The following is a 57,671-nucleotide window of genomic DNA, read 5'->3' as shown; positions in this document are numbered from 1 at the left end:
CCGTATCGTCAGGCATTACGCCAGCGGCGGTCAGTCGTTCGATCGCCCGGCTGGAAGATCGCCTGGGTGTCCGGCTGTTTGTCCGTTCCACTCGCCATATTCACCTGACCGATGCAGGCAAAGGCTTTGCTGAACAATGCCGGGAGGCGATAGCATTAATCGACAATGCAGAACGGCAGATACAAGGCCAGCAGTTGGAGCCCGCAGGGTTACTACGCATCAGTATCCCCACGCCTTACGCTCACTTTCGACTGTTGCCGGTCCTGGCGGCCTTTAGCCAACGCTACCCTAAAATTCAGTTGGCACTGAACCTTAACAACTACAACGTTGACCTTACGGATGGCGGATACGATCTGGCGATCCGCGGTTATCACCCCGCTGACTCAAACCTGATTGCCCGTAAGCTGGAAGATGCCGAGTTGGTGGTGGTTGCCTCTGCCGATTATCTGGCGCGGGCCGGTGAACCCAAGCAACCGGAAGATCTGGCCCAACATAACTGCATTCAGTTTGAGCTGCCCAGCACCGGCAAAAGCGCCCCCTGGACGCTTAAGCACAATAATAAATTGATCGATGTCGCCACTCGCGGCAATGCCAGCTGCAATGGGGATTTTTTGGGCGGGCTGACGCTGGCAAAACATGGCATGGGGGTATTTCAGACTTACCGTTTTACCGTAGAAGAGCTGCTGGCGAGCGGCCAACTGGTGGAGATCCTGACGGAATATGGCGGAGCCACGCGGCCCTTTATTATGGTCTACCCGCACCAGCGGCATAAGTCGCTGGCGCTGCGCAGCCTGATGGATTTTTTAGTGGCGACGCTGCAACCGGCTTCAGCCTAATCATGCTCCACCGGTTTGCTTAATGCCCGTCAGCCTTTATGCTCCATAGCCGGCAAGATAACCTTCGTGCATGGCCGCCAGGCCATTGCGCACCTGCTTAGCATCGCCAATGACCTGGGTTAAAATCCCCGCCTCATTCAGCGGGGTTTCCAGTTTGTTGACCGAACGGGAGCCTGCTGCCACCACTACGGTATCAACATCATCCAGCCTGATCTGTTTACCGTTTTTCTCAATGGCGACATAATCATCGCCAATACCGACCACTTTTGCCGATTTGATCACATCCATACGGTAATGGCGAATAGCCTCTTTAAGGCCTATTTTAGTTTCTCGCTCCAGGCCCGGAAGGATCTCATTGCGCATCTCCACAATGGTAATAGAACTGCCGCAAAAGGCCATGTACTCGGCAGTTTCTACCCCCACAGAGCCACCGCCGATCACCACGACATTCTCACCAAACGGCGCATCCTGCGTTAATATCTTGTTAGCCTGCACAACACTTTGACGTTCAATCCCGCTAACAGGCGGTAAAATCGGTTGGCTGCCGGTGGCAATAATCACCTTATCCGGGGCTAACGCCACAATCTCTTCCACCTCAGGGGCTGAGTTAAGCTTTATGGTTATATTCAGGCGTTTCATTTCGCTGATTTGCCATTTAACCAGCGACACCAACTCGCCTTTAGATAAAGGTAAACTGGCGATTAACCAGGTTCCCCCCAGTCGGTCTGATTTTTCATACAGGGTAACGTCGTGCCCTTTTCGCGCGGCCGTAATAGCGGCTTCACAACCGGCAATGCCGCCGCCGATAATTACGATGTTCTTCTTATCGACGGCTTTAGTCAGATCCAGCTGATATTCACGATTGATTTCTGGATTGACCATACAACGACAGATTTCCCCACGGACATTGTTACCAATACAGCCCTGATTACAGCCAATGCAGTGGCGGATTTCATCCCAGCGGCCTGTCAATACCTTATTGGGCAGATCGGGATCCGCAAGAGAGGCGCGTGCCATACCGACAAAATCGCTCTTCCCTGATAACAGGGTAGTTTCAGCCAGGTCGGCATCATTAATCCGCCCGGTGGTGATCACCGGGATACTGACTATTTTTTTGATTTCCTCGGCAATATCGACGAAAGGAGCATTCCCCACCTGGAAAGGTTCAACAATATTGTTTGAGACGGTGACAATGCCCTGAGAGCAATTGATGGCATCGATACCCAGTTCTTCCATCCTTTTGACGATCACCCGGGTTTCTGCGATTGATAGCCCACCGGGGACAAACTCCTTGGTGGATAACCTGACCAATACCGGAAAATCCTCCCCAACCTTAGCCCTGACGTCCTTAACAATCTCTTCCAGAAACCGCATGCGATCTCTCAAACTCCCGCCATACTCATCAGTTCGATGATTGGTGTATTTAGACAAAAAGTTTGAAATAAGGAAGCCATGCGCAGCATAAATTTCTACTGCGTCAAAATTGGCCTTTTTAAGGTTTCTGGCCGTATCACCAAATTGAGAAACGATTTTTTTGATTTCCGGGATGGTCATCTCTCTCGGTTTAAACTCACCATAAACGTCTTTCAGCGCTGAGGAACTGACGGCATTTTCTCTTGGGTGCCCATGATAAATTTCTCTGCCTGCATGGGATATTTGCGCCGCAATCTTTGCACCGGCTTGATGTACACGCCGTGTCAATTCCGTATGGTTTTTTATCAGATCGTCGTTCCAAATCCCCAGTGCCCGGGGGAAATAACCGACGTGTGGTGCTATGGCATAATACTCCGTGATGATCATCGCCCATCCACCCTGGGCTTTACGCGCTAAATAGGCCATCAGTTGCTCAGTGGCATAACCTTCATCGGTGGCCGTCAGGGTTGAAATAGAGGTTACAATCATCCGGTTTGCTAACCTGAGATTGCCAATCTTGCCAGGTGTAAATAATTTGATAAACATAATATGTCTTCTTAATTTAATTATTCCTGGCGCCATTTAACCCTAAATAGTTAGTTTTATTTTTGATTATGCGTGCCTGTTTTCCAATATGTTATTTTTGGTTTGTTTTGTTAACGGCCGGAGGGAATATTGGGATTTGAAAGAAAAAACTCATGGGGTTCTTTATGATTATTGCTATTTATTATGAATATTGCGCGTTATTTAAAACATAACGCGCAATATGTGATTTTGTTAAATTATCAGGCTGACTTTACTGTTATCGCGCCAAACACCATCATCGCGTAAAATCCGTCCCAATACTCTTCGAAATACGTTATTTTTCCATGGTGGACTTCTACAAACGCATGTATGTCCTGATGATAGGGTTTATTATCAGGAACCGTAATTGCATCCCCGGTGTATTCGAAAAGAAACTTTTTAGATCCACTCAGTGAGTAACAACCCCAATCACTCAAGGGATTAATCTTGTAATCGCGTAACGCAGACTGCAAGCCCTTGGCATATTTTAAAATCGCTGACCTACCTTCAACTCTTTTAGGAAATCCAAATTCTTCACCTGGCGCAAAAGGAAACTCAATAACAGCATCCTCAGCAAACAAGTCGATGATCTTTTCCGGATTATTGGCAAAGTTATCCAACATCTTTTTCATCAGCTCAGCGGCATGTTTTAACTCGTTATGGTGCATGATTCGTTTCCTCATTATTGCGAATTAAGTTCATCTAAATCCTCTTGAGTCAGGGATGTCCCTTCACCGCAAGAAAACTCCGACAAATACGACCACCTACACAGCAGATAAATTATAGTTTAAAAAAACGCTGTAAATATAGCGCCGATCAAATGTGAAATTACATCATGTAATCTATATAACCCGAGAAAGATCATCCCAGCAGCAAGAAATTAAAATTAACATTATTTTTATTGAGAAATATCATATCTGCAGAGAGTATTTGCTAATGCCGCCAATAAAATGGTCATAATCGCCACATCAGGCTATTGAATGCGCAGGCAATCATAATAAATAGCAGGGTATTTACTTTCATTGATTGAGAAGGTTAAGGATGAAATCTGACGGATTAGTTTATACCGATGAAAAAGAACTAGAGCGTTCTTCACGTTGTTGGGAGTATGGACGGGTCGATCGCGTGCGGGTCAGCGGCCCTCATGAAGCACGTTTGGTTCGTCCAGCCCATACCTTGATCGTCTATGACGGTTATCACTCGGCCGATGGCAGCACCACCATCAACGGTGACGTTTGGTTCGACCAAAAACGCACGTCGGCAACACGGGTTATAGGCCAGGTCGCCGATATCATTCCATCAGGGTGCGATTTTGACGCCATGAGCTATGCCGAAGGCACATTAAGCTATACCGCAATCTCGATTTCACCACGGTTGATTGAGTTAATGCCTGGCGGAAAAGCAGGCCTGATCATTGAACCTGGGGCAAACCTGCGCAACCCGGTGCTTAAACAGTTATGCCTTGGTCTGCAGCAAAGTGACAGCGAGCTGCACGCCGCTTCACTGATGATTGCCATGTTGGCTGAAGCTGCACGTTATCAGCACGCGGCAATACCGGACCGGCAACACCGTGAAATTCTTTCCCGGCCGGTGCGCGAACTGCTGGCCAGTTATATAGAAGACAACCTGGGTGAGAATATTACCTTGCAGGCCCTGGCGAAGATTGCCAACCTGAGCATTTTTCATTTTTCTCGTGCCTTTCGGCAACACTTTGGCCTGCCGCCCTACCAATATGTCTTATCACGGCGCCTGGAGCGGGCCCGTCAGCAAGTCACCCAAACGGCACTCACACTGACCGCCATTGCCCTGCAGTGCGGTTTTAGTTCACCCGGGCAATTCAGTACCCAATTTCGCCGTTACTTTGGCCAGACCCCTTCCGCTATGCGGAATAATCTTGGGAGGTAAGTACCACCAGGCCTCCCATCGGCTGGCACCAGCGCAATCTACATTGCCATTCGCCGGACTTTATTGCCCCTGCACAGCCAAAGCCTGAGCACAGGCCCAGGCCGAGCTCCAGGCCCACTGGAAGTTATAGCCCCCCAGCCACCCTGTCACATCCACCACTTCGCCGATAAAGTACAGGCCCGGCACCTTGGCGGCCTCCATCGTCTTGGAAGAAAGCTCTTTGGTATCCACACCGCCGAGCGTCACTTCTGCAGTACGGTAGCCTTCGGTGCCGTTCGGCTGCACGCGCCAATTCTGCAAAGTATCTACCAGCTCAGACTGCTGCGTCGGGTTCAACTGCTTCAGCGTGACTTCCGGTAATTGCCCTAACGTCTGCAGACACTCCACCAGACGCTTCGGCAGGTGCAGCGCAAGGGTGTTTTTCAGACTTTGATTCGGGTGAGCCTGGCGTTGCTCGTTAAGGAAGTCCGCCAGATCAAGCGCAGGAAGTAAGTTAACGCTTACAAACTCACCGGGTTGCCAGTAGCTGGAAAGTTGTAATACCGCCGGACCAGACAGGCCACGGTGGGTGAAAAGCAGGCTTTCGCGGAAGCTGACGCCATTTTCGGCAGTGATCACCGCAGGCACAGAGACACCAGACAGGGTCTGCAGATGTTCCAGCAACGGTTTATGCAGCGTAAAAGGCACCAGCGCGGCACGCGTCGGCAGTACTTTCAGGCCAAACTGCTCCGCCAGCTTGTAGCCGAACGGCGTAGCCCCCAGTCCCGGCATCGACAGACCACCGCTGGCCACCACAAGTGAGCGAGCACTCACTTTCTCACCATTCAGTGCCAGTTCGAAGCCTTCGGCGGTTTTTTCGACGCCCAGCACTTCGCTACGCAGGCGCGTTGTCACCTGACCCAGCTCACACTCTTTGACCAGCAGTTCGACCACCTGCTGCGCCGAGTCGTCGCAGAACAGTTGCCCCAGCGTTTTCTCGTGGTAGGCAATGCCGTGGCGGTTGATCAGATCGATAAAATCCCACTGGGTGTAACGCGCCAGTGCCGATTTACAAAAATGCGGGTTATTCGACAGGTAAGCGGCCGGTTCGGTGTACATATTGGTAAAGTTACAGCGTCCGCCGCCGGACATCAGGATTTTGCGGCCCGGTTTTTTGCCGTTGTCGAGCAGCAGCACCCGGCAACCGAGTTGCCCTGCCTGCGCCGCGCAAAACATGCCCGCTGCGCCCGCACCTATTACCACGACATCAAACTGTTCCACCTGCGCCTCTCTGAATAAAAATCACAATCGCGACAAAAGGCCGCCATATTAAGCCGAATCGCTACCGGTAACCGGCAACTTTACGGCGGCAGATTGTAAAGCCATGACACCGACAACACCATAGTAAGAAAATATTACAACGGGCAAGACAGCATAACGCACTGATATTTCATATCTTTGTCATACCACTGCCATCATTTCGTCATATCTAAATCAAAAAAACGTCATATTTTCCTTTTCCCCGGCCCCGGTTGTCACGGATAATGCGCGGCGTTCATGTCCACAAACTGGCGTAACGCTTATGCTGCATTTGTTCGCTGGCCTGGATTTCCATACCGGCCTGATGTTAATTCTCGCATTGTTGTTCGTGTTGTTTTATGAAGCCATTAACGGTTTTCATGATACGGCCAATGCGGTTGCTACAGTAATCTATACCCGTGCCATGCGCTCGCAACTTGCGGTCGTGATGGCTGGTTTGTTCAACTTTCTTGGCGTAATGCTCGGTGGTTTGAGTGTTGCTTACGCCATTGTTCACCTGTTGCCAACAGACCTGTTGTTGAACGTCAGTTCAGCACACGGATTAGCCATGGTATTTTCCATGCTGCTGGCGGCTATTATCTGGAATCTCGGCACCTGGTATTTCGGTCTGCCGGCCTCCAGTTCCCATACGCTGATTGGCGCAATTATTGGTGTAGGTTTAACCAACGCACTGATGACCCACACTTCGGTGGTGGATGCGCTTAACGTACCGAAAATGATTGGTATTTTCCTGTCATTGCTCATCTCGCCGCTGGTTGGCATGATGGTCGCCGGGTTGATGGTGTTTGCCTTGCGCCGCTATTGGAGTGGCACCAAGAAACGCCAGCGTATCCACATGACGCCTGCTGAACGTGAAAAGGTCGACGGCAAACGCAAGCCGCCGTTCTGGACCCGTATCGCACTGATCCTGTCGGCTATCGGCGTCAGCTTCTCGCACGGCGCCAACGACGGCCAGAAAGGTATCGGCCTGATTATGCTGGTGCTGATCGGCGTGGCTCCGGCCGGCTTCGTGCTTAATATGAATGCAACCGGTTATGACATCACCCGTACGCGTGATGCCGTTGCCCACCTGCAGCAATATTACCAACAGCACAGTGACGCCCTGTCACACGTGGTGGCTCTGACTCCGTTGGTGCCAAGCCCGGATGAGGACGTCTCGCCGGATAAACCCGTCGAGTTCCATTGTGACAGTGCCCGCGCCATGCCGGCGATTCAGCTTGCCTCAGGTTTGCTGAACAACCTGCAAAGTTACGATCAACTGACGGTAGATCAACGCAGCCACCTGCGTCGCCTGCTGATGTGCGTAACGGATACCGCGGACAAGGTCGCCAAACTGCCGGAAACCTCTAGCCAGGACCAACGCTTCCTGAAAAACCTGCGTCAGGATCTGCTGCAAACCGTTGAGTATGCACCGATCTGGATTATCGTCGCGGTAGCTCTGGCGTTGTCACTCGGTACTATGGTGGGTTGGCAGCGCGTTGCGACTACCATTGGCGAGAAGATCGGTAAGAAGGGCATGACCTACGCTCAGGGCGTGTCGGCTCAGATGACCGCAGCCTTGTCGATTGGCGTGGCCAGCTATACCGGTATGCCGGTTTCCACCACCCACGTCCTCTCTTCGGCAGTCGCCGGGACGATGATTGTGGACGGCGGCGGCGTGCAGAGTAAAACCGTGAAGAACATCCTGTTGGCCTGGTTATTGACCCTGCCAATCTCGATTCTGCTTTCCGGTTCACTGTACTGGTTGGCGCTTAAAGTGATTTAAGCAGCTCGCTCCATGTGAAAGGCGGCCCTGGTGGCCGCCTTTTCTTTGTCTGTCGTCGGAAAAACCGGCCGGATTTAATACCAAATCATCAACGCCAGCAGGCTGATCACCACCAGTCCACACAGCGCGGAGGTCAGCATAAACTGCCCACGCACCCGCTCACAGCGGCGAATAAACTCCGGATCGTGATGTTCTGTATAGCGCTGCGAGAAGATATAGCGCACCAGCCGTATCTGTTTACTCGGCTGACCGTGGGCGGTAAAGAAGCCACCGCCGTCGACATACTGATACAGCAGCGGGTCGCAGCCGCGCAAAACCACTAACAGCGCGCGCAGAGAAGAGTAATACCGCACCATGTTTAACACACACACCACACACAGAGCCCAAAACAGCGCGACGGTACTGATCATGATTGCCTCCTCAAGGCGTTGTTATCCACGGCGCTCCGCCGGGTCCAACTGCCCTACCTCTATACCATTACTGCGGGAGCCTACCGCTCCGATCCCCTTGGCACCGCACAGGCCGCGCAAAACCCACCGCCTCTGGAGGTCACCCATCGTTATGCAGATGCACATCGCGCAGGTTTGGCTCAGAGGAGTAATGATAAGGCCCATATTCATTATTGTAGGTTATTGAAACGCAACTGGCCTGAGCAGTAGATAAAATTTACCGTAACCCGCCAATTTGTCATCTATCGATTGGTTATAACTGATTCCCGCCCTGACTGATGGCTGACGGCCTTTTCCCCTGCCCAATGGGCTATTTGGGACTATACTCTGTTTAAGAATGCTTATATTTCAATCGGTCAACCTGCCAATAGCACCACGGGCGATAGGATTTTCTGCCGGGCGGGTGTAAAACTGACAGAGTAGCGATAAAGAGATTTTTTGATGCGGTGCAGTGTGATCGCCCCAACATATCATTATGTTATCTGAATGATAAAATGAAACCTAAAGCGCCAGGCTGGTACGCTGATGCCTGCTAACTTTTAATCGGCATTATATGGAAGGAGTATTCTCATGGCTTACAAACACATTCTGATCGCGGTAGACCTATCCCCAGAAAGCAAAATTCTGGTAGAAAAAGCCGTATCTATGGCGCGTCCGTACAACGCCAAAGTTTCCCTGATCCACGTAGATGTTAACTATTCCGACCTGTATACCGGCCTGATCGACGTTAATCTCGGCGATATGCAAAAACGTATCTCGGAAGAAACGCATCACGCCTTGACCGAACTGTCACAAAACGCCGGCTATCCGATTACCGAAACCCTGAGCGGCAGCGGCGATTTGGCGCAGGTGCTGGTCGATGCTATCAAGAAATACGATATGGACCTGGTCCTGTGCGGCCACCACCAGGATTTCTGGAGCAAGCTGATGTCCTCCGCACGCCAGTTGATCAACACCGTGCACATCGACATGCTGATCGTGCCGCTACGTGACGAAGAAGAAAAAGCTGAAGATTAAGTAAGCGCCCACTAACATTAGTCCCCAACGCCCGCAGCCGCGGGCGTTTTTCGTTCTTCCGCCATCATTAATCGCTTGATAATCAACCGCCCTCCAGTGATATAGTCGCTAAAGACACAACATCATTCCCCACGCTTTACCCATACCAATATCTATAAAAATAGTGGGGGAAAATTAATGCAAAAGGAGTTATCCATGGAACATGCCTTATCGGTAGAATCATTCTTGTCCTCACTACAACAGCATAATCCTCATCAGCCAGAATTTTTACAGGCGGTCAGAGAAGTCTTCACCTCGCTGTGGCCGTTTATCGAGCGCAACCCGCGTTATCGTGAATACGCCCTGCTGGAGCGCTTGGTTGAGCCGGAACGCACCATTCAGTTCCGGGTCAGTTGGGTGGACGATCGCGGCCAGGTACAGGTTAACCGCGCCTGGCGCGTGCAGTTCAACTCCGCCATTGGGCCCTATAAAGGTGGCATGCGTTTTCACCCGTCGGTCAATTTATCGATCCTGAAATTCCTCGGTTTTGAACAGACCTTCAAAAATGCACTGACCACATTACCGATGGGCGGCGGGAAAGGCGGTTCGGACTTTGATCCGAAAGGAAAAAGCCAGGCGGAGATCATGCGTTTCTGCCAGTCGCTGATGACCGAGTTGTACCGCCATCTGGGGCCAGACACCGACGTGCCCGCCGGAGATATCGGCGTTGGCGGTCGTGAGGTCGGCTTTATGAGCGGCATGATGAAAAAACTGTCCAACAACACCGCCTGCGTGTTTACCGGCAAGGGGTTGTCATTCGGTGGCAGTTTGATCCGCCCGGAAGCCACCGGCTATGGCCTGGTGTACTTCACCGACGCTATGCTGCAGCGTCACGGATTAGGCTTTGAAGGCATGCGGGTGGCGGTATCCGGGTCAGGCAATGTGGCGCAGTACACCATTGAGAAGGCGCTGGAGCTGGATGCGCGCGTCATCACCGTGTCTGACTCCGGCGGCACCCTGGTCGACGAAGCCGGTTTCACCACTGAAAAACTGGCCCATTTGGTGGAGATCAAGAATCAGCGCTATGGCCGGGTGGAAGATTACGCCCGCGAGCGCGGCCTGACCTATCTGGCCGGTCAGCAGCCATGGAGCATCCCGGTGGATATCGCCCTGCCGTGCGCCACCCAAAACGAGCTGGATCTGGAAGCCGCCCAAATGCTGATCCGTAACGGGGTAAAAGCCGTGGCCGAGGGCGCCAATATGCCGACCACCATTCAGGCGACAGACGCATTCCTGGACGCCGGCGTGTTGTTTGCCCCTGGCAAAGCCGCCAACGCCGGTGGGGTCGCGACCTCCGGCCTGGAGATGGCGCAGAATGCCGCGCGCATCGGCTGGCGAGCGGAGAAAGTGGATGTACGTTTACAACATATCATGGCGGATATTCATCACGCCTGCGTGGAATACGGCGGTGAGGGCAAGCAAACTCACTACGTACACGGCGCCAATATTGCCGGATTCGTCAAGGTTGCCGACGCCATGCTGGCGCAGGGCGTGCTGTAATCACTCAATAAGGTGATGTTGTTCACACATTGCTTAAATGTTTCAATGCCGGCGCTCAGACCGGCATTTTTTCCGCCAAAAAGCGATGTTCCTTCGCTCCAATCATTGCAAATATGTAAAACAATATGAGTTATATTGTTAATTAACTGATGATTTTAGGTGGTAAAATTACCACCCCTAAATTATTAAACATTTAATTAACATAAAAATCGCTATAATTTTACCTCAATGTGCACAGCTCACAGTTTTCAAATTCGGGTTACGCCCCCTCTTCCTTTCCTTTGTAATCTGCTCAGGTGGAAAAACAACCACCCCTACAGATAAAAAAGGTACAGCGAATGAAATTTAACCTCGCATTATTAAATGCATGTGTGGTTTCTGCGTGCATGTTATCAACAACACCTGCCTTAGCTGCTGAAAAGTACGAGATCGCCGTGGTTGCCAAAGTGACCGGCATTCCCTGGTTCAACCGTATGGAAGTCGGCGTCAACGAAGCGGCGAAAAAGCTCGACGTTAATGCCTACCAGACCGGGCCTTCTACCCCAGACCCGGCAGCACAGGTCAAAGTGATTGAAGACCTGATCGCCAAGAACGTTAACGCCATCATCGTGGTGCCTAACGACGCCAAGGTACTGGAACCGGTGCTGAAGAAGGCCCGCGAGAAAGGCATCGTGGTACTGACCCATGAATCCCCGGACCAGCAGATTGGCCAGTGGGACATTGAAACCATCGACAGCGAGAAGTATGCGCAAGCCAACGTCGATGAGCTGGCAAAAGACATGGGCGGCAAAGGTGGCTATGCCATTTACGTCGGCTCGCTGACCGTGCCGCTGCACAACGCCTGGGCGGATTCCGCCATCAAGTACCAGAAAGCCAAATACCCGGACATGTTCGAAGTGACTTCGCGCCTGCCGGTGGCGGAAAGTATCGATAAATCCTACGCCACTACGCTGGATTTGATGAAAACCTATCCGCAGATGAAAGGCATTATCGGTTTCGGCTCCCTCGGCCCGATCGGTGCCGGTCAGGCGGTCGCCAAGAAGCGCGCCAAGGACAAAATTGCCGTGGTGGGTATTGCCATGCCGGCGCAAGCCGCACCTTACCTGATGCGCGGCGACATCAAGAAAGCGCTGCTGTGGGACCCGAAAGATGCCGGCTACGCGCTGGTGACCGTCGCCGACCAACTGTTGCAGGGCAAGGAAGTGACCAAAGACTTGTCGATCGAAGGTTTGGGTAAAGCCGACGTCGATATGGATAAGAAAGTGATTCGGTTTAATAAAATTCTTGAAGTTACCAAAGATAATGCCAAATCACTGGGCTTTTAACCTTAAGTAATATTTCGCCACACCGGGAAAATCATTAAATAACGTCGGCGCGCAGCCCACCGCGCCCGACGATAATAAAAACCTGCACAGGTTAACGCTATGACCACATCCACCGCATTTATCAGCCTGGAAAATATCAGTAAACAATTTCCAGGCGTGCTGGCACTGGACCAGATCAACCTGACTCTAAATAAAGGCGAAGTGCACTGCCTGGCCGGACAAAATGGCTGTGGCAAAAGCACCATAATTAAAATTATTTCCGGCGTTTACCAGCCGGAAAAAGGCGCCAATATTTCACTGGAAGGCAAACTGTTTCATTCCCTGACGCCGCAGCTATCCGGTTATTACGGCATTCAGGTGATTTATCAGGATCTGTCTTTATTCCCCAATCTGACGGTGGCGGAAAATATCGCCATTCACCGCTACCTGCCCGGCGGCCATTTCTGGGTACGCAAGCGGATAATGCGTCAGACGGCACTGGACGCCATGGCGCGCGTCGGCGTGCATATCGATCCCGACAAGAAAGTCGAAAAGCTGTCGATTGCCGATCGGCAACTGGTGGCGATTTGCCGCGCCATTGCCGCCGAAGCGCGGCTGGTGATCATGGATGAACCTACCGCCTCGCTGACGCGTCAGGAGGTCAACGGCCTGCTGCGGGTGGTCAACGAACTGAAAGCGGCGGGCATCTGCGTGGTGTTTGTCAGCCACCGGCTGGATGAAGTGATGGAAGTCGCCGACCGCATCAGCGTGATGCGCGACGGCAAGCTGGTCGGCACCTACCCGGCAAGTGAGCTGGACAGTCATGAACTGGCGTTCCTGATGACGGGCCAACGCTTTCACTACAGCCAGTTACCCCCACGGGCAGAAGCCGACGGTGCGCCGCGACTCGAAGTGCGCAATCTCAGCCGACGTGGCAAATATCAGGACATCAATCTTTCCCTGCACGGCGGCGAGATCGTTTCGATCGTCGGGTTGCTTGGCGCAGGGCGCACCGAGCTGTGCCTCAGCCTGTTCGGCATGACCCGGCCAGACAGCGGTGAGATCAGGATCGACGGCCAACCGGTACGGCTACACAACAACCGCGAAGCGGTGCGCCAGGGCATCGGTTATGTGTCGGAGGATCGTCTGACGCAGGGATTGATCATGGAGCAGTCGATCTACGACAACACCATCGTCACGGTGTTTGATCAACTGCATACCCCGCTCGGGCTGCTGGATCATGCCAAAGCCGCCGGGTTGGTTAACCGCCTGATCCGCGATCTGAACATCAAGGTGTCCGACAGCGCGCTGCCGGTCAAAACCCTGTCCGGCGGCAACGCCCAGCGTATCGCCATCGCCAAGTGGGTAGCGACGCAGCCGAAGATCCTGATCCTCGACTCGCCGACCGTTGGGGTAGATATCGCCAACAAAGAGGGGATCTACCAGATCGCCAAAGATCTGGCGGCACTCGGCATGGCGGTGTTGATGATCTGCGACGAGATCCCGGAAGCCTATTACAACAGCCATCGGGTGATGGTGATGCGCAAAGGTGAGTTGATCGCCGAGTTTTCGCCGCACCACAGTACCGAACAACAGATCGCCGAGGTGGTGAATGGATAAGTCATTACTGGCCCGCCTGGCCGGGCGGCATGAGTTTTACCTTGGCCTGCTGGTGTTGCTGCTGGCCATCGGCCTGAGCGTCAGCACCAGCGAATTTCTGACGCTGGGCAACCTGACCGACGTGGCCACCAGCTACGCCATTCTCGGCATTCTCGCCTGCGGCCTGTTCGTGGTGCTGATTGCCGGTGGTATCGACATTTCGTTCCCGGCGATCACCGCTATCGCCCAGTACGTGATGGCCAGTTGGGTGATCCAGCACGGCGGCGGTTTCCCGCTGGCGTTCGTTCTGGCAATGGGCGTCGGTCTGCTGCTCGGGTTGGTGAACGGTTTTCTGGTCTACTGGCTGAAAGTGCCGGCGATCATCATCACCATCGCCACGCTGAACCTGTTCTACGGCCTGCTGGTGTACGCCACCAACGGCACCTGGCTGTATGGGTTCCCCGATTGGTTTATGGACGGCATCAGTTGGTTCTCGTTCCAGGGCACTGATGGCTATGACTACGGCCTGACGCTGCCGCTGCTGTGCCTGCTGGCAGTGATTATCGTCACCGGCGTGCTGATGAACTTCACGCGTCTCGGCCGCCAGATTTTTGCCATGGGCGGTAACCGCGATGCGGCGTCGCGCCTGGGGCTGAACCTGCTGCGGCTGCACTTCTACGTTTACGGTTACATGGGCATTCTGGCTGGCATTGCCGCGGTGGTACAGGCGCAGATCACTCAGTCGGTGGCCCCCAATTCGCTGCTCGGCTTCGAACTGACGGTACTGGCGGCGGTGGTACTGGGCGGCACCAGCATGACCGGCGGCCGCGGCTCGCTGACCGGTACGCTGCTGGGTGTGGTGTTGCTGGCCTTCCTGCAGAACGGTCTGACGCTGCTTAGCGTATCGGCCTATTGGCACCAGGTGTTCAGCGGCGCGATCATTTTGATCAGCATCAGCAGCACCGCCTGGAATGAAAAACGCAAGCTGGCCAAGGAGCTATGACATGATCCCATTAACCCGCCTGATCCCAAACGATCGGATCATCCGCCTGCAAAGCGCGATCATTATCATCGTGGCGCTGCTGTTCGCCGGGCTGCTTGGATCGCGTTTCTTCAGCCTCGGTAATTTCCAGTCGATCGCCTCGCAATTGCCGATCCTCGGCATGTTGGCGCTGGGCATGGGTATTACCATGCTGACCGGCGGTATCAATCTGTCGATTATCGCCGGTGCCAACGCCTGCTCGCTGGTGATGGCGGCCGTTATCGTCAGCCACCCGGATCAACCGCTGTTTCTGGTGCTGGCGCTGCTGGCCGGGTTACTGGTCGCCGTCGCCATTGGCGCGCTTAACGGCGTGCTGGTCGCCTGGGTTGGCGTTTCACCGATCCTTGCCACGCTCGGCACCATGACGCTGATCACCGGCCTGAACATTCTGCTGTCCAATGGCGCGGTGATCTCCGGTTTCCCGGCGGCGATTCAGTATCTCGGCAACGGCAGCCTGCTCGGCATTCCGGTGGCGCTGCTGCTGTTCCTGCTGGTTTCGGTGGGCCTGTGGCTGCTGCTGGAACACACCACGCTGGGGCGCAGCCTGTATCTGGTCGGCTCCAACGAGCAGGCCACCCGTTTCAGCGGGGTGAATACCGCCCGGGTGCAAATCGCGGTGTATATCCTGTCGGCCCTGCTCGGCTGGGGTGCGGCACTGCTGATGATGGCCAAATTCAACTCGGCCAAGGCCGGCTACGGCGAATCCTATCTGCTGGTGACCATTCTGGCCTCGGTGCTGGGGGGGATTAACCCGGATGGCGGATTTGGCCGGGTGCTCGGGCTGGTGCTGGCACTGATTGTGCTGCAAATGCTGGAGAGCGGCCTCAACCTGCTGGGCGTCAGCAGCTATCTGACCATGGCCCTGTGGGGTGCGGTGCTGATCTTGTTTATCGCATTACAGAATCGAAAAGCCTGACTGGAGAAAAATAATGGCGAGCTATTTTATTGGCGTAGATGTAGGCACCGGGAGTGCGCGCGCAGGGGTATTCGATCTCAACGGCCACATGGTCGGACAGGCCAGCCGAACCATCGATCTGTACCGCCCGAAGGCCGACTTTGTTGAACAGTCCTCGGACAATATCTGGCAGGCGGTGTGCAACGCAGTACGTGATGCGGTCAATCAGGCCGACATCAACCCGATCCAGGTCAAAGGGCTGGGCTTTGACGCCACCTGCTCCCTGGTGGTGCTGGACAAAGAGGGTCAGCCGTTGACCGTCAGCCCGTCCGGCCGTACCGAGCAGAACATTATCGTGTGGATGGATCACCGGGCGATCACCCAGGCCGAGCGCATAAATGCCACCAAACACCGGGTACTGGATTTCGTCGGCGGCATCATCTCGCCGGAAATGCAGACCCCCAAAATGCTGTGGCTGAAGCAGCATATGCCGACCACCTGGGCCAACGCCGGTTATCTGTTTGACCTGCCGGACTTTCTGACCTGGCGCGCCACTCAGGACGCCACCCGTTCGTTGTGTTCGACAGTGTGCAAATGGACTTATCTCGGCCATGAACAACGCTGGGACAAGAGCTATTTCAAACAGATTGGGCTGGAAGAGGTACTGGAACACGATGCCGCCAAGATCGGCAGCGACGTCAAAATGATGGGTGAACCGCTCGGTCACGGCCTCACCCAGCGCGCCGCCAGTGAGATGGGATTGATTGCCGGTACCGCGGTCAGCGTGTCGATCATTGATGCCCACGCCGGTACCCTCGGCACGCTGGGTGCCACCGGGGTTTCCGGTGAAGTGGCGGACTTTAATCGCCGCGTCGCGCTGATCGGCGGCACCTCCACCGGACATATGGCGATGTCGCGCACCGCACGCTTTATCCCCGGCGTGTGGGGGCCGTATTACTCGGCCATTCTGCCGGAATACTGGCTGAACGAAGGCGGCCAGTCCGCCACCGGCGCACTGATTGACCACATGATCCAATCGCACCCTTGTTATCAGGAGTTGCTGGCGCAGGCAAAAACGCAGGGCCTGACCATCTATGAAGTGCTGAACGCCCTGCTGCGTCGTATGGCGGGTGAGCCGGAGGACATCGCCTACCTGACCAAAGACATTCATATGCTGCCGTATTTCCACGGCAACCGCTCGCCGCGCGCCAACCCGACGCTGACCGGCACCCTGACCGGGCTGAAGCTGTCACGCACCCCGGAAGACATGGCGCTGCACTATCTGGCGACCATCCAGGCCATCGCGCTCGGCACCCGCCATATTATCGAAACCATGAACCAAAGCGGTTACAGCATTGATACCATCATGGCCAGCGGCGGCGGCACCAAGAACCCGATTTTCGTGCAGGAACATGCCAACGCCACCGGCTGTGCCATGCTGCTGCCGGAAGAGAGCGAGGCAATGCTGTTGGGCGGCGCGATGATGGGCACCGTGGCGGCCGGAGTGTTCGAAACCCTGCCGGAAGCGATGAGCGCCATGAGCCGCATCGGCAAAACCGTGACGCCGCAGACCAACAAGATCAAGCGCTATTACGATCGTAAATATCGTGTGTTCCATGAGCTGTATAACGACCACATGAAATACCGCCAACTGATGCAGGAGGAAGCCTGATGCAGCAGGAATGGCAGCGAGCCACACAGGCCTGGGCGGTCTACAGCCGGGAGTTGGCCCAGTTGGGTCAACGCATCGACGCGCAGACCTGGCAGCGGCTGCTGACCCGGTTGGCGGAGTGTCGGGGCAAGATTGTGGTCACCGGCGTCGGTACCTCCGGCATCGCAGCCCGCAAGATTGCCCATATGCTGGCCTGCGTGGAGCGGCCGGCCATCTACCTGAACGCCACCGATGCGGCGCACGGCGATCTGGGCTTCCTGCGCGGCGATGACCTGATGATTCTGATTTCGCGCGGCGGCAATTCCGACGAGTTGACCCGGCTGCTGCCGACGCTACAGGCCAAGGGCGTGCCCTTGATTGGCGTGACGGAAAATCCGGATTCGGCAATCGCCCAGGCGGCAGAGTTGGTGATCCGCACCGGGGTAGAAAATGAGATAGATCCGCTGAATATGCTGGCAACCACCTCTATCGTGCTGGTATTGGCGATTTTCGACGCGGCCTGTGCCTGTTTGATGGAACGCAGTGGCTACAACAAAGAAACGCTGCTGGCGGTACACCCAGGCGGGGATGTCGGCAAACGGTTACTGCAGGGGCATTAAGGTAACAGGGCTCAGCATGCTGAGCCCCTACACACATGCCGAGCCCGTAATCATTCTCAGGCTTTGTTAATCGCCTCGATAATCACCAACTGGTCACTCAAACGCTTTTTCGCCACCGGATCACTGGCGGCAGTTAACTGCGCCTGCAGCGCAGCCTGTTGCTGTTGACGTGCCAGTGGCTCGCTGAGCAGCAACCCTTTCACGTTGAATGACGCCACGTTGCCGTAACGCCCATCTTCGCTGGTAGGTACGCTAATTTTGCCGTCGTTCAGCAGTTTTTCGACGATCTTGCGCTCGCGGTCATAACCTTCCAGCCCGACCAACTGCCAGCGCTGTACCGCCTGCCCCTGATACTGGCCTTTCTTCACCTCGGTCAGATAACGAATGGTCAGATTACGGATGGTGCCCGCCTCTTCGCCGTATTCCACCTTGCTGTCAGACAGCACCGGGAACTGCATGCCTTCCAGCGCGCCGCCTTTTTGCGTCAGGTGCCCCATGCGGTAGCTGTTCATCCCCAGACGGATTGGCGTGCTGTCTGTCACCGGCGTGCCGTCGGCCATCCGCAGGTCACGGATGCGCTGCCCGGCCGGCTGGCGCAGGTCAATTTTGTAGGTCACGCCATCGAAGAAATCATTGGTCGAGTATTTTGATGCGCGGCGCTGCGGGTTGAAACTGTAGGTCACGTCGCCGTCATGCAACTGATTGAAGTAGCCCGCCGACCATTCCATGTACTTCTTCAACTCTTTGCCGCTGAGCTGATAAACGGTGATCTCGCCGCCGGCATATTGGTAGTTGAAGGCGATGTCCTTGGCGGTAATGGTACCGACGTTCAATTTTGGCCGGTCGTTATCAATCTGCAGCGCGATCACCTGCGCCTTTGGTGCATAGTAATGCCCGGCTTCCTGATACAGCTTGCTGATGCCGGTATCCTGCACGTGCACCTGCGGAATGCCTTTCACTGCATCCGGCGGCACCAGATCCTGACCGCTGAGCTGGGCAATCGGCCGATTGGCGTTGGCCCGCAAAATCTTGTGGTACGGCTGATAAATCTCTTCCAGCTTTTTATCAGACGTGATGCCTTTGATCGGATAGGTATAGCTGTCTTTGTTGATCAGCACGTACTTGCCGTTGTGCTGCTCAAACTGCAAATCGATGCGTGACAGCGCGCGGCCATATTTGTCCGGTTCGGTGACGATCACCCCGTTAATCACTTCTTTGTCGACTTTTACATGCATATGCCCGGCGACGATCGCCGCCAGTTCCGGGTTAGCCCGGGCAATATCACCCACGCCGGTGCCCGGTCGCTGGTTCTCATTGTCGATCCCCATGTGTGCCACCAGCACGATGGCGTCCACTTTCCCCTGGATCTGCTGGATCACCTGCTTCACTGCCTGGACCGGGTCGGTAAAGTTCAGTCCTTTCACCCGGTCGGTGCCTTTGGCGAATTCGGCAGTCATTGGCGTATCCATGCCGATAATGCCGATTTTTACCCCCTGGCGTTCGATGATTTTATACGCTGGCAGGTAGGGCTTGCCGCTGTCCCACAAAATATTACCAGCCAGTGCCGTGCCCTTGAACTGGTTCAGTGAAGTGGAAAGCGGTTTGAGGCCGAAGTCGAATTCGTGGTTGCCCATCACCCAGACGTCATAGTCCAGCGCGTTAAAGCCGAGGATCATCGGGCTGGTTTTGTCGTTCTTAAAGGTCTCGACAAAGTTGCCCTGAATGGTGTCACCGGCATCCACCAGGATCACATTCGGCTGTTGGGCGCGCACCTGATGCACCTGGGTGGCAATTTGGCTCAGGCTGCCGGCCAGATTTGCGGTATCGGTGGAGTAATCCCAGGGCACAAAGGTGCCGTGCAGATCAGAGGTGCCAAGAATGGTGATATTGACAGGTTCAGAGGCCATCGCAGAGGTACCCAGGCAAAGCAAAACGGCAAGGAGTGTCTTCTTCATTATCATCTAATTATAGGAGTGGAAATGAACAGGAATCATGCGATCTGGAACACAAGCTTGCCAGTATCTTTGCAAGGTAAAAAATAAAATTGGGAGGTAGATCAATGAATGCCTCCCTATTTAGCCATCTATACCCTAAATAATTGGCGTTGTATCAAGGCGGCAAGTTTGTAAATCCCCAGGAGCTTACTCAAGTAAGTGACTGGGGTGCGCAAATGCAGCCAACACAGATACAGCGTCAAGTATGACGGGGATAGGGCATGTATATATCGAAACGATGACTTTTCGTCGTCGACGCCGCATGCGCCTGTACGTTAGCCAACGGCGGGGCGTAATCCGGGCGTTTCACCACCACGCGCTTGGTCGCCAGGCGGCGGGCCGGCTCCAACAGACCATCGGCGTCATCGTCGCTGCCCACCAGCGACTGGAACACCCGCATCTCTTTCTTCACCAGCGCACTTTTCTGCTTATGCGGATACATGGGATCGAGATACACCACCTCCGGGCGTGGATCAATATCACCCAACGCCGTCAGGCTGGAGGCGTGTAACAGCGTCATGCGTTCACGCAGCCACGGGCCGATCTCCGCATCCTGATAGCCGCGCTGCAGGCCGTCATCCAGCAATGCCGCCACCACCGGATTACGCTCCAGCATCCGCACCCGACAGCCCAGAGACGCCAGTACAAAGGCATCGCGCCCCAGACCGGCAGTGGCGTCCACCACATCAGGCCGGTAACTGCCCTTGATGCCGACCGCCTTCGCCACCGCTTCACCGCGCCCTCCGCCAAACTTGCGCCGATGGGCCATAGTGCCGGAGACGAAATCGACGTAGATCGCCCCGAGTTTGGGTTCGTCACGCTTGCGCAGCTCCAGCCTTTCGGGCGTCAACACCAGCGCCATCAGCGCATCGTCGTCCGAAGTTAACTGCCAGCGTTCCGCCAGAATAGACAAGGCGCCGGGATCGGCGCCTTCTTCACACAATAAACACACGCTCACCGGTGGGGTTATCCTTTAATACCGTAATGGCGCAGCATAGCATCCAGCTGCGGCTCACGGCCACGGAAGCGTTTGAACAGTTCCATCGGTTCTTCCGAACCACCGCGCGACAGAATGTTGTCGAGGAAGGATTTACCGGTTTCGGCGTTGAAAATGCCCTCTTCCTCAAAGCGCGAATAGGCATCGGCCGACAGCACTTCAGCCCACAGATAGCTGTAATAACCTGCCGCGTAGCCCCCGGCAAAGATATGGCTGAAAGCGTGTGGGAAACGACCCCAGCTTGGTGAAGGCACGACCGCCACCATTTTTTTCACTTCCGCCAGCGTTGGCAGGATCTGCGCGCCTTTTTCCGGGCTGTATTCGGCATGCATACGGAAATCGAACAGGCCGAACTCCAACTGACGCAGAATGAACAACGCCGCCTGATAGTTTTTGGCTGCCAGTAACTTGTCGAGCATCTCTTTCGGCAACGGTTCGCCGCTCTGATAATGACCGGAGATAAACGCCAGCGCTTCCGGCTCCCAGCACCAGTTCTCCATAAACTGGCTCGGCAGCTCGACCGCATCCCATGGCACACCGCTGATGCCGGAGACACCGGCGGTATCTATCTGGGTCAGCATGTGGTGCAGACCGTGACCGAACTCGTGGAACAGCGTGGTCACTTCGTTATGGGTGAACAGTGCCGGCTTGTCGCCCAATGGACGGTTGAAGTTACAGGTCAGGTAGGCGACCGGTTTTTGCAGTTCGCCGTTGGCCTTGCGCAGACTGCCAACGCAGTCGTCCATCCACGCCCCGCCGCGCTTGTTTTCACGCGCATACAGGTCGAGGTAGAAGCTGCCGCGCAGTTCACCACTGGCGTCGAACAGGTCAAAGAAGCGCACCTCAGGATGCCAGGTATCCACATCCTTGCGCTCTTTGGCGGTGATGCCGTAAATGCGTTTGACCACTTCGAACAGCCCTTCCACCACGCGCTGCTCCGGGAAGTACGGACGCAGTTGCTCGTCGCTGATCGAGAACAAATGCTGTTTTTGTTTTTCGCCGTAGTAGGTGATGTCCCAGGCTTCCAGTTCATCCACGCCGTAATGCTGTTTAGCAAAAGCGCGCAGCTGTGCCAGCTCCTGCTCGGCCTGCGGACGGGCACGCTTGGCCAGATCGCTGAGGAAACCGAGCACCTGCTCCGGGTTTTCCGCCATTTTGGTCGCCAGCGATTTGTCGGCGTAGCTGTCAAAGCCCAACAGCTGGGCCAGTTCATGGCGCAGTGCCAGCGTTTCCGCCATCACTTCGCTGTTGTCCCACTTGCCGGCATTTGGCCCCTGATCGGAGGCACGGGTAGCAAAGGCGCGATACATCTCTTCACGCAGTGCGCGGTTGTCGCCGTAGGTCAGTACCGGCAGATAGCTTGGCATATCCAGCGTCAGCAACCAGCCGTCCTGCTCTTTGGCCTGCGCCATCGCTTGGGCCTGAGCCAGCGCGCTTTCCGGCAGGCCGCTCAGCTCGGCTTCACTGGTGATCAGCTTGCTCCAACCCATGGTGGCGTCGAGCACGTTGTTACTGTAGGTGGAACCCAGCTCGGACAGGCGCGCGACAATCTCGCCGTAGCGACGCTGTTTTTCCGGTGACAGGCCAATGCCTGACAGCTCAAAATCACGCAGCGCATTTTCTACCGACTTGCGCTGTGGTGCGGTCAGCTTATCGAACGCCGCACCTTCTTTCAGGCTGCGGTACGCCTGATACAACCCTTCGTGTTGCCCTACCCAGGTGCCGTACTCGGACAGCAACGGCAGCGCCTGCTCATAGGCCGTACGCAGTTCCGGGCTGTTTTTCACCGAGTTCAGATGGCCCACCGGCGACCAGATGCGCGACAGGCGATCGTCAGACTCAGCCAGCGGCTGACACAGGTTATCCCAGGTGAATGGCCCCGGTTGCGCGACAACGCGCTCTACCGCAGCGCGGCAATCGGCCAGGGCGGATTGCACCGCAGGCACGATATCTTCTGGGCGAATGACGGAAAACGGCGGCAGGGAAAACGGGGTCAGCAACGGATTTGTCATAGGGCAGTCCTGATTAGCGTTGGGGCCCGCCGCAGCGGGCAGGCCTTAAAATGCGTATGAATATCTAACATGGAGCCAAGCAGCAGGAAAATCAATGATCGCGACTCAGGTATTCCGGTGCGATCTGTTGCAAATCATCAAACACTGACCAGACATGGGCCTTGATCAGTTCCCGTGCGGGCTGTGCCTGTCCACTGACGATCAGCTGCAACAGTTGCTGATGTTGTTCTATGGAGCGGCGAATACCCGCCACATTGACTGGTGAACACTGACGAGCGCGATCCAGATGGGCGCGATTGGCATACAGATTATCCCACAGTGAATCCAGTGCCAATTGGTCGACCAAGCGGTGGTGAAACTCCAGATCAATGTGGAACACACTGGCATAGTCTTGCTTGCCAAAAGCACCAAGCTGGCTATCAATCAGTTTTTGGCAGGTTTTTTCCACCGCTTTACTGATACCGCTTAATGCCAATTGCTCGACGACGGCGCCTTCCAGCGCCGCACGGATAAAGGCGTTCTCCTCTACCCGTTTGACGTCTATCAGTTTTACCCGCGTATGCAGGTTCGGCACCATATCGATGAAGTTATCGTGCTTCAACAAAATCAAGGCTTCTCGCAATGGCGTGGGCGATACATTCAACTCATGCGCGAGCTCGTTTTTTTCCAGAATCATTCCAGGCGCAAACTCACCATAAATAATGCGTTCTTTCAGCCAATGGTAAATTTGCATCTTGACGGGTTTTTCCCGATCCAACAGCAGCCGACTCATAACCCATCTCATGCGTGGTATTTCTGAAATAGTATTCTCCCACTGATTACAAAGCTATAGCCCCGGTAAAAAGGTCGAAACCGCCGGTACCAGCGTCACCAGCAGCAATACCGCCAGCAATGCCAATAACATCGGCCAGACCTCTTTGATAAAGGCAGAAACCGGGGTACCGGTAATCGAATTGGCAATAAACATAATGGTGCCCATCGGCGGTGTCAGACTGCCAATCGCCAGGTTAAGAATGATCAGAATGCCGAATTGGATAGGATCGATCCCCAGAGCCTTCACCGTTGGCATCAGCAACGGGACCAACACGATAATCGCCGCATTGCCTTCAATAAACATCCCCAGCACCAGTAAAAACAGGTTGAGCGCCAACAGGAACAACAACGGGTTATCAGACAGTGACGTAATCATCTCCGCGACCGTCTGGGCGGTTCTTTCCCAACTCAGTATCCAGGCGAATGCAGAGCAAGCCATGATAATGAGCATAATACCCGCTGTGGAAGATACCGTATCCAACAGGGCCTCACCGATGTCAGCCACCTTCATCTCACGGGTGAAAAACAAGCCAATGCCAATGGCAAATACCACCGCAATCGCCCCCGCTTCGGTCGGCGTAAAAGCGCCGATGCGGATCCCGCCGATAATCACCAACACCAAAATAAGCGCCGGCATCGCCTGCCACAGCGCTTGCCCAAACTCGCGCCAACTCGGTGTGGCGGTATTGCCGGCCTGATAATTGCGCCGCCGTGAAAGATGACGGATCGTCAGCATCAGCGCCGCACAGCACAATATTCCCGGCACGATGCCCGCCAGAAACATTTTGCCGATCGACACATCCGCCACATAACCATAGATAATCAAGGCAATGCCCGGCGGGATGATCGGCGTGATCAACGAGCCCGCCGCCGTCACCACCGTTGCAAAACTCTTGCTGTAGCCTTTGCGCGTCATTTCCGGCACCAGCATTTTGCACAGCATGGCACAGTCCGCCAGACTGGAGGCAGATAGCCCACCCATCAGGGTACTGAGTAGCACATTGGCCTGCGCCAGTCCGCCGTAAAACTTGCGCGTCAATAACTCCGCCAGCGTCAACATTCTTCGGGTAATGCCGGTGTAATTCAACAGATTGCCCAGCAAAATAAAGAACGGGATCGCCAACAGCGTGGTGTTCTCACTGGCCCCGACGATCCTTTGTGCCGCAATGATCGGCGAGGGATCGCCCGCGAGGAAAAACCAGCTCAGTACCGCGAGGATCACACTGATGAATATCGGTAATTTGCTGATAAAACCCAGAAGTAAAATGATGCAGGAGATCGCTACCGTCATGATGATTCCTCCATACGTTTGTCGCGATAACAGAGGTTGACGACCAATTGCAACACCATCAGCAATGACCCTACCGGGATCGCCATATCGATCCAGCGGTAACGAATACCGAGGATCGGGGTGATCTTTTCCCCCGCCCCTTCGGCCAGCAGCAAACCGAGCCAGGCAAACGACAGCAAGACAATCATGCTCAACGCATCGTTCCAATAAAGCATCAATCGGCGGGCACCTGCGGGCAACAGATTGACAAAAACATCAATGCCGACGTGCTTGCGCCGCTTCATGGCGCTGACCGCCCCCAGCATGATGGCCCACAGATAGAGCGCTAATTGCAGCTCTTCCACCCAGGGTAATGGCGCATGCACCAGGTAACGCATCACTACCGCCAGTACCGTCACCGCCACAATCGCAGTCAACACCAGGCAGGCGAGAATATCGTCAAGATTAACCAGTAATTTACGTATCATGATTTTCACTCCCCCGGTGCAATGCAGCGGAAGTTATCGAGGAATGGCAGATAATTACTCTAAGTAACCTTGCAGTTTTTCATATAACCCCGGAGTCCATTCCGGGAATTGCTGATAGGCCGACTTTGACGCCTGCCGGAATAATTCCCGGTCAACCTCAATCACCGTCACGCCTGCCGCTTTCATTTTTTCCCGGTCTTGCTGGTCAGCCTGAATAATTAACTGAGTCATATAATCACCCGCTTCCTCACAAGATAGCGTTAACGCTTTTTTAATATCATCAGGAAGTTGGCTGTAATATTTCTGACCAATAATCAGTTGGGTGACATTATCAATATGCCCGGTCATGATCAGGTACCTGGCCGGCTCAAAAAGTTTTTGGCCGTACAGCACCGGGATCGGGTTTTCCGCGCCGTCGATCACACCGGTAGTCAGCGCGGTATACACTTCACCCAATGGCATTGGGGTTGGCGTCGCGCCCATCGCCTTGATAGCTTCAATAAAGATACGGCTGTTGGCGACGCGGATTTTCACGCCTTTCAGGTCCGCCGGGGTATGGATGGGTTTGTTCACCACCATCTGGCGGATACCGTACAGCCAGTTAGCCGCAAGGATATGAAACCCTTTGTCGTCCAATTGACGTGACAAATCAGCAAACCAGGGCGTTTTGGTCAGGGTGAAAATATCGTTGTAATCGCGCCCCAGATAGGGCCCCATCATAATGCCGAAATCAGGCAGATAGTCGGCAAAGAACGCCCCATCTGCCAGAGTGATCATCGCGCTACCCAGCTTGATTTGCTCCATCACGTCTTTTTTTGATCCCAATGAGGAACTGGGGAACAAGACCAATTCCCCCTGACCGTTAGTTTTTTGTTTAAAAAGTTCGGCCCATTTCTTTACCCCCAAATCAAAAGGTTCACCCGGGTTATTTTCATAAGAAACCCGTATAGTATATTTAGCTGAAATTGATTCCGTGCTGAAAACAAACAAAGAAAATAATGCGCAGGTCACTATGACCCACCGCTTAAGTTGTCCTTTCATAATAATTATCTCCAGTTCAATTATTCAGGTAACCGACTGCTGACGCTTAAAATAGAATGACCGACTTCACATTGCCTGGCTGATTGAGTTGTTCAAATTGAAATTGGTCTAATTCAGTGAAGGGTATTTCACGGGTACAGAGTTTTTCCGGGCTGATTTTTCCCTGCTGCAATAAAGTGATGACCTTGATGAAATCTTCGCGATCCGCTGCACGGCTACCGAGCAGATCCAGTTCCCGCTTATGGAAAGCCAGGTCATTAAAGCGCACCTCGCCGGTATGCAGGCCGACAAATACCAGCGTTCCGCCCGCCGCGATCCGCTCGACCTGGCGGTTCATTGAAGCAGGGTTACCCGTCGCATCAATGACGATCTGGGGACCATCCCCCTGAGTTAGCACCAGCAATTGTCGCTCAAAATCGCTATCCAATGGATTTAATACGTGAGCAAAACCATAGTGTTCTGCAGCAAAGGCCTGACGCTGTTGATCGGCTTCAGCCACTATCACTTCGGCCCCTAGGCTACGCCCGATATCCGCAACGCCTAACCCGATAGCCCCCGCCCCCACCACCAACAAACTCACTCCCTGAGTCACCCCACTGCGCCGTACCGCATGGGCAGCAATGGCATAAGGCTCAATTAACGCCGCCTGAAGATGAGAGATTCCCGTGACCGCCACCAGAGCATCCTCAGCCACCGTGACATATTCCTGCATCGCTCCGGTGCGATGGATCCCCATCACTGACAAAGAAGTACAGCACGTGGTGCGTCCGCGCCGACAGGCCACGCACCGCCCACAATGGCGATAGGGGATCACCACCACCTGTTGGCCAGGGTGATAGCGCGTGGCATCTTGCCCGCAGGCCACCACTTCAGCGCTGATTTCATGCCCCAGCACCGCCGGGTACTGCATCATCGGCTGACGGCCATGGAAAGCGTGAATATCCGAACCGCACACGCCCAGGGCGCACATTTTCAGCAACACTTCTGCGGCAGCCGGTTGCGGTATTGGCAGGCGCTGTTGGCTCAGCTGACCCGGTTTGACGCACACTAATACCTTCATGTCAGAAGCCATAGCTCAGCGCCCCCCCATCCACGGCAAAATCCTGCCCGGTGATGTAACGCGACGCCTCGCTGACCAAAAACCACACCATGGCACCCAGTTCTTCACGCGGGTGGCCGTAACGGTGTAGCGGCATCCGATTGATAATACGTTCCAGCCTCTGCGGATCGGCAACCCCCTGCGTCATATTGGTCTGGATCCAGCCCGGTGCCACCGAATTGACGCGGATGTTTTCCTGCGCCCATTCCACAGCCAATCCACGCGTCATGCCGGTGACCGCAGCCTTGGTCGAGCAATAAGGCACTACCTCGCTAAAGCCCAGATGCGCCGCCATTGAGGAAATGTTGACGATACGGCCGATATGCGCCGAGCGGGTCAAATGCGGGAAGCAAAGCTGCGACAAAAAGAACACCGCATCAACGTTAATCTGGTGTATTTTTCGCCACCAGGCTTCATCAACCTGTTCGGCGCGCACACGCTTGGTAATGCCTGCATTGTTAATCAGGAAGTCGATCGCCCCTTCTGCCGCAACCCTATCGACGGCGGCCTGCAATTGTTCGCGATCGGTAATATCCACTTGTATATCAACCACTCTGGGGTTCAATTCATAGTCAATACCGGTGGTCTGCGTGGCTTCCAGACTGAAGTTGAACACCCGTGCCCCGGCATCCGCCAGCAGATGAGCAATGCCGCGACCAATACCGGATGATGCACCGGTAACAATGCCGGTCCGGCCCTGTAATGAAAAATACTGAGTTAAAACGTCCTGTTTCATCGCCCTGTCCCTATTTGATTTCTGTCAGAGATGCCGGGTTAAAGTTAAAGCCCCAGCCTGCACCCGTACGCGGAAAGGCGTAGCCGCCATCAATGGCCATCGGGTTATCGATAATGCTGTCGATCCAGTCGAAAGATTCCGCACCGTAAGGATTGGGGATAGTGCACAACAGCGGCACGTCATAATCCTTGTAGTAATGCGGCAATACCGGCAGGTGATGGGCATGTGCCAGCATCGCCGACTCACGCCAGGGTTCAACGCCACCGATGCGGATCAGGTCCGGTTGCCACAGGTCCAGCGCATTACGGGCAATCAAGGCCTTGAGCGGTTCCATGTCATATTCCCGTTCGCCCATGGCCAGCGCGATGCCGGTTTTCTGGCGCAACTGCTGATAGCCGTCGAAATCGGTATGCACTAAAGGTTCTTCGAACCAGTGAATGCCAATGTCTGCCGCCTGCGTCGATAACTTCAGCGCGTCCGGCAAGGTCATCCCCTGATTGGCATCCATCATGATTTTCATCCCGGAGCCCACCGCTTCCCGCACTTTGCGCAAACGCATGATGTCCTGCTCGACCTCCGGCGAACCCACTTTGATCTTCACCGCCTGCAAGCCACGCGCCTGGTATTCCAGCACCTCCTCCAGCAGTTCGGCCTCGCTATAGGACAACCAACCGCCACTGCCATACACCGGCACGCGATCGACGGTGTTACCCAACATCTTCCAGATCGGCTGTTGCAGGGTCTTGCCCCAGGCGTCCCACATTGCGACATTGAGCGTTGCTGCCGCCCACTTCTGTAAGCCGTTTTGGCCGAAGTATTCGTGCTCTGCCGCCACCTCTTGCAGGAATTTTCCGGTCTGCCAGCAGTGATAACCCACGGCAAACTGCTGGAGGTCTTTCATTGCACCGGCAATCGCCTCCGGCGAATAGTGGAACGAAAGCAAATACCCTTCGCCAGTGATACCACTGGCCAGCACGACTTCGGCTACCACAAAGGAAATTTCATTGATGTAATGCGTGGAATCCGCGATAGGGCGGGATAAAGGCGAGACGGCCCGATAGAGATTGACCTGTTTTATTTTGTCCATTTTGCATACTCCAAAGTCGGTTCATGAATTAAAAACCTATTAAAACAAACGACTAAGTGACTTCATTGTCTGTGATCCCTGATGCAAAGCAACGATACACCGATATATTGGTTGATGCAAAAACAAACAACTCTAAAAGAGATCCCGTTAACAAATACTCTTGGCAGGCAGGGGAAGATAAGGCCGTACCTCGAGCCGGCCCATAGCCATTGAGAGAAGACAGGTAACCTAACTAGCGCGATGCACTCCCCGCCCAAATAGCAGGACGTCGCTGCTGCCAGGGCGCAGCCCGCTCCAGTTGACCCGCCAGTTGCAATAGCAGATCTTCACGGCCAAAACCGGCAACAAATTGCATACCTATCGGCAGGTTATGCTGCGGATCCTGCGCCAATGGCACCGACATCGCCGGCACGCCCGCCACGTTAAATACCGGCGTAAACGGCGAGTGATCGAATAAATGCGCTGTCCATTCCAGGCCGCTCATATCCGCCGTCCCTGTGCCGTAACGGCCAATGCGCCAGGGGAAATCGGGCAGGGTCGGGGTCAGTAGCAGGTCATACTGCTGGAAATAGGCAGCCACCGCGCGGGTCACCCGATTACGCACATCAAGTGCCGCGACCATATCCACCGCCCTGGCAGCCAGCCCGTAGCGGTAACAGGCCAGCGTTTCCGGCTCCAGCGTTTCGGTTGAGATCGGCCGCCCGGTTGCCTGACTCAGGCCATCCACCCAGCCGACCAGGTTGGCACACCAAATTTGCGCATTGGCGAACACCAGCTCTTGCCAACTGGCGCCGATCGCCATGCCAGCTTCGCTAACCTGATGGCCCAACTCACTCAGCAGCACGGCAGTATCGGCCGTGGCCTGGGCGATGTGCGGATCGGTTTTCCCGCCGTTCCACGCCTGAGTCATCATGCCGATACGCAGACGGCCGGGTTCTGACGTGACCTGTGACAGCCAGGTCTGTGCCGGTGGTGTGGTGTAATAAGGTTCGCCGGGATGTGGGTGCTGCAGGGCATCCAGCAAGGCCGCGCTGTCGCGCACCGAACGGCTAAGCCCCAGTTGCACGCCAAAGCCGTTGAACACTTCATCCATCGCCGGTCCATGCGATACCCGCCCGCGCGTCGGTTTGAGGCCGAACAGTCCATTCGACGAGGCAGGCACGCGGATCGAACCGGCGGCATCAGTGGCGTGAGCGATAGGCACAATTCCAGCAGCCACTGCCGCACCGGCACCGCCGCTGGATCCCCCGGCGCTAAAATCCGGATTCCAGGGGTTACGCGTTGCGCCGTAAAGCACCGCTTCGGTGGTGGTGCTGAAGGCCATCTCCGGCGTGGTGGTACGGCCGAAGGTGACCAGCCCGGCGCGACGAATATTGCTCATAAGATAACTGTCCGTCGCCGCGATATGGCCCTGCGCCAGCCGGCTGCCCAGTTCCTGACGCTTACCGGCCATGCTGATGGCGATATCCTTGATCAGGAAAGGCACGCCAGACAGTGGACCTTCACCCTTCGGTGGTGGTGGCGTCCAATGTTCCACCACCGCATTAATCGCCGGGTTCACCGCCTCAACCGCGGCCTGCGCCGTCTGTTGCAGCTCCTGCGCACTGACTTCGCCGCGCTGCACCAGTTCGGCCAGCCCCAACGCATCGTAGCTAACGTACTCGCTCAGTTTCATCATCTCGTCCTTATCCGTTGCAGTTTCACCGGCTTTTCCGGCGTCCGTTCCACGGTAGGAGGATTGGAGCTATAGTTGAAATTGATAGATTTAATACGAGGAATAGTTATCAACAATTTAAAGCGGGTCGATCTCAATTTGCTGGTCACGCTGGAAGCGCTGCTCAGCGAGCGTAACGTCACGCGGGCGGCGGCCCGCCTTAATCTGAGCCAACCTTCAGTCAGTATTCAGCTCGCCAAACTGCGTGAGATTTATCACGATCCCCTGCTGCTACCCGGCCCACGCGGCATGTTGCCCACGGCGCGTGCACTCGGCCTGCTGACGCCACTGCGCCAGACGCTGGCAGACCTTGGTCGTTTGGTGGCGCCGGAACATCCCTTTGATCCGCTGCAGGCCGAAATGACCTGGCAGTTGGCCGCCGCCGACGCGGCCGAATATGCCATTCTGCTGCCGATGCTGCCCAAACTGCGGCTGGCAGCGCCCAAATCCCGTCTGGCGATCCGCGAAGCGTCGCCCAAAACCATGAGTCGTGATTTGGCCGACGGCGTGATCGACCTGGGTTTTCTGGCCCGTGAAGAAGCGCCAGCCGGGCTACGTCACCGCCAGTTATTTCACGAGAACTACCTGCTGGTGGGCCGCCGTGACCACCCGTTATTACAGACCCCTCCTTCACTGGAGCAGTTCTGCCAGCTGGAATTTGTGATGGTTTCACAGGACGGCGGCGGTTTTCGTACCCTGACCGACACGCTGCTGGAGGCACAGGGGTTGGCACGTCGGGTAGTGATGTCGCTGCCGCACTTCCTATTCATCCCCACGCTGCTGGCAAAATCCGATATGGTAGCCATGCTGCCTTCACGCATGCTGGGTGAACTGCTGGGCAGCCTGCGCACCTGCCCGGTGCCGCTGGCACTGCCAGGCTATGACATGGTGATGGTATGGCATGAACGTTCGCACCTCGATCCGGCCCATAGCTGGTTGCGCGAACAGGTGGTAGCTGCGCTAGAGCAACCTGCCGCGTAACTAGAGGACCTCAACCAGGTCAAACTCTTCAAATACCAGCCACATTTGTGGCGAAAAGGTGCCTTCCCGAGTAAAAAATGCCTGATGTTCCTCGCGCCAGAAGGCCAGGCTCTTATCCCCCTCGCCTTCCAGCGCGGCCATCTCGGCGGTGATGTCACAGTAACGAGTCAGCTTCAGTGAAAGCGTTCTGATGACGCAGGCGGGTTCACCCCGGCCATTAAGGATCACGTTATAATCCCCAACCAGCGGTGATTTCGCTTGTTGATAGGTGATATAGGAACCACAGGTTGCGGTTTTGTCGCCGTCGAGCACCCGTTGCAACAGCTCATCCGCCAGCGCCGGGCTGTCGCCAAATTGCCAGCGCGGTGCGCCGGGATAGTTAGCCAAAATAGCCGACTCGGTCATTGTCCTGCTCCTTGATAGAGGGTCTGTGGTAACGCATTCCGGTTTTTCCCGCCCAGACAGTTTATACTGTGCAGAATATAAGCCTTTATTCTGTTCAGCACGCTCCGTCGGGAGCACAAGGAATTACCACAAGCCATGTTAAGTTACCGCCACAGTTTCCACGCCGGCAACCACGCCGACGTGCTCAAGCACACCGTTCAAAGCCTGATCATTGAATCGCTGAAAGAAAAAGACAAGCCGTTCCTGTACCTGGATACCCACTCCGGCGCAGGGCGCTATCAGCTGAGCGGTGAACACGCCGAGCGCACCGGGGAATACCTGGAAGGCATAGGCCTGCTGTGGCAACGTGACGATCTGCCGGAAGAACTGGCGGCCTACATGAGCGTAGTGCACAACTTTAACCGCGGCGAAAGACTGCGTTACTACCCTGGCTCGCCGCTGATTGCCCGCCAACTGCTGCGTCCGCAGGATAAAATTCACCTGACCGAACTGCACCCGAGCGACTTCCCGTTGCTGCGTAATGAGTTCCAGAAGGACGAGCGCGCCAAGGTGCAGCGCGCCGACGGCTACCAACAGTTGAAATCCCAATTGCCGCCACTTTCACGCCGCGGGCTGATCCTGATGGATCCGCCGTACGAAATGAAAACCGATTACCAGGACGTGGTCAAAGGCCTGCAGGAAGGCTACAAGCGCTTTGCTACCGGCACTTACGCGCTGTGGTATCCCGTGGTGATGCGCCAGCAGATCAAGCGCATGCTGAAAGAGCTGGAAGCCACCGGCATCCGCAATATTCTGCAGATCGAACTGGCGGTCAGACCCGACAGCGACCAGCGCGGCATGACGGCCTCCGGCATGATCGTGATTAACCCGCCGTGGAAGCTGGAACAACAGATGAAAAACGTGCTGCCGTGGCTGCACAAAATCCTGGTGCCGTCGGGCAATGGTCACCAGTTGGTGAACTGGGTGGTGCCGGAATAAGCTTCCGGGGCGCGGCCCGCCGCGCCTTTACCCCACCTATCACAGCCATCGACGCAATCTTTGCGACAAACCTGCATCAGGCGTTAAACTCTTACGCTCTTCGATTCACACAATTCATGGAAATCCCAGATGACCAAACATTACGATTATCTAGCAATTGGCGGCGGCAGCGGCGGCATCGCATCGATCAACCGGGCAGCCATGTACGGCCAGAAATGCGCACTGATTGAAGCCAAGGAACTGGGCGGCACCTGCGTCAACGTGGGTTGTGTACCGAAAAAAGTTATGTGGCACGCGGCGCAGATCGCCGAGGCTATTCACCTGTACGGCCCGGATTACGGTTTCGATACCACCGTCAATGCGTTTGACTGGAAAAAACTGGTGGCTAACCGCACCGCCTATATCGACCGCATCCATAATTCCTACGACAACGTGCTGGGCAAAAACAAAGTCGACGTGATCAAAGGTTTTGCGCGCTTTATCGACGCCCATACGGTGGAAGTGAACGGTGAGAAAATCACTGCCGACCATATTCTGATCGCCACCGGCGGTCGCCCAAGCCACCCGGACATTCCGGGTGCAGAATACGGCATCGATTCCGACGGTTTCTTCGATCTGGACGCCATGCCAAAACGCGTTGCCATCGTAGGCGCGGGCTATATCGCGGTAGAAATCGCCGGTGTGCTGAACGCGTTGGGTGCCGAAACGCACCTGTTCGTGCGTAAACACGCGCCGCTGCGCAGCTTCGATCCGATGATTGTCGAAACCCTGGTGGAAGTGATGAACACCGAAGGGCCAAGCCTGCACACCGACTCGGTACCGAAGGCCATCGTCAAGAACGCCGACGGCAGCCTGACGCTGCAGTTGGAAAACGGCAAGGAATTCATCGTCGACAGCCTGGTGTGGGCGATTGGCCGCGAACCGGCGACCGATAACCTGAATCTGGCCGTGACCGGGGTGAAAACCAACGAAAATGGCTACATCGACGTCGATAAATACCAGAACACCAACGTAGCAGGCATTTACGCGGTGGGTGATAACACCGGTGCCGTTGAACTGACCCCGGTTGCCGTGGCCGCCGGTCGCCGCCTGTCCGAGCGTCTGTTCAACAACAAGCCGGAAGAGCACCTGGATTACAGCAACATCGCTACCGTGGTGTTCAGCCACCCGCCAATCGGCACTATCGGCCTGACCGAGCCGGAAGCCATCGAGAAATTCGGGGCGGACAGCGTGAAAGTGTATAAATCTTCATTTACCGCCATGTACAGCGCCGTGACGCAGCACCGTCAGCCGTGCCGCATGAAACTGGTGTGTGTAGGTAAAGAAGAGAAGATTGTTGGCCTGCACGGTATCGGCTTCGGCATGGACGAGATCCTGCAGGGCTTCGCCGTGGCAATCAAGATGGGCGCCACCAAGAAAGACTTCGACAACACCGTGGCGATCCACCCGACCGCTGCCGAAGAGTTTGTCACCATGACAGGTTAGTGTAGAAAATTCATTCCCACACCTTTTTATCGCTGAAAAACTGGCCGCAAAGGGCCAGTTTTTTCATACAATTAAGAATATTATGGTCATGTTTTCAACTTTTCATCCGGAAGGCTTTGGTACGCAGGAGTGCAGATCCTTGGTGCATACACCTGACCATAAATCACATCCAGTTCAGACCACGTAGCCTGCTTAGAGGGCTTCAGCTGAGCTGATTTATGTCTTCGCGCTCCACACTTCACCTCATACTTATCAAGTGAACTATGAAATACTTTCCAAATATATCCATAAAATCAAACAATGCTGGAAGGCTTCTGCGTAAACTTTCTCTCTGTATGAAAAACAAAATATTCTGATAAGTTAGACTCACTGGCGATTTTTTTTGAAGAAATTCTACATTTCGGTTTATTCTTATTTCTTCAAATATCTAATTTTCTTAAGGGATCCGAAGATGACTACTCTCAGTAATGGGCACATTAAGCATTTCGTTGTCCATGTAATGAATAAGGAGCAGCATGAAAATGCTGAACTCATTGAGGCTCCTGCTGAGCGCCCTGCCCATGCTGCAATTACAACACTCCTAGAGCACATTCTTGAGCGGTACAGTGGAAGAGGCGGAAAGGGATATGGTCGGTTTGAAGATAATCGTGACAACTATCCCATGGGGAACATTGTCGAAGATTACTTTGTTTCTCGTACAGTTGCATTCTATCCAACGTCCTGTCGAATGATCCAACACTTGGCCAGTCGGGCAAACGAAGCCCCCCTGTCAACAGGGGGCATTGTTGTTGTCGCCCATATCGATATTGACGGGCAGGAAGATGTTCTTGTCGCTATGCTTACCTCTACAGTTGGTTCTGCTTTCACGGATTTTGATATCACAGCTAGCGAGTACTTGGATATCGCCAAACTTCGCGTCGCTGGTAAAATCGATTTAACAGGCTGGACTAGTGGAAAAGAACGCTACATCAGCTTCCTGAAGGGTCAAAATACTGTTGCAGAATACTTTAAAAAGTTTCTGGGTTGTGATGATGTTTTTCTGGCGAAAAAAGAAACTCAGAAGCTTAAAACTGCACTACAGAGTTTTGCAACTGCTCAGAACATGGAGGGAGAAGCACGGGAAGATTTTTTCAATCGTGCATATGATGAGCTAAAAGAGCTGAATACAAACCAGCAGGGTTTTGATGTCATCACATTCAGCAATGCTATCTGGCCAGAAGCTCCGGAAGACCTTCAGGAAGTACTTGTTAATGAGGCCTTCGAGCTCTCAGACGGCTTTGTACCTGATGGAAATGTTATCCGCGAACTGGTAACCTTCAGGGGCAAATCCAGCCACTGGACCCTAAAATTTAACCGCCAGGCAGTGCTTGATGGTGATGTTTTTTATGATTGTGCCTCGGATATTTTTATCCTGAGAAATGTACCTGAATCGCTACGCGCAGAGATGCTGGAAGAGTACGGAACCCCGGATGAGTAAAAATCTTTCTGATTTAGTCAAAGTATATAGAAAAACATCCTTTGGTACGTCTCGTGCCAGTGGGTCGTATACTATTGAAAATCAAGAAGAAGTGTTGTTATTAAAAGAACTTATTCTGGATGTCAGGAAATATGGTATCGCCTGCAATGAAGATGACATTTATATTGGTAATACCCTCACGCTTACCATTAGCCCTCCCAGAGTTCAGATAGGTTCTGTCTATCAAACAATGGAGGATTTATTAAAAAACCCACAAAACAGAACCACTGAACCAGCACACTATTATATTTCTCAGCTCGATTTCCTTAATAGCGACCGGGTGGCACCTGCGCTTATAGAAAAGTACAGAGTTATTATAGCATTATTAGGTCTACTAAAAGAAAGCGCGGCGTATATGGATCCCGCACTGAACGAACTTGTTTACTTTGATACGGACACACTCAAAATTCCTGTCATCTATAATGTTGATGATTTAGATAACTTAAATAAAGATTGTATAGAATCTATCATCATACTGTTCAACGATGATACACACAGAGAACAGAAACTTACTATTTTAGGTAACTGTGTTAAATCATTGTGTTCTACCTTTGAAATGAAAAAGGTATTCCCACAGATTTTATCTGATGCGCAAGCGTTTAATGAGAGCCTCAGAAAAGGATATCGTATTTTTGTTTCTGGTTTTTCCTATGAAAAAATCATCGACCAGCTTAAAGCGGCAAAAGTTGAAGAGTTTGGGAAAATACATAAAACATTTTCAGATATCCAAAATCAGATATTGGGTATACCTATATCAACCATGATTGTCGCTACACAAATGAAAAAAGCTAATGGCTGGGATGTTCAGGCCATCAGTAATACTGCAATCATTATTGGCTCTTTTATTTTCGCAATATTACTGATTATAAGTTTATTTAATCAGATGCAAACACTTAGCACAATTGAAGAGGAAGTCGAATACAAGAAAAAACAAGCGAAGAAGTTATACAAGTCTATTTATGAAGATATATGCATTACTTTTGATGCTATCGACAGGCGCCTCTTCGCACAGCGAATAGCAATCAGGTGCGTCGGCGCTGTACTTGCCATAAGCGTTTTATATAGTGTGATAATATACTTTTTCCTTACATATTAAAAATTTGCGCACATTCAAATCAAGATATAATAGTTGGTTTTAGTCTACATATATCAACAGGCATTATTCCTGTTGTGCTGCGACGACACCCTAATGCTGAAAACCACAGTCATTCCTTATTGATATTTAAAGCATGACTACAACACTCAAACTCAATCATCTGTTTAAAAAAAAGAACAGTTATCATCTGCACCCCCCCCCCCCCGAGAAATGAAAAAATAAAATAACATATAATGCTTGTGCTTATACAACCACACTCAAGAGTGCGGAAAAATAAAGGCATCGATAACACGTTGATACATTGCGCCAATTCTCAATTGATATAATTTATTTAAGGTTAATGAACTTGAGCTTTCCCCTTCAAAAAAATTTATCTCCAGCCCAAGATGCTTTGGCATTTGTATTTCTTTTTCTTGGTTGCCCCCCACAAATGTTGACGATGTGTAATCTATTGAAAATGTTTTTTCCGCAGGGATTTCATGCACAACCTGATAGTCTTTAGGTACGTCGTTTACCAGCCTCTCAGAGTATAATGTCAGCTCATCAGTCGCCAAAGTAAATAACCAGGCATCCTGATTTTCCTTATGACTCACCCGTAAAATCCTACCCAGTACCTGCCTGAAATAAAGTTCAGTTTTAATTGTACTGAGATGACAACATACCTGAAGGCGGGGGATATCCGTACCCTCACTAATCATTCCTACGCTTATAATCCATTCAGTTGCGCCCTCGCGGAAATGCGCAATCTTTGAAAGCGCATCTTTATCATGGTATGTCACAATAGTTGCAGATTGACAAAAATCCTTTTCTACAATATTTAGAAGTTGGTACGCATGTTCGACAGAAGAAGCAACAATGAGCCCTCCCGCATCTGAATTGATTTTTCTTATTTGAGTGAGCTTCTCACAGCCCGCTTTTATTACATACTTCATAGCATCGGGGTGCCAGACTATTGACCGGTAAGAAACTAAATTTTCACTCAGAAAATCTGAGATTGAACCGAAAGTTTTAACTTTATTTTCTGATGAAAATACTAAATTATTACTGTTTATCAGCACAACTCTTGGTTTTCGGCAGACATTATCATGGATTGCATCTTTTAGACCATAAATGTAGTCACAACTGACTTGTCCATCAGGAGCTGTGTAATTTGCAAGCACAATGGGCACATTATCTGTTCGCCAAGGAGTACCTGATAACGCCAGAGTAAAGTTCGCATAGTGCTGAATTTTGGACCGTATTTCCTCTCCCCAAATATTGGCATTCTCCGCAGAACTACCGGAGCAATGATGGATTTCGTCCATGATAACTAATAAGCGATGCCGCTTCAAAGAGCGCCAGAAGCTCTTATCGAAGTGGATTAAACTATGATACGTATAAGCGGCTCCAACCGCCCCCAGACCACCAGAAAAATTACTTTTTAAAACGCGTGAGAAAGTACTTTCTATAGATGAAACTACCGCTGAAGAAGGCGCAAAGCATAGTATAAGATCTACCATACCGAGTTCCATCATCCTCCTGGCAACCTCAGCAGCCATCACAGTTTTTCCTGCTCCCGGACTCGCAAGACACAGGAAATGTGGAGACCCGGACTGATATTTTGCTACTGCCGCATCGGCGCATTGTTGTTGCCATATTCTTAACACGTGCATTGCCCTTCAGTACGCAGGCCAAGCACTTTTGACAAAGCTGTTACCTGCCCCAGCAATCTTGCTGAATGATTTTTTGCCTCATCATAAAAGTCTATTAACTCCTTTTTTCTGTCTGGAAAACGATGCATCAGTGATTTGTATTCCTCAATTTCGCTCAGAACGACAGCAAGTTTGGCTTCATGAATTACCTTCTCATGATTCAAGTTAGCCAAAAAAACATCATCATCTTGAAATGGAGATTTCTTTTTTTCAGTAACAACTTTCAGGCATGAGTTCTTTGGAATTCTTCCGGCAATAAACGTCGTTGAATAAAAGCTTTCAGTTTTTTTGTACAACACCTTTGATCGTCCGCTGTTATCTTCAATTTTAAGTATGAAACCCAATGTTTCCAGGCGTTGTAGTTGGCGGCGCACGAACTTTCCGGCTTCAGCGGCATGAAGGTATTCATCCGAAATTTTCAGCAAAGCATCCCGAAGATGAGTAGAACTGAACGTATCAAAATCTTTTTCTATCAATAAATTATAAGTATATGGGTGTAGCTTCACAGCAGACTTCATTGCAAAAAATCCGGAATTTCAAACTTAGGATTGCTAAGTATACAGAAACCGATGAAACTTAGACAATCTAAGCACTCTAGGGCAATGATGATGAATACGTGGCTCACCCAAACCCAATACCTGCGAGACTCAAAACTGCCAGGACGAAAGCCGGGATTACTCAGCGAGAATTGGGTATCCGAATTGGCATGGAACCAAGTTCAGCGAGCGGTCGTATGAACCATTACGAAAAAGGGAGGCATATTCCTGATATTGATACTCTTAAGCGTATGGCTGATGAACTGGGAGTACCACTCAACTACTTCTTTTGCGAGAGCGAAACTACTGCAGAATTGGTTTGTCTCATCGCCAGGTTGACTGAAGCCGAACAGAATGAACTGATTGCAATTTTGAAAAAAAGCAATCATAGCTCGCTGTGAAGTGGTAACCGGGTGACCTAAATAGATGCATGAATAGTAAAAGGATTTCGTGCCTCGAATACTAACCCTATACTGATCGCGGTATAACAACCAGTTATGAATTTATGCGCTATTAAAGCATTGAGATTGCACTGCCCGGAGTGGCTGTAACCCTTGTTCGACATTTGGCAATCTTGTCACCTCGGTCTTATTGATGCGACCCAGTCCAAAATAACATTGCGCGCGTTAGCTGTATCACTCAGGTCTGTCCTAGTGAAAAGAAAGAGTAAAATCCTCCTCCCCTTCGGCAAAAATAGTCGAGCTTATGCATTCTGCCTTTTTTTTCGCCCCCATCCTTGAAAACAAACGAAGCGGCACTATTTTGTCTATGACCTTCCAAAAAAAGTGGCCATTAGTTCCAGACTGATAAACCCCAACCAAGGATCAAGCATGCCGCTCAGCAACACAGAACTCCGCTACTATGACAGCAATGTCCTGAGGCTTCCCTCGGATAAAAGAACTGAATACCATGCTCAGGTTGATCGGCTGATTACTGAGCTAAAAAAATCCGTGAAAGAACAGGATGAGATCAAAATAACCAAAGTTGTTAAGGCTGGTTCCTTTGCAAAATTTACAATTTTGCGTAAAACACATGAAGATCCTGTCGATGTGGATGTGGTTTTTTATATTTCTGGTAAAGATGTGACCCAGGAAACCCTCGCGAGTCTCAGCGAAAAAATCTTCAACGCTCTGGTAAAACTCTACCCCAACAAATCTGTTGAAGATTTCCAGCTCCAGCGAAAAGCAGCAACCGTGACCTTCGTTAAATCCGGGCTAAATGTTGACGTTGTTCCTGTGATAGAAGACACCGACAAAGCCGGATATGGATGGCAATTCGACATCCATGAGGGGACAAAACTTCATACCTGTGCGCCGTGTCAAATAAAATTTATTCGTGACAGAAAGGATACTGACAATGACTTCAGAACCCTTGTTCGCTTGGCTAAAAAGTGGCGAAATCATGCCGGGTTAACACATCTAAAATCATTTACCATTGAGCTTATTATGGCTTATCTGCTTGATAAAAATGGTAAAGAAGGCAGTATTGAGAACCGCTTCAGGCAGTTTCTGCTTTACATTGCTCAGTCAGGGCTGAAAGAGAAAATCTTTTTCCCTGAGAACGGGAATGATATTCCCGATTTTTCAGATCCGGTTGTCATTATCGACCCGGTTTGCGTAACAAACAATGTAGCCAGTCGTCTGAGCGAGGACGAAAGACTTGAGATTGTAGATGCTGCTGCCGAAGCCTGGGAGATAGCGCATCATGCTTCTGTAGAGAACGATTTGGCTATCTGGAAAGAACTCTTTGGCCCACGTTTAAAAGTAAGGGAAGAAGCATGAGTCAGTCATTTTCTTCAACTGAATCCTACTCTGTGGCGGATGTTCAAAATGTCATGCGTCGGGTTACTGCAGACTTCATTATGATCGCCGAAAGTACAAAAGCCGTCGACGTTGAGCAAGTTAAAAAGTGGGCGCACGATGTAGAGCTTTTAGCATGCAACGGATACCTTAAACACATCGATTTGACACTCCTGAGTGACGGGAAGGAAATCCGGGCTATCCGATATGTTGTAAATTCGGAGGCCGGCGGGCTGCAGACGAGCAGGCCCGGCGGCGTCCTGTGGCCAACCGTACCGGCGCCCTTTCTGAGGATCGTCATATCCTATACAAGCGCCTATGATCAAACCGCAAGGGACAAACTGAAATCCAAACTCATGCTCCCTTGGTCACCCAGTACTGCTGACACATCACATTCCTCCCTTACTTCTACAAAGGGACGTGACTATGAAAGCAATGGATATGGCATAGAAAGAAAGGATTTTTCATGATGAATCAGCAAAATAAAATTTTTGACAGCGAGACGCCGTTACCTGATGGTCACCTTTTATCACGGCAGAAGACATTGCTGGGTTTCGATAATCGGTACAGTAAGATCCGCAATCAGTTACGCTTACTGTTGAACTTGGGGAAACTGGAATCCTGGGGCGTGAAGTTTCATCAGAATAATTTACCCATCTGCAGTCTTGTATCAGACCAGTACCCACTCGTTATTTTTCACGGGGATGTGGGCACTGGCAAAACTGCAACAGCTGAATGTATTGCGAACATGCTTGCAAAAGATTCAGGTGCAGAAGATTCTATTCTTTTTAAAATCAGTAACAGAGTCAGAGGTAGTGGCAAAGTCGGTGAGATGGGAACTCTCATAAACCAGGCATTTGCAGAGGTGATAAAGTCAGCTGGAAAAAATCGCCGTGGCATACTGATAATCGATGAAGGCGACTCACTTGCTTCATCGCGAACGCAGGAGCATAGCCATCATGAAGATAAGGTTGCAGTGAACACCCTCATTCAGTGCATTGACGATCTGAGAAAATATCAGGGGCGTGTCGTCGTTTTCCTGTGTACTAACCGCTTATCCGTACTTGACGCAGCCCTTATCCGCCGTGCCGCTGTCGTGGAGGAGTTTTCTCGTCCCAGCGACGCAGAGCGACTGGCGCTATTTGATATGGATTTACAGGGTTTAGGTTTATCGCCTCAGCAAAAAGGAGTCCTGGTTAAGGCTACGGGTCCTAATGAAGGAAAACCCGGATGGACGTTCTCCGACATTCGAACACGATTGTATCCGGCAGCTCTGGCAAAAGCTTTTCCGGATAAGCCTTTATCATACGATATTATCCTTCAGACAGCTCTCTCACTAAAAGCCTCACCGGTTATGGAGGATCGATAGCATGCCAGGTCAATTTTTGTCAGGAAGACGTATTCATATTACGGGCAGCATTCCTGAGCAAACACAGCTTGCATCTGGCGAAGAGGTGGACAAAGCCCGAGCGTTTGTTGCCTGCCTCGTTCGGGAATTGGTCCGTCAGGGAGCAAATTTTGTGATCCCTGTTGATGCCGAAAAATTTCGCTCCAGTGACAACAAGCCGATATGTTTTGACTGGTTAGTCTGGAATGAGGTCATAAAAAATCTTCATCTCCGGCCTTCAGGGGCCCCAGGGCCGCTTATTATTGCAGTGAAACACCATAAAAATGAGGAGCAAATTCCCGAAGAATATATTGAACAATGGGATGAATATCGGGGCACCTCGCACATCAGGATTGAAAGTGCAGCCCACTGGAACATGGCCAGTAAAAGGATGGAGATACAGTCCCGATCGGGTGATGTGCTCATTACCATCGGTGGGAGTGAGGGGGTGCTGTTTCTCTCAAATCTTTACCATGATGCCGGTAAACCAGTTATCCCTCTCAATTTCAATATTGGGTCAAATAACACAGGTTCCCGTAAAATATTTGAGTATGCTCTGGCAAGCTCGCATTCAGAGAGACTCTTTAAAACAGAAGATGATCGTTCGTCTCATGACTGGATTAATTTGCTGGATTTTCCTAATCGAAAAAGTCCGCAAGAACGTACTGAGACCGTGATACAGCTTCTAAAGAACCTTACCCCACCTACGGCATTTTTTGTCTGTTTAATGAACAGGGAACATGAAGATTACATAGCGGTTAAGAATTACTTTGATTGTGTTATAACACCCGTTATGGAGGATGTACTCGGGTACCGTATGGTCATTGTTGATGGTAGCCAGGGTTATGAACATGCGAACGTCAACCAGGAAGTCTTTGAACGACTTCACCGAAGCCGCGTGGTGATTGCAGATCTTACGGGGTCAAGACCGAACTGCTTCCTTGAGCTGGGATATGCATTAGGAAGAGGGCATTCCACAATGATACTGGCCAAGGAAGGGACTGAGTTACCGTTTGATATTCAGACTGTATCAGCCCACAAGTGGAGAGATGAAGGTATGGTTGAAGACAAAAAGCGTGAATTCCTTGCACACTGGAATTCAATTAAATCCCGCTCGACAATAGTCTCAATGGATCCGTTAATGCCATGAAAGTTAAAAAAGAAATTTTCATCTCTGTTGATATAGAAGCCTCCGGCCCGGTTCCCGGAAAATACAGTTTGCTCAGTATTGGAGCATGTCTGGCATCTGATACGGATGTGAACTTCTCATGCGAACTCAAACCGACAACATCCGAATTTATTCCTGCTGCACTCGAAATAACCGGACTTACACTTGAAGAACTGGAGGACAGAGGCCTTCCACCACAAGAGGCAATGCTGGCTTTCAAACATTGGATAGACCAAGTGACGTCGCCAAATGATATCCCTGTCTTTGTTGGCCTGAATGCCCCCTTTGACTGGTCTTTCATTAACTATTATTTTCACGTTTACCTTGGCGAAAATCCATTTGGCTTTAGCGCACTTGATATTAAAGCATTGTTTATGGGTCGACTGGCAATGTCATGGTCCGAAAGTAAATCATCTCATATGACGAAAGTACTCGATGTACCAATGACCGCTAATCATAATGCACTGAAAGATGCAATATTTCAGGCCAATTTGTTCAGTGCGGTTTTGAAATTTAAATAATTTAAAGTTTTGAGGCTGTCATGCAGAACCAAGAACTGCTAGTTGAGCATTATCATAAAACTTATGATTTAACGTTTTCGGTATGGGAAAGCAGGAATCAGTCACTGCTTATTTTGTTGGCTGTTGTCGGCTTTTCGACACTACTGACCTTTAATGTCTCTGAGGCACAACCATTACTTGTTGATATCATTGCAAAATTATGCGGAATTACAAGCGACGAACGAATAAAGGAGCTTAAGAATAGCTTTCCCTATGGTGTCATACAAAGCATATTCATAATAGTAGTTTTTTATCTTACATTAAATCTTTACCATAAGACTTGTTTTATAAGACGCAGTTATGAGTACTTAAGTGGTCTTGAAACTGATATAAGATTAGCATTAAACCTACCGACCGGTAGTGTAGGTTTTACACGAGAAGGTGATTTTTATAATAAAAATCGAACATTTTCATCTTTTATGACAGGTCTGAGTTATGTCCTCATTCTGGGTGTCTTACTGGTTTCCTTTCTCGGTATGCGCCTGAAAAATGACTGGCATGCCCAAGACTACTTTATCCTCATTCCAGATGCATGTCTGACATTGGGCATAATGTACTTCTTTACTGCTTATGCTCATACTTCATTAAAAAAGTGAAATGTGTAAATTATACCAGCGAATTGTTCAATCACTGCGACAGTAAATTACTCCGTCCGGTAACAGCTGCGAGCATACCTTACTCTGCATTATCCCTGAACATTCAGAGGCCTGCTTCTTCAATTTTCAGTGCTGGTTATCATGAAAATCCTGCTTGCTTCACAATTCAGGAAATAACTCGCACCAGGATCGATGCAGATCCTGGGTGCGAAGGAGAGGCTACTGCATTTGTGCATCATGTGTCTTACATCCATTTTTTACAGCCTATAGTATGTAAATGTGGGTTAACAGTTTATAGGCAGTTTTTAGCCCGGAGCATTTATCCTTGTTAATCTTCTCGTCAGGAAATCCAGTTTCGATCCCTTTCTGCTTATCCTCCTGAATCTCTTCCTTTCGTTTCAGTCGGCGTACACGGCACCGGCAATTATGATGAGTCAGAAAAGACAGGTCCGCAACGACCAGCTACGCAATGAAATGGAGTCCAATATTGATGTTAAGGCAAATCTTGAACGTAAGCGTCATTTCAGGACCGTCTGGCAGATCCTGAAATTCCTGAGAGGATACCTCCGGAGGCAAGTTGGCCAGGTAGCCCTACAGCTGAAGCGTATGTCGGCCAGCGCTACATAATCAGTGTGACGATCAGGTACCCGTAACACGAATTACGGGCGGGGTGTACTATCGTCTGCTATCAACCGGGCTACCCGGGACTGCCTGAGCGCGTCGTGTGCATGAAGGACTGTCACCTATATTGCAATTTTTTCGGGGGCCGGTAATTGAAACCACATGCCTGACGCTTTACTACGATTGCGTCTAGCATCAGGGGAAGCTGGGAAATACTATCCCATCATCTTAGTGGCCATTTCATTTTGGCCAGCGAAAACCGGGGCATGTTAAATGCCCCGGTTTTCGTTTTCCTGCCTGAATGACAGTGTAAAATGAGCTGATCGTCAGCTGATAAACCGTCTATCCCCAGTATTCTCTGAATAAAGCCAGTGCAATTAAATTGTTAAATCCTGCGGATTACATTTTTACTGTCATGCTATTTGGTTTTAGTCATAACGATGAGTTCCCAGGCAATGTCGCCATGAGAAGGATTATGCTGTCTGTGATTCTGAGGAGGCAGGGGATCACCTTTGTTACAGATAACTTCATCACCACAATTGTAGCAGCGATAAATACCTGATTCCGGACATGTAGCTGCCGGAGAAAATAATGAACGCCATACGCTACCTTCAGGCTCAGAAGTTTCTTCCAGATGTTTTTTCGTACTCTGCACGTAAAAAACCATCTGCACATTCCTTTATTTGAGTTGAACAACCATTTTCAGAATAAAGTTTCCAGGTAATTTTTCAATGAAGAAATTAATGTTTTAACTGAAAAATACAAAGAATCTGTCCCGGAAGAACCTTTCAGCGTTGCTGTTAGTTACCCGGATGAAACATTCAGGCTTCTGCGTTGAACCTTGCTCCAGTAGCGCATCGAAGGATGTCGTTCAGGCACTATGCCTGAAATAAACAGAAAGTTCCTGCGGTCAGATACCCTGCATTTGTATCATCGCTATTTCCTTTTATTCACTATATTAAAACCCGCTCAAAGCAGATATGTCAGCGTGTTTATCTGCGGAATATGGGATCTCGCGGTGTAAAGCCAGTAAACAGCAACGATTCTGATGTCAGTGTAAGCGCACCATGATCCGATTTATCAGACATGCCCCTGAATTTTACTTTATGAAAGGCGCTATATTGTCTTTATCAACCAGTATCGGGGAGAAGGTATGGCCAGAATAATACATTCCACCGGCGTAACCTTTGGTGTAACGCCCAGCCCCATTGAAAAGTCTGTAGAGTACAGCGCTGGAGTTCAATGCCCTGAGGGGCTGCCTGCGCTCTATGATAAAACGGGTCATTTTGTTGAAATCGTCAATCACTGGCTTCTTGATCTAAAAACAGTCAGCAGGCTCGTTGACATCAACACAGCAGCCAAAGCAATGCTGCGTTACTGGAGATTCCTCGAGCGCGGAAACCTGGAATGGGATCACTTCCCTCCCGTAAACCGGCTTAAACCAACATACCGGTTCAGGTCAGAAGACCTGCTCTCTGCAGCCAGAGAGGGCAAAATGGCATTCTCAACTGCTAATAGCTGCATCGGGCAGGTGGTACGATTTTATATCTGGGCGATAGAAAACCATCATCTTGTTATCTCAAGTGAAAATGAAGCTCCTTTTAAACTGGAGTTTGTGGCTCGTCAGAACAACGGGATGCTGGCGCACCTCAGACCCCGCGTCCTCATACAAACGAGTGACCTGCGTATCCGGGTTCCCCGACATGCCAATCCGGCAGTTTCTTCGTTAACCCCGCTGTCAATGGAACACCTCAGCCTGATGGCTGCACACCTGAACAATCAGTCGCATGAATTCATATTGATGTCACTGCTTGCCTGTGAAAGTGGCCTGAGACTGAGAGAGGCATGTAGCTTTACCGTGAATGCGCTACAGGAGGCCAGACCGGCCAGTGAGCTAAAATCCCGCTATCACATTACTATCGGTCCCCGTAATGGGGTTGAAACCAAGTTTGGTAAAACACGAACTATCGAAGCTTCTGCGACACTGTTGAACCTGTTACGGCATTACGCATTATCCGAAAGGCGAGGAAAAAGGCTCTCCCGATGGGAGAAGCAATTCCGGCAGGTATCAACGGATCTCCCGGATGCCCCCTTGGGCGGGGCGGATAACCGTGAAATTTATCCCCGCTTTGAGCCCGTTTTTATAAGCCAGCAGGGCAATCCTGTCCGACCGGAAGTACTCAATGCACGATGGGGCACGTTTCGCAATATGCTGCGCCAAAAGGATTCTGGCTTTCGTTACCGGTTTCACGATTTACGGAGTACGTATGCCACCTATCGGCTTCACAGCTTATTTGAAAGTGGGTTGTCCGAAGGGGAAGCACTGGATTGTCTGATGGGCTGGATGGGACATCAGAATGAGAGCACAACATTCAAATATATTCGCTTTCTGAAAATGAATGAGACTCTGAAATTTGCTTTTTCGATACTGGATACGGTCATGAGCCGCATCTCAGAAGCTGACCATGATGGGCAACTTTAAATGAGTTCAGGACAAAATGCATCCCTGGTGCTGCGCCTTCGCAATGGCGGTTATCGTGACATAACAATAGACTTTGATTGTTATAACTTCCGTGGATTTCCGGCTAAAGAACTCTGCAGCCCATCGCTAAGCGTTCTGCGCCCGATCAGTGCTGAATCGCTATTCCTTGCTTTCCGGGATGCTGATTATGCAGAGGCAACAAAATGTTTCCTTTTAGCCAACCTCAAAAAATATGTCGAATACTGCGACAACATATCACTACCTGTTTTCTCACATGAATCAGTCCTGACCTATGGCGGATACATTGTTCAGAGGAATAAAATAGGTGAGTTAAGAAACAGCACGTGTACTCTTACCCTCTCATCGATTAAACGGTGCTTCATTTTACTGGGCAAGCCGGGTTACTGGTTTGATTCAATCCCAACGTTGGGTAAATCTCAGGCAACGCCGCATAAAGCCTACAGTGATAACGATTTGAAAAAGCTGCTCCCGCTATTGCGAGCCCTTTTCAAACAACTCTCCGCCCAATTTTTGAAAGATCCGGATTATTATCTCTTCGCGGCGAATAACAAACCGACAATGACATTTGTGTGGAAAGGTTCGGTTTTTACGCTTTACGGAACCGTCAGCAAGATGATGGCCGCTGCGACTTATCTACTTTCCTATTACACCTGGGCAAACACAACGTCACTGCTGGCCATTAAGCGGCCAGATGAAACCACTCTTTCAACAAAAGAAAAGTGGTATCAGATGCCTGTCTTCAAACGCCGTGCTTTCAGGATCATCACACTCAGATTCGGTGCCCACGGACAGCTCAATATTCCTAAATATTCGCTTGAGTTCTTCAATCAGCTATTAAAAATCTCAGATATCATTGCTGAACACTGGGCTGGAGAGGCCCCCCCCAGACTTATGATAACCATCAGGGACTCTCAGGCATCATCTTTAAGGGCGGAGGAACTATCGCGGTTTAACCTATTCCTTCGCAATAATTTTCACCTGGAAGATGACCAGGGAAAGCAACTAAGAGCAGTCATCTCTCGTTTTCGCGCTACCGGTAGCCAGATGATGCAACTACATCATAGTCCCGCAATGGTGGCTGAGCTTCTGGGAAATACCCCCCGGACGATACGCAGGCATTATTCCGAAGGAAATGTGTTTGATAACCAGTCTATGCTCCAGGATGCCGTCACTGTCATGGCAGATAAAGCCCAATACGGCGAAAATACGGAGCAGGCAAAACGTCGCAGGAAAGAAATACTGGGGGTAGAAATTCTGGCTTACGAGAACCTGCTAAAGATGCATATCCCGCCCATGAAACAGGCTCATGGCAGCTATTGCCAAAGCCCCTTTGGTGAACAGGCCGAGAAATTCCTCTCGCGGGTACGCAGACACGGCCTACTTTCTACAGAGAAATTTGCCTGTTCCGATCTGATGAAATGCTTTTCCTGTCCCCATCAGATAATTGTCGCTGAAGTCTGCGATATCTGGTGCCTGATGAGTTTTAAAGAATGCCTGGAAGAGAGTATTTATCGGCATGTGGACCACCGGCATTTTTATCAGAACTACGCCTCTGTTCTTTCTGCCATCGACAGCATTCTGAACCGTATTGATAAGAAAATTCTGCAGGAAGCAACCTTCAAACTCCGGGACGACGGCCCACATCCACTCTGGCAGGAACCCATTGCCTTTCTTCCGCAAGCCACTTCGGAGGCACCTTGAGCAAAAGCACACTGACAATTCTGTTGCCTCACGATCTCGAAGAGCAGCAATGCCCCGAGGTACTTGATGTTATTGCCCTGCACAAAGCACAACAGCAAAACAGACTGGACGCAGTTACAATTTGCAGGAATGAGTCCGGCAATGTTATTGCAAAATTTGGTGATCTAAGCTGGGATTGCTCACGACTGGTCACAACCAAAAATGCATCACACCGAAAAATTGATTTTTCAGAATTCCAGCCGCACCCAGCCCTGTTATATGAGCTGAAACTTATTTGCTACGGATGGATGTTTACCCAAAATCTGCAGTACAGTGCGCCGACCAAAATGTCGACGATCATTGGTCGCATTTCTGGGCTGAAAATGAGCTACCGCTTTCTTGCAGAAAGCGGTTTAAACAGCATTCGTGCACTCGATGCACCAATACAATGGGCAAAGTTCCTTTCATTCCTTGAGGCCCAGAGAAAAAGCGCGGGGACACTGGTACATATTCTGTGCGCAATACAGCAAGCTCGCCGCTTGTTTCCCTGGCTGGAATATGACAGTTCAGACATGAGTTTCAGCCCGGTGACCCTGAGCAAGAAACTTTGCCGCCCGGAGGCGACGGAGCGGGAACAAACACTGGCTATTCCGGAGCGTCTTGCTGATAAGTTGTTACAGCACGCGGTAAATCTGGTGGAAACTGCGTGGCCTTACAGAACAAGGCTTGGCGAAACTGAACGCCTGCTTCAGGAAAATTATGAAGCAGGTGAGCAGGCCGTAAACGAGAAAATACGTACCGGTGTCTGGAAATGGCTGAATGAAAAAAAAGGGAGCGCTGAGTTCAAACATCATTTTGCAAAAGAGGCCGTTTACTTAGCACCACAAAAATCGCGCGATATTATTGCCCGGCAACTGTCCGGCTACCCGGATTGCCCGGCCATAGCCAATGGTATCTGGTGGTACAAATACCGCGCGAATTTGTTTTCAGCCTGCTTTGTCTGCTGCGCTGCATTTTCGGGCATGCGGGAAAGTGAGCTTTTTGAACTGACTCCTTACAGCTATTACAGCGCAACCTATAACGGCAGAACGTTTCATTTCCTGAAAGCCAAGACTCATAAAATGGGTGAAAAGCACACTGAATGGGTGGTTGCTCCCATTGTACAAAAAGTGATTGAACTCGTGGCTGCACTGTCGGAGCATTTGCGCACGCAGCTCCAGGAGCACGCTGTCACTGCTCGCGAAAAGGAGCTAGCCCACAGTCTGTGGCTTTCACAGGGCCAGCGTTCCACTCAGCCCAAGCGGGTTGCTAACTGGAACCTGCGTCTTGCAGATTATTCCCGGCTGGCGGGCCTGCATGTCAGCCAGGAAGACTACGATGAGTGTTTGCGCGCTAACCCCAACAGCCAAGAAAGGATCAGGAACCATGTACAAATCGGGAAGTGCTGGAAACTGTCGCCTCATCAATTCAGGCGGACACTCGCCTTCTTCACCATAAAGAACAGACTCGGAAATGCTATTGCCATCAAACAACAATTCAAACATCTCTATCTCCAGATGTCTGAGTGGTATTGCGAAGGCGGCATTCCTTCCCGGCTGCATAATGTGGAAATCGATACAGAACTCCAGAAGATGATAGATACGGCAGGGAATGAGCAGATTGCTCAGAAATACTGGAGCTGGTTTAAGGGGAGTGGCGTTTTATCAGGCAGTCATGGAAAAGACATCGTGAAAATGCGAAATGACCTTCCTCTCGTTTACCGCAACTGGGAAAGCCTTCTGAAACAGGTGAAAGAAAAAAGGCTGACACTTCATGGCACCCTGCATGCCTATTGTAAAAATGGTTATGACTGTGACATGGGCGGCGTAATCAACCCGGCTTTCTGTGTCGATTGCGGCTCACATGGCAGCATTATCGATGAAGAACAGGCGATATGGTGGAAGAACAAGCATGACAACCTGACCCGCTGGCTGACCGATAATCCCGGCGCTTCTGTTGCAGAATTTACTCACTGCATGACGCAAATTCGAGCGGCTGAGAAAGTCATGACGGACTTTTCTGTCAGTTTCGCTCCTTATCAGTCTGAACCCCGGGTAAGAACCGATGAGTAAAAGAGATAACACCTTGCTAATCCTTGAAGAGGCGCTGGCTCGTGTTCTGAGCGGCGATACCCGACGGATCCCCCCGACCAGAAAACTCAGTGCCCGTGCCGTTGAGACAGAGGCTGGCCTTAGCAACGGAAGTGCATATTATTACCCTGAATTTATAGAAAAGATTTCGACACTCAAACACAAGTCTGATCCATCAGTACCACCCCGCAGCTCCGCAAGCAGAATGGGAAAATGGAAGGAAAAAGCGCAGGAAGCGGAACGTCTTAAAAGTAAGTTTCGTGGAGAATGTAACGAGTTGAAGCAACTGAATGCACAGATAGCTGCAGATCAATACCGGCAAATGATGGCCCTGCAGGAAGCAATACAAAAAATAACAGAACTGGAAAAAATCATCGAAAATCTCAATGCAGAACTGATTGATACCCGGCGGCGAAATATTAAGCGAATTTAGTTGCCAGGCAGATCTCTGCGTTATCTGTGACTTCTGGCTACCCATCAGTGAGGCATAAGAAAAGGTGATCCTGGTAGCCAACGGGAAACGGGTAACAAAGCCACCAGAAGCACACGGGAGAGATTTTAGCGCAACAGGCATGGGGCAATGCAACCCCTCTGCACAGAAGTGTATCTTTCGTGCATCAGGCTGAACGTCATCATGGTAAGCAGCAGGATTTTCCGAGCCATCATGAAGAATGCTGCGGAAGAGTAATTTAATGCAAAGGGGAGAATATGAATAAAGGAAAAGTAACTTTTCTTTCTGAGCAACATCCCGTGAAATGCTGGCCATTATCAAGCGGAAAGCTAGTCAGAGCAGCACAGGGTTATAGTACGGGTATGCTTGCTGGCGTTTATCCGGCCCTAATTAGCAGCAAAATTAAAGAACTAAAAGCCGTTCAGGATTGCAGATCATGACCAGTAAAGATTTACATCTAAAAGCTGTAGCGCTTTTTGAAGGAAACCAAGATGCCGCTTTGAAATGGTTCAACGCCCCGAACAGAGCATTAGACTGGAAAACACCTACTGAGGTCATTGGTACCGAAGAAGGAAAATTAATGGTTGTTTCATTAATTTTGCGTATAGAACATGGGGTCTACTCTTAAGCTTGGAGTGCTCATACAACCGCATGCATTTCTCACTCTCATGGTCAGGTGAGATGGAAATACCGCCGGGACCGATTACAGGGCATTTCAGTGTAATTGCCCTCGTCATTTCGCATCGTATACGTTACATATACGGCATTTTTTAGTGTTTTTGTAATGTATACGATGCGAAAAATGTACGTATGAAGATGCTCTCCTACATAAGTCCCCCTACCACTTCATCCCTCGATTTCTTTCAATTTACATCCTAAAAAACAGGGCTAAACGGCCAGAGACACCAGCTTCAAATGTTACAATCTGGTTATTGCCCATACCAAAGAGCTTGTTGACATGCCTGATTTGATTCCAACTCTGAAAAAAATATTTTTTCTGAAAAAATCAAACAACACACATAATTCATTGATTTATCTTAATTCTCAGAATAATAAATTTAGATGGTGTATGGGTATTGCGTCACCATGCGCTAAGCGCGAAAATCAGCGCAAACCGAGGCCAGGGCAATCCCTGGCCTTTTCTTTTCGTGCTCTTTACCGTTCCCTTCAACACAAATTTTTATTTTCTGCCATTATTTTGCCTGATCAATGAGCGGAGCTCATGCAAGCATCCGCGACTCTGGAGAACACCGATGCTGTTCAAGCTATTTAAAAACATCACGTTGGCTTTTTTTGCGTTGATGGTCGTCCAATCCAGTGCGCTGAGTTTTACTCTGGAAGTCTCGGGCAACATCAAAAACACCACCGACCCGGTAAAGAAAAGCTATCTGTTTACCGATAAACAACTGTTGGCAATGCCGGTGCAGAGCATCACCACCTCAACCTCCTGGACGCCGCAAAGAAAGTTCGAAGGGATTGCTGTGGCGGACATTTTGGCGCGTGTGGGCGCCAAAGGCAGCACGCTGACGTTTTATGCGCTGAACGATTATTACATCGACGTGCCGCTGTCCGACGTCGAAAAATACAATATGATTTTGGCCTACAAGATGGACGGCGTAATGCTGAAGGTCAGAAACTTCGGACCGCTATTTTTGGTTTATCCCAGGGATGCCGCAGGGCCTGAGTTGAATTCCCCGCTCTACAACTCACGCTTTATCTGGCAAGTGGACAGGATTGTGATCAAATGAAGCTCACAGGGTTTAAAAACAGCAGCAGGCTGGCGATCCCGGCGATTTTTGCCGCCTTGTTTCTGGTGGCCTCGACGGTAACGCTGTATTACTACAGTGCGACCCTGTCAAAGAAAGGGTTGTATGCTATTGCCGGTACTCAGGAAAATTACTCCTGGTCGATCGCCAAATTCTCCATCAAGCTGGCCGAGTTTGATACGCTGGTCGAACAGCTGAAAAATGCACCGCAGGTGGATGCCGAGGATCTGCGGCTTAAATTTGAAATCCTTTATTCCCGTTTTTACGTGCTGGAAACGGTGTCCGAATCCACCCAGCCACTGTACGCCGAACCGGGTTATCCCGAGGTGGTCGCACACATGCGGGCGAAAATGGATCAGATTGATACTCTGCTGAACAGCCCAAAGATTGATTTCTCGTTGATTTCGCAGGCCATGCGGCAGATCAAGCCTTACGCGATTGAGATGGCCAACCTGACCGACCACGCCGAAGTGAAGCAACGCACCGCCGCCTACGAAGACTATATCGAAAAACGACATATCATTTTTTACGGTCTGGTGATCGTGATGTTCTCGGTGATCGCCTTGATTGCCATCACTCTGATTGTGCTACGTCAACAACGCCTGACCATCCGCCAACAGGCCAAGGCAATTGAGGCGGAGAAAGCCACCCGCACCAAAAATGCCTTTCTGGGGGCTATCGGTCATGAGTTACGCACCTCGCTGCAGAGCATTATGTCCGCCATTGATGTGCTGGTGAATACCAAGGTGTCAACGGAGCATGCAGATACCTTCCAGCGGCTGGAAACCGCCGCCCAGCAAATTGAAAGCCAAATGAAAGATCTGACCGATTATGCCCATCTGGACAGCGGTATGATGGAACTGCGCATTGCCTCCTTCGACGTCCAACGGCTGGTCGAGGAAACGGCTAACGAAATCAATATGCTGCGCCAGAAAGATCAGGTGACGCTGCTGTGTGAGGTGGAGTGCGGTCATCTGCAGATACATTCTGACCCGCTGCGCATCAGGCAGATTATCGTCAACCTGCTGACCAACGCGTTCAAGTACACCGAAAGCGGTACCATCACGCTGTACAGCAGCCTGCGACGCCAGCCGACCGGCAATTCGTTGATTATTGAAGTTACCGACACCGGCATCGGAATCGAAAAAGAGATGCTTGACCAGATATTCCGGCCTTTCACCCAGTTGGACCAATCCCATACCCGGCAGTATGGCGGCGTCGGGATGGGGCTGGCGATTGTGCATGGGCTGGTCACGCTGCTCGACGGCAGCATTACCGTCTACAGCGATATCAAAAAAGGCAGTACCTTTATCGTCAGTATTCCGGTCGAGGTCAGCGACGATCAACAACTGGACGAAATACCGCACCACCACCAGGGTCTGCTGCGCAAACAGCAGCATGTTTTGGTGGTTGATGACAACAAATCGGTGAGTGACGCTTTCGCTGCGCTATTGGACAAACTCGGCTATCAATATGAACTGTGCAACTCGTCGGAACGGGCGCTGCAAAAGCTGCTCAGGCGCCCTTACGACGCATTGCTGCTGGACTTGCAAATGCCCGGCATTGACGGTGCCGCGCTGGCGAAACAACTGCGTAGCCAGCGGGGCCCCAATCGCCAAATCCCGATTGTCGGTATCAGCGCTTATAGCCCGGAACAGCTGGCTGCCGAGCAGCGGGCGCTGTTCGACAACTATTTAATGAAGCCGGTGCGGTTGGACGCCTTGTCATCCGCACTGGCCTCACTGCTGATCGCTAAAGGTTAAAACACCGCAGCAGCGCGGCTTCGATCACATGGAGCCGTACTGGCTTTTCATAAGGACCCAGCACGTCATAATCACGCATCGCCCTGGCGATTTCAGACTCACGCTGATCGGTGCCCAGTTGGCCGGTCAGCACCAGGACTGGCGCATCCGGGTTGTCTGAAGCGCGGATGGTTTCAATGCATTGGTCTGCCGTTTCCTGGCCGATCAGCCAGTCGACCACATAACCGTCGAACAGGCTCTGCTGCAACGCCAGGCAAAAACTGCTGACGTCATAAAACGCCACCGCATGGAAACCCCGCCCGTTCAGGTATTTTGTCAGTTCATCGGCCGCCTGATGTGAATCATCCAGGACCGCAATGCTCAAACGCTCGTCTTCGACGGCGGCTGGGCGAACCTCGATCAGTTCCACGCTGTAACGCTGGCCCTGCGGCGCATCATCCGCACGATAAACACACCATTGCCCTGCCTGTTGCAGCGCGACATATTCCGACGTCCTTCCGCCAACCAGCTCATGGCCGATATAGCCGACACAGGCTAACTCCGCACCGCCGACGTAAAAGATGGCATCTCGTGCAATAGTTTGCGCGGAGATGTCATTTTCAGTACCGAGATCCACGATCGCTGACGGCGTCTCCCCTAATGCCGCCGCAACGTTGTTAATCTGCTCCAGAGTCCAGGGACTTTGCCCCTTCAGCTTACGGTGCGCATGCGAAAAACTCAGATCCAGAATACGGCTGAGCTCTTTAGCATGCTGACGCTTGCCAATCCCATAATGTACAAACAGTTCCCTGACCCGGTTTGCAATCGACTGTGAATCGAATTTTTGGTGATTGTTATCCATTTTTTCCTTCGATTTTTTTTGCTGTTTTTTCAGTCGTTTTCATACTTGCCGTGCAAAAAAGCGATCCAAAACTGGTATATCATACAATGTACAATCTAAACATTGCTTGACATACCACATCATATAGTCAAACATGGTATCAGAAGAGACACACAGCAACACCACAATAAAAATATAACAATAGTAAGAACGCATCACCAATAATCACAATGACACCAGGGAAAGCTCGTTTCGATTACGGCGCAGAGAGAATGTATGCAACAGACCCTCGCCGTAAATGGGCCGTAAGCGCTAAACTGTTTTACCGCGTTTTGAACCGGGATCCGCAAGGGTCCCGTTTTTTTTGTCGTTTTTACCGCAAAGCGGCGTGATACATCATACGTGCTCCCTCCGTCATCACCCCGTTAAAATCCAAAAAAATAGGGCCAGCAAGCTGACCCCAGGGTTTCAGTAACAGGATTTAAGTTCGTTGGATCAGAACTTCCAGGTGAAACCGGCGTTGACGCTGTTGTCCTGGTAGTTTTGCGACAGCAGGCCACCGTAGCCCAGCGACAGCGTGGCATTCTTGTT

The 57,671-nt window shown here is 51.3% G+C and carries 54 protein-coding genes (1 of these 54 running past the window's edge); 33 read left to right on the top strand and 21 right to left on the bottom strand.

From position 1 onward, the window contains the following. Positions 1–836: the 3' portion of a LysR family transcriptional regulator gene (locus BEI65_RS11505; protein WP_099063448.1), read on the top strand. 85 nt of this gene lie to the left of the window's left edge; 836 of the gene's 921 nt are visible here — the last part of the coding sequence; its start codon lies beyond the left edge, outside the window; it ends in the stop codon at positions 834–836. 36 nt (positions 837–872) lie between these two features. Here BEI65_RS11505 and BEI65_RS11500 read toward each other — a convergent pair whose 3' ends face one another. Beyond that, on the bottom strand, positions 873–2,795 hold the full coding sequence (locus tag BEI65_RS11500; RefSeq protein WP_198404433.1) for an FAD-dependent oxidoreductase: 1,923 nt from the start codon (positions 2,793–2,795) through the stop codon (positions 873–875). 239 nt (positions 2,796–3,034) lie between these two features. Continuing rightward, on the bottom strand, positions 3,035–3,481 hold the full coding sequence (locus BEI65_RS11495; protein WP_099063446.1) for a nuclear transport factor 2 family protein: 447 nt from the start codon (positions 3,479–3,481) through the stop codon (positions 3,035–3,037). A gap of 373 nt (positions 3,482–3,854) precedes the next feature. On the opposite strand from BEI65_RS11495, the gene BEI65_RS11490 reads away from it, so the two are divergent. Further along, positions 3,855–4,718 (top strand): helix-turn-helix domain-containing protein, encoded by an 864-nt coding sequence (locus BEI65_RS11490; RefSeq protein ID WP_099063445.1) that lies wholly within the window; start codon positions 3,855–3,857, stop codon positions 4,716–4,718. A gap of 60 nt (positions 4,719–4,778) precedes the next feature. Here BEI65_RS11490 and BEI65_RS11485 read toward each other — a convergent pair whose 3' ends face one another. Continuing rightward, complete coding sequence (locus BEI65_RS11485) at positions 4,779–5,978, bottom strand: NAD(P)/FAD-dependent oxidoreductase (RefSeq protein ID WP_099063444.1); 1,200 nt, start codon at positions 5,976–5,978, stop codon at positions 4,779–4,781. 301 nt (positions 5,979–6,279) lie between these two features. Here BEI65_RS11485 and pitA point away from each other — a divergent pair, with 301 nt between their 5' ends. Then, a complete protein-coding gene (gene pitA / locus BEI65_RS11480) occupies positions 6,280–7,782 on the top strand; it encodes an inorganic phosphate transporter PitA (RefSeq protein ID WP_099063443.1) in 1,503 nt (500 codons plus the stop codon). A gap of 74 nt (positions 7,783–7,856) precedes the next feature. On the opposite strand, the gene uspB is transcribed toward pitA, so the two are convergent. Continuing rightward, on the bottom strand, positions 7,857–8,192 hold the full coding sequence (gene uspB / locus BEI65_RS11475; RefSeq protein ID WP_085119915.1) for a universal stress protein UspB: 336 nt from the start codon (positions 8,190–8,192) through the stop codon (positions 7,857–7,859). A 609-nt stretch (positions 8,193–8,801) separates the two neighbouring features. Here uspB and uspA point away from each other — a divergent pair. From uspA to BEI65_RS11435, 8 genes are all read left to right on the top strand, one after another. Beyond that, positions 8,802–9,248, top strand: coding sequence for a universal stress protein UspA (gene uspA, locus BEI65_RS11470; protein ID WP_044554836.1), 447 nt, complete (start codon positions 8,802–8,804; stop codon positions 9,246–9,248). A 195-nt stretch (positions 9,249–9,443) separates the two neighbouring features. Further along, positions 9,444–10,787: an NADP-specific glutamate dehydrogenase gene (gene gdhA / locus BEI65_RS11465; protein ID WP_099063442.1), complete on the top strand. Its 1,344-nt coding sequence runs from the start codon at positions 9,444–9,446 to the stop codon at positions 10,785–10,787. A gap of 338 nt (positions 10,788–11,125) precedes the next feature. After that, entirely contained in the window at positions 11,126–12,112 is a 987-nt protein-coding gene (locus BEI65_RS11460) for an autoinducer 2 ABC transporter substrate-binding protein (RefSeq protein WP_085119918.1), read from the top strand. Between the two features lie 99 nt (positions 12,113–12,211). Continuing rightward, positions 12,212–13,711, top strand: a complete 1,500-nt coding sequence (locus BEI65_RS11455; protein ID WP_099063441.1) for a sugar ABC transporter ATP-binding protein — start codon at positions 12,212–12,214, stop codon at positions 13,709–13,711. After that, complete coding sequence (locus BEI65_RS11450) at positions 13,704–14,693, top strand: ABC transporter permease (protein ID WP_099063440.1); 990 nt, start codon at positions 13,704–13,706, stop codon at positions 14,691–14,693. The genes BEI65_RS11455 and BEI65_RS11450 overlap by 8 nt, the downstream gene beginning before the upstream one ends. A 1-nt stretch (position 14,694) precedes the next feature. After that, positions 14,695–15,648 carry an ABC transporter permease gene (locus BEI65_RS11445; RefSeq protein ID WP_099063439.1) on the top strand — a complete coding sequence of 318 codons (954 nt, stop codon included), beginning with the start codon at positions 14,695–14,697 and terminating at the stop codon, positions 15,646–15,648. A gap of 13 nt (positions 15,649–15,661) precedes the next feature. Then, on the top strand, positions 15,662–17,299 hold the full coding sequence (locus BEI65_RS11440; protein ID WP_099063438.1) for an FGGY-family carbohydrate kinase: 1,638 nt from the start codon (positions 15,662–15,664) through the stop codon (positions 17,297–17,299). Then, positions 17,299–17,898, top strand: a complete 600-nt coding sequence (locus BEI65_RS11435; protein ID WP_099063437.1) for an SIS domain-containing protein — start codon at positions 17,299–17,301, stop codon at positions 17,896–17,898. Before BEI65_RS11440 ends, BEI65_RS11435 begins: the two co-directional genes overlap by 1 nt. A 56-nt stretch (positions 17,899–17,954) precedes the next feature. Here BEI65_RS11435 and BEI65_RS11430 read toward each other — a convergent pair whose 3' ends face one another. The 11 genes from BEI65_RS11430 to BEI65_RS11380 form a co-directional block, all read right to left on the bottom strand. Then, a complete protein-coding gene (locus BEI65_RS11430; protein WP_099063436.1) occupies positions 17,955–19,853 on the bottom strand; it encodes a bifunctional UDP-sugar hydrolase/5'-nucleotidase in 1,899 nt (632 codons plus the stop codon). A 238-nt stretch (positions 19,854–20,091) separates the two neighbouring features. Next, positions 20,092–20,850: a 16S rRNA (guanine(1516)-N(2))-methyltransferase RsmJ gene (gene rsmJ, locus BEI65_RS11425; protein WP_099063435.1), complete on the bottom strand. Its 759-nt coding sequence runs from the start codon at positions 20,848–20,850 to the stop codon at positions 20,092–20,094. An 8-nt stretch (positions 20,851–20,858) separates the two neighbouring features. Then, complete coding sequence (prlC, locus tag BEI65_RS11420) at positions 20,859–22,901, bottom strand: oligopeptidase A (RefSeq protein WP_099063434.1); 2,043 nt, start codon at positions 22,899–22,901, stop codon at positions 20,859–20,861. A 91-nt stretch (positions 22,902–22,992) separates the two neighbouring features. Then, the gene (locus BEI65_RS11415) at positions 22,993–23,673 is read right to left on the bottom strand and encodes a GntR family transcriptional regulator (RefSeq protein ID WP_232519082.1); all 681 of its coding nucleotides are present in this window, start codon (positions 23,671–23,673) and stop codon (positions 22,993–22,995) included. A gap of 54 nt (positions 23,674–23,727) precedes the next feature. After that, a complete protein-coding gene (locus BEI65_RS11410; protein WP_085119928.1) occupies positions 23,728–25,005 on the bottom strand; it encodes a TRAP transporter large permease in 1,278 nt (425 codons plus the stop codon). After that, positions 25,002–25,472 carry a TRAP transporter small permease gene (locus BEI65_RS11405; protein ID WP_085119929.1) on the bottom strand — a complete coding sequence of 157 codons (471 nt, stop codon included), beginning with the start codon at positions 25,470–25,472 and terminating at the stop codon, positions 25,002–25,004. The genes BEI65_RS11410 and BEI65_RS11405 overlap by 4 nt, the downstream gene beginning before the upstream one ends. A 54-nt stretch (positions 25,473–25,526) precedes the next feature. Further along, positions 25,527–26,513 (bottom strand): C4-dicarboxylate TRAP transporter substrate-binding protein, encoded by a 987-nt coding sequence (locus BEI65_RS11400; RefSeq protein ID WP_099063432.1) that lies wholly within the window; start codon positions 26,511–26,513, stop codon positions 25,527–25,529. 46 nt (positions 26,514–26,559) lie between these two features. Next, positions 26,560–27,573 carry a zinc-binding alcohol dehydrogenase family protein gene (locus tag BEI65_RS11395; RefSeq protein ID WP_232519081.1) on the bottom strand — a complete coding sequence of 338 codons (1,014 nt, stop codon included), beginning with the start codon at positions 27,571–27,573 and terminating at the stop codon, positions 26,560–26,562. 1 nt (position 27,574) lies between these two features. Then, positions 27,575–28,348, bottom strand: coding sequence for an SDR family NAD(P)-dependent oxidoreductase (locus BEI65_RS11390; RefSeq protein WP_085119932.1), 774 nt, complete (start codon positions 28,346–28,348; stop codon positions 27,575–27,577). A gap of 10 nt (positions 28,349–28,358) precedes the next feature. Next, on the bottom strand, positions 28,359–29,435 hold the full coding sequence (locus tag BEI65_RS11385) for a mandelate racemase/muconate lactonizing enzyme family protein (protein ID WP_099063430.1): 1,077 nt from the start codon (positions 29,433–29,435) through the stop codon (positions 28,359–28,361). A 232-nt stretch (positions 29,436–29,667) separates the two neighbouring features. Continuing rightward, the gene (locus BEI65_RS11380; RefSeq protein WP_232519080.1) at positions 29,668–31,113 is read right to left on the bottom strand and encodes an amidase; all 1,446 of its coding nucleotides are present in this window, start codon (positions 31,111–31,113) and stop codon (positions 29,668–29,670) included. A 105-nt stretch (positions 31,114–31,218) separates the two neighbouring features. On the opposite strand from BEI65_RS11380, the gene BEI65_RS11375 reads away from it, so the two are divergent. Further along, positions 31,219–32,130 carry a LysR family transcriptional regulator gene (locus BEI65_RS11375; RefSeq protein WP_198404434.1) on the top strand — a complete coding sequence of 304 codons (912 nt, stop codon included), beginning with the start codon at positions 31,219–31,221 and terminating at the stop codon, positions 32,128–32,130. Here BEI65_RS11375 and BEI65_RS11370 read toward each other — a convergent pair whose 3' ends face one another. Further along, positions 32,131–32,535, bottom strand: coding sequence for an ASCH domain-containing protein (locus tag BEI65_RS11370; protein ID WP_099063427.1), 405 nt, complete (start codon positions 32,533–32,535; stop codon positions 32,131–32,133). It lies immediately after the preceding gene. A 135-nt stretch (positions 32,536–32,670) separates the two neighbouring features. Between BEI65_RS11370 and BEI65_RS11365 the strand changes: the two genes are divergently transcribed. The 4 genes from BEI65_RS11365 to BEI65_RS11350 all read left to right on the top strand — a co-directional run bounded on the left by BEI65_RS11365 (position 32,671) and on the right by BEI65_RS11350 (position 37,610). Then, positions 32,671–33,513 carry a 23S rRNA (adenine(2030)-N(6))-methyltransferase RlmJ gene (locus BEI65_RS11365; protein ID WP_099063426.1) on the top strand — a complete coding sequence of 281 codons (843 nt, stop codon included), beginning with the start codon at positions 32,671–32,673 and terminating at the stop codon, positions 33,511–33,513. A 129-nt stretch (positions 33,514–33,642) separates the two neighbouring features. Continuing rightward, entirely contained in the window at positions 33,643–34,998 is a 1,356-nt protein-coding gene (gene gorA, locus BEI65_RS11360; RefSeq protein WP_099063425.1) for a glutathione-disulfide reductase, read from the top strand. A gap of 451 nt (positions 34,999–35,449) precedes the next feature. Beyond that, positions 35,450–36,475: a nucleoid-associated protein gene (locus tag BEI65_RS11355; RefSeq protein WP_099063424.1), complete on the top strand. Its 1,026-nt coding sequence runs from the start codon at positions 35,450–35,452 to the stop codon at positions 36,473–36,475. Then, entirely contained in the window at positions 36,468–37,610 is a 1,143-nt protein-coding gene (locus BEI65_RS11350) for a hypothetical protein (RefSeq protein ID WP_099063423.1), read from the top strand. The genes BEI65_RS11355 and BEI65_RS11350 overlap by 8 nt, the downstream gene beginning before the upstream one ends. 257 nt (positions 37,611–37,867) lie before the next feature. Here BEI65_RS11350 and BEI65_RS11345 read toward each other — a convergent pair whose 3' ends face one another. Both BEI65_RS11345 and BEI65_RS11340 read right to left on the bottom strand, forming a co-directional pair. Continuing rightward, on the bottom strand, positions 37,868–39,262 hold the full coding sequence (locus tag BEI65_RS11345; RefSeq protein ID WP_232519079.1) for a DEAD/DEAH box helicase: 1,395 nt from the start codon (positions 39,260–39,262) through the stop codon (positions 37,868–37,870). Beyond that, positions 39,250–39,819 (bottom strand): hypothetical protein, encoded by a 570-nt coding sequence (locus tag BEI65_RS11340; RefSeq protein ID WP_099063422.1) that lies wholly within the window; start codon positions 39,817–39,819, stop codon positions 39,250–39,252. Before BEI65_RS11340 ends, BEI65_RS11345 begins: the two co-directional genes overlap by 13 nt. A gap of 98 nt (positions 39,820–39,917) precedes the next feature. Here BEI65_RS11340 and BEI65_RS11335 point away from each other — a divergent pair, with 98 nt between their 5' ends. The 8 genes from BEI65_RS11335 (at position 39,918) to BEI65_RS11300 (ending at position 45,974) form a co-directional block, all read left to right on the top strand. Continuing rightward, complete coding sequence (locus tag BEI65_RS11335) at positions 39,918–40,238, top strand: helix-turn-helix domain-containing protein (RefSeq protein WP_099063421.1); 321 nt, start codon at positions 39,918–39,920, stop codon at positions 40,236–40,238. A 429-nt stretch (positions 40,239–40,667) separates the two neighbouring features. Next, positions 40,668–41,618, top strand: a complete 951-nt coding sequence (locus tag BEI65_RS11330) for a CBASS oligonucleotide cyclase (protein WP_099063420.1) — start codon at positions 40,668–40,670, stop codon at positions 41,616–41,618. Next, complete coding sequence (locus BEI65_RS11325) at positions 41,615–42,106, top strand: hypothetical protein (protein ID WP_099063419.1); 492 nt, start codon at positions 41,615–41,617, stop codon at positions 42,104–42,106. Before BEI65_RS11330 ends, BEI65_RS11325 begins: the two co-directional genes overlap by 4 nt. Further along, positions 42,103–43,005 carry an ATP-binding protein gene (locus tag BEI65_RS11320; RefSeq protein WP_099063418.1) on the top strand — a complete coding sequence of 301 codons (903 nt, stop codon included), beginning with the start codon at positions 42,103–42,105 and terminating at the stop codon, positions 43,003–43,005. Before BEI65_RS11325 ends, BEI65_RS11320 begins: the two co-directional genes overlap by 4 nt. Position 43,006: 1 nt before the next feature. Then, positions 43,007–44,173: a hypothetical protein gene (locus tag BEI65_RS11315; RefSeq protein WP_099063417.1), complete on the top strand. Its 1,167-nt coding sequence runs from the start codon at positions 43,007–43,009 to the stop codon at positions 44,171–44,173. Further along, positions 44,170–44,712 (top strand): 3'-5' exonuclease, encoded by a 543-nt coding sequence (locus BEI65_RS11310; protein ID WP_099063416.1) that lies wholly within the window; start codon positions 44,170–44,172, stop codon positions 44,710–44,712. The genes BEI65_RS11315 and BEI65_RS11310 overlap by 4 nt, the downstream gene beginning before the upstream one ends. Before the next feature lie 20 nt (positions 44,713–44,732). Further along, a complete protein-coding gene (locus BEI65_RS11305; protein ID WP_099063415.1) occupies positions 44,733–45,347 on the top strand; it encodes a hypothetical protein in 615 nt (204 codons plus the stop codon). A 321-nt stretch (positions 45,348–45,668) separates the two neighbouring features. Further along, a complete protein-coding gene (locus BEI65_RS11300; RefSeq protein ID WP_099063414.1) occupies positions 45,669–45,974 on the top strand; it encodes a DUF1003 domain-containing protein in 306 nt (101 codons plus the stop codon). 412 nt (positions 45,975–46,386) lie between these two features. Here the strand turns inward: BEI65_RS11300 and BEI65_RS11295 are convergent, their stop codons facing one another. Further along, positions 46,387–46,635 (bottom strand): protein L, encoded by a 249-nt coding sequence (locus BEI65_RS11295; protein ID WP_198404432.1) that lies wholly within the window; start codon positions 46,633–46,635, stop codon positions 46,387–46,389. 486 nt (positions 46,636–47,121) lie between these two features. On the opposite strand from BEI65_RS11295, the gene BEI65_RS11290 reads away from it, so the two are divergent. The 9 genes from BEI65_RS11290 (at position 47,122) to BEI65_RS11260 (ending at position 56,260) form a co-directional block, all read left to right on the top strand. After that, complete coding sequence (locus BEI65_RS11290) at positions 47,122–48,450, top strand: site-specific integrase (protein ID WP_099063413.1); 1,329 nt, start codon at positions 47,122–47,124, stop codon at positions 48,448–48,450. Continuing rightward, complete coding sequence (locus BEI65_RS11285; protein ID WP_099063412.1) at positions 48,451–50,172, top strand: hypothetical protein; 1,722 nt, start codon at positions 48,451–48,453, stop codon at positions 50,170–50,172. Next, positions 50,169–52,262: a hypothetical protein gene (locus tag BEI65_RS11280; RefSeq protein ID WP_099063411.1), complete on the top strand. Its 2,094-nt coding sequence runs from the start codon at positions 50,169–50,171 to the stop codon at positions 52,260–52,262. Before BEI65_RS11285 ends, BEI65_RS11280 begins: the two co-directional genes overlap by 4 nt. Next, positions 52,255–52,713, top strand: a complete 459-nt coding sequence (locus BEI65_RS11275) for a hypothetical protein (protein WP_099063410.1) — start codon at positions 52,255–52,257, stop codon at positions 52,711–52,713. Before BEI65_RS11280 ends, BEI65_RS11275 begins: the two co-directional genes overlap by 8 nt. Before the next feature lie 275 nt (positions 52,714–52,988). Next, the gene (locus tag BEI65_RS26800; RefSeq protein ID WP_157765445.1) at positions 52,989–53,171 is read left to right on the top strand and encodes a hypothetical protein; all 183 of its coding nucleotides are present in this window, start codon (positions 52,989–52,991) and stop codon (positions 53,169–53,171) included. Beyond that, on the top strand, positions 53,168–53,359 hold the full coding sequence (locus BEI65_RS11270; protein ID WP_232519078.1) for an MbcA/ParS/Xre antitoxin family protein: 192 nt from the start codon (positions 53,168–53,170) through the stop codon (positions 53,357–53,359). The genes BEI65_RS26800 and BEI65_RS11270 overlap by 4 nt, the downstream gene beginning before the upstream one ends. A 330-nt stretch (positions 53,360–53,689) precedes the next feature. Next, positions 53,690–53,944, top strand: coding sequence for a hypothetical protein (locus BEI65_RS26975; RefSeq protein ID WP_198404431.1), 255 nt, complete (start codon positions 53,690–53,692; stop codon positions 53,942–53,944). A 40-nt stretch (positions 53,945–53,984) separates the two neighbouring features. Then, positions 53,985–54,479, top strand: a complete 495-nt coding sequence (locus BEI65_RS11265; protein ID WP_099063409.1) for a molybdopterin-dependent oxidoreductase — start codon at positions 53,985–53,987, stop codon at positions 54,477–54,479. After that, positions 54,476–56,260, top strand: a complete 1,785-nt coding sequence (locus tag BEI65_RS11260) for an ATP-binding protein (RefSeq protein ID WP_099063408.1) — start codon at positions 54,476–54,478, stop codon at positions 56,258–56,260. Before BEI65_RS11265 ends, BEI65_RS11260 begins: the two co-directional genes overlap by 4 nt. On the opposite strand, the gene BEI65_RS11255 is transcribed toward BEI65_RS11260, so the two are convergent. Beyond that, positions 56,250–57,101 carry a helix-turn-helix domain-containing protein gene (locus BEI65_RS11255; protein ID WP_099063407.1) on the bottom strand — a complete coding sequence of 284 codons (852 nt, stop codon included), beginning with the start codon at positions 57,099–57,101 and terminating at the stop codon, positions 56,250–56,252. The two genes, BEI65_RS11260 and BEI65_RS11255, sit on opposite strands and share 11 nt — an antisense overlap. 474 nt (positions 57,102–57,575) lie before the next feature. Further along, positions 57,576–57,671 (bottom strand): autotransporter outer membrane beta-barrel domain-containing protein (locus tag BEI65_RS27400; protein WP_157765444.1); only part of this gene is annotated, 96 nt, incomplete at its 5' end.

Origin of the sequence: Serratia sp. BW106 (assembly GCF_002607755.1) — a bacterium.
GTDB lineage: Bacteria > Pseudomonadota > Gammaproteobacteria > Enterobacterales > Enterobacteriaceae > Serratia > Serratia proteamaculans.
The sequence above is the reverse complement of the archived record's forward strand: the minus strand, read 5'-3'. Positions and strand labels throughout refer to the sequence as shown.

Bases quoted from the DNA above. Each gene is read 5' to 3' on its own strand.
- BEI65_RS11460 (WP_085119918.1), top strand. From the start codon at position 11,126: ATGAAATTTAACCTCGCATTATTAAATGCATGTGTGGTTTCTGCGTGC.
- BEI65_RS11350 (WP_099063423.1), top strand. From the start codon at position 36,468: ATGAGTAAAAATCTTTCTGATTTAGTCAAAGTATATAGAAAAACATCC.
- BEI65_RS26975 (WP_198404431.1), top strand. From the start codon at position 53,690: ATGCCTGATTTGATTCCAACTCTGAAAAAAATATTTTTTCTGAAAAAA.
- BEI65_RS11310 (WP_099063416.1), top strand. From the start codon at position 44,170: ATGAAAGTTAAAAAAGAAATTTTCATCTCTGTTGATATAGAAGCCTCC.
- gdhA (WP_099063442.1), top strand. From the start codon at position 9,444: ATGGAACATGCCTTATCGGTAGAATCATTCTTGTCCTCACTACAACAG.
- BEI65_RS11330 (WP_099063420.1), top strand. From the start codon at position 40,668: ATGCCGCTCAGCAACACAGAACTCCGCTACTATGACAGCAATGTCCTG.
- BEI65_RS11320 (WP_099063418.1), top strand. From the start codon at position 42,103: ATGATGAATCAGCAAAATAAAATTTTTGACAGCGAGACGCCGTTACCT.
- BEI65_RS11355 (WP_099063424.1), top strand. From the start codon at position 35,450: ATGACTACTCTCAGTAATGGGCACATTAAGCATTTCGTTGTCCATGTA.
- BEI65_RS11455 (WP_099063441.1), top strand. From the start codon at position 12,212: ATGACCACATCCACCGCATTTATCAGCCTGGAAAATATCAGTAAACAA.
- BEI65_RS11410 (WP_085119928.1), bottom strand. From the start codon at position 25,005: ATGACGGTAGCGATCTCCTGCATCATTTTACTTCTGGGTTTTATCAGC.
- BEI65_RS11315 (WP_099063417.1), top strand. From the start codon at position 43,007: ATGCCAGGTCAATTTTTGTCAGGAAGACGTATTCATATTACGGGCAGC.
- BEI65_RS11265 (WP_099063409.1), top strand. From the start codon at position 53,985: ATGCTGTTCAAGCTATTTAAAAACATCACGTTGGCTTTTTTTGCGTTG.
- BEI65_RS11500 (WP_198404433.1), bottom strand. From the start codon at position 2,795: ATGTTTATCAAATTATTTACACCTGGCAAGATTGGCAATCTCAGGTTA.
- BEI65_RS11385 (WP_099063430.1), bottom strand. From the start codon at position 29,435: ATGGACAAAATAAAACAGGTCAATCTCTATCGGGCCGTCTCGCCTTTA.
- BEI65_RS11345 (WP_232519079.1), bottom strand. From the start codon at position 39,262: ATGCACGTGTTAAGAATATGGCAACAACAATGCGCCGATGCGGCAGTA.
- BEI65_RS11325 (WP_099063419.1), top strand. From the start codon at position 41,615: ATGAGTCAGTCATTTTCTTCAACTGAATCCTACTCTGTGGCGGATGTT.
- BEI65_RS11450 (WP_099063440.1), top strand. From the start codon at position 13,704: ATGGATAAGTCATTACTGGCCCGCCTGGCCGGGCGGCATGAGTTTTAC.
- BEI65_RS11260 (WP_099063408.1), top strand. From the start codon at position 54,476: ATGAAGCTCACAGGGTTTAAAAACAGCAGCAGGCTGGCGATCCCGGCG.
- BEI65_RS11415 (WP_232519082.1), bottom strand. From the start codon at position 23,673: ATGAGTCGGCTGCTGTTGGATCGGGAAAAACCCGTCAAGATGCAAATT.
- BEI65_RS26800 (WP_157765445.1), top strand. From the start codon at position 52,989: ATGAATAAAGGAAAAGTAACTTTTCTTTCTGAGCAACATCCCGTGAAA.
- BEI65_RS11445 (WP_099063439.1), top strand. From the start codon at position 14,695: ATGATCCCATTAACCCGCCTGATCCCAAACGATCGGATCATCCGCCTG.
- BEI65_RS11290 (WP_099063413.1), top strand. From the start codon at position 47,122: ATGGCCAGAATAATACATTCCACCGGCGTAACCTTTGGTGTAACGCCC.
- gorA (WP_099063425.1), top strand. From the start codon at position 33,643: ATGACCAAACATTACGATTATCTAGCAATTGGCGGCGGCAGCGGCGGC.
- BEI65_RS11430 (WP_099063436.1), bottom strand. From the start codon at position 19,853: ATGAAGAAGACACTCCTTGCCGTTTTGCTTTGCCTGGGTACCTCTGCG.
- BEI65_RS11395 (WP_232519081.1), bottom strand. From the start codon at position 27,573: ATGAAGGTATTAGTGTGCGTCAAACCGGGTCAGCTGAGCCAACAGCGC.
- BEI65_RS11275 (WP_099063410.1), top strand. From the start codon at position 52,255: ATGAGTAAAAGAGATAACACCTTGCTAATCCTTGAAGAGGCGCTGGCT.
- pitA (WP_099063443.1), top strand. From the start codon at position 6,280: ATGCTGCATTTGTTCGCTGGCCTGGATTTCCATACCGGCCTGATGTTA.
- BEI65_RS11405 (WP_085119929.1), bottom strand. From the start codon at position 25,472: ATGATACGTAAATTACTGGTTAATCTTGACGATATTCTCGCCTGCCTG.
- BEI65_RS11435 (WP_099063437.1), top strand. From the start codon at position 17,299: ATGCAGCAGGAATGGCAGCGAGCCACACAGGCCTGGGCGGTCTACAGC.
- BEI65_RS11365 (WP_099063426.1), top strand. From the start codon at position 32,671: ATGTTAAGTTACCGCCACAGTTTCCACGCCGGCAACCACGCCGACGTG.
- BEI65_RS11390 (WP_085119932.1), bottom strand. From the start codon at position 28,348: ATGAAACAGGACGTTTTAACTCAGTATTTTTCATTACAGGGCCGGACC.
- BEI65_RS11400 (WP_099063432.1), bottom strand. From the start codon at position 26,513: ATGAAAGGACAACTTAAGCGGTGGGTCATAGTGACCTGCGCATTATTT.
- uspA (WP_044554836.1), top strand. From the start codon at position 8,802: ATGGCTTACAAACACATTCTGATCGCGGTAGACCTATCCCCAGAAAGC.
- BEI65_RS11270 (WP_232519078.1), top strand. From the start codon at position 53,168: ATGACCAGTAAAGATTTACATCTAAAAGCTGTAGCGCTTTTTGAAGGA.
- BEI65_RS11255 (WP_099063407.1), bottom strand. From the start codon at position 57,101: ATGGATAACAATCACCAAAAATTCGATTCACAGTCGATTGCAAACCGG.
- BEI65_RS11370 (WP_099063427.1), bottom strand. From the start codon at position 32,535: ATGACCGAGTCGGCTATTTTGGCTAACTATCCCGGCGCACCGCGCTGG.
- BEI65_RS11340 (WP_099063422.1), bottom strand. From the start codon at position 39,819: ATGAAGTCTGCTGTGAAGCTACACCCATATACTTATAATTTATTGATA.
- BEI65_RS11495 (WP_099063446.1), bottom strand. From the start codon at position 3,481: ATGCACCATAACGAGTTAAAACATGCCGCTGAGCTGATGAAAAAGATG.
- BEI65_RS11295 (WP_198404432.1), bottom strand. From the start codon at position 46,635: ATGGTTTTTTACGTGCAGAGTACGAAAAAACATCTGGAAGAAACTTCT.
- uspB (WP_085119915.1), bottom strand. From the start codon at position 8,192: ATGATCAGTACCGTCGCGCTGTTTTGGGCTCTGTGTGTGGTGTGTGTG.
- BEI65_RS11380 (WP_232519080.1), bottom strand. From the start codon at position 31,113: ATGATGAAACTGAGCGAGTACGTTAGCTACGATGCGTTGGGGCTGGCC.
- BEI65_RS11285 (WP_099063412.1), top strand. From the start codon at position 48,451: ATGAGTTCAGGACAAAATGCATCCCTGGTGCTGCGCCTTCGCAATGGC.
- prlC (WP_099063434.1), bottom strand. From the start codon at position 22,901: ATGACAAATCCGTTGCTGACCCCGTTTTCCCTGCCGCCGTTTTCCGTC.
- BEI65_RS11490 (WP_099063445.1), top strand. From the start codon at position 3,855: ATGAAATCTGACGGATTAGTTTATACCGATGAAAAAGAACTAGAGCGT.
- BEI65_RS11440 (WP_099063438.1), top strand. From the start codon at position 15,662: ATGGCGAGCTATTTTATTGGCGTAGATGTAGGCACCGGGAGTGCGCGC.
- BEI65_RS11305 (WP_099063415.1), top strand. From the start codon at position 44,733: ATGCAGAACCAAGAACTGCTAGTTGAGCATTATCATAAAACTTATGAT.